The organism is Mycobacterium sp. NGS67, from assembly GCF_059812185.1.
Genome location: NZ_JCALCF010000002.1, coordinates 171,016 through 228,289, shown reverse-complemented (window position 1 = coordinate 228,289; position 57,274 = coordinate 171,016). Strand labels below are relative to the sequence as shown.

General features: G+C 67.3%; 51 protein-coding genes (2 of these 51 running past the window's edge). 32 read left to right on the top strand and 19 right to left on the bottom strand.

Going from position 1 to position 57,274, the window contains the following annotated elements:
- Positions 1-374, top strand: partial view of a GAF and ANTAR domain-containing protein gene (locus tag AC5Y4D_RS02575; protein ID WP_500036270.1) — the 3' portion only. Its footprint begins 331 nt before the window's first position; only the last 374 of its 705 coding nucleotides appear in the window; its start codon lies beyond the left edge, outside the window; its stop codon occupies positions 372-374.
- An 85-nt stretch (positions 375-459) separates the two neighbouring features.
- On the top strand, positions 460-1,755 hold the full coding sequence (locus tag AC5Y4D_RS02570; protein WP_499991352.1) for an acyl-CoA dehydrogenase family protein: 1,296 nt from the start codon (positions 460-462) through the stop codon (positions 1,753-1,755).
- Positions 1,756-1,832: 77 nt separating this feature from the next.
- On the opposite strand, the gene AC5Y4D_RS02565 is transcribed toward AC5Y4D_RS02570, so the two are convergent.
- Positions 1,833-2,288, bottom strand: coding sequence for a MaoC family dehydratase (locus tag AC5Y4D_RS02565; protein WP_499991356.1), 456 nt, complete (start codon positions 2,286-2,288; stop codon positions 1,833-1,835).
- A 40-nt stretch (positions 2,289-2,328) separates the two neighbouring features.
- Here AC5Y4D_RS02565 and AC5Y4D_RS02560 point away from each other — a divergent pair, with 40 nt between their 5' ends.
- From AC5Y4D_RS02560 to ag85C, 5 genes are all read left to right on the top strand, one after another.
- A complete protein-coding gene (locus AC5Y4D_RS02560) occupies positions 2,329-2,826 on the top strand; it encodes a metallophosphoesterase family protein (RefSeq protein WP_500036269.1) in 498 nt (165 codons plus the stop codon).
- Positions 2,827-2,844: 18 nt separating this feature from the next.
- Positions 2,845-3,306, top strand: coding sequence for a MarR family winged helix-turn-helix transcriptional regulator (locus tag AC5Y4D_RS02555; protein WP_499943919.1), 462 nt, complete (start codon positions 2,845-2,847; stop codon positions 3,304-3,306).
- Positions 3,303-4,097, top strand: coding sequence for an ATP-binding cassette domain-containing protein (locus AC5Y4D_RS02550; RefSeq protein WP_499991360.1), 795 nt, complete (start codon positions 3,303-3,305; stop codon positions 4,095-4,097). The genes AC5Y4D_RS02555 and AC5Y4D_RS02550 overlap by 4 nt, the downstream gene beginning before the upstream one ends.
- Positions 4,087-4,914, top strand: coding sequence for an ABC transporter permease (locus AC5Y4D_RS02545; RefSeq protein ID WP_500036268.1), 828 nt, complete (start codon positions 4,087-4,089; stop codon positions 4,912-4,914). Before AC5Y4D_RS02550 ends, AC5Y4D_RS02545 begins: the two co-directional genes overlap by 11 nt.
- Before the next feature lie 185 nt (positions 4,915-5,099).
- A complete protein-coding gene (gene ag85C, locus AC5Y4D_RS02540; RefSeq protein ID WP_500036267.1) occupies positions 5,100-6,134 on the top strand; it encodes a diacylglycerol acyltransferase/mycolyltransferase Ag85C in 1,035 nt (344 codons plus the stop codon).
- 117 nt (positions 6,135-6,251) lie between these two features.
- On the opposite strand, the gene AC5Y4D_RS02535 is transcribed toward ag85C, so the two are convergent.
- The 6 genes from AC5Y4D_RS02535 to AC5Y4D_RS02510 form a co-directional block, all read right to left on the bottom strand.
- The gene (locus tag AC5Y4D_RS02535; RefSeq protein WP_500036266.1) at positions 6,252-6,959 is read right to left on the bottom strand and encodes a prevent-host-death protein; all 708 of its coding nucleotides are present in this window, start codon (positions 6,957-6,959) and stop codon (positions 6,252-6,254) included.
- A 40-nt stretch (positions 6,960-6,999) separates the two neighbouring features.
- Positions 7,000-7,980, bottom strand: coding sequence for a transcriptional regulator (locus AC5Y4D_RS02530; RefSeq protein WP_500036265.1), 981 nt, complete (start codon positions 7,978-7,980; stop codon positions 7,000-7,002).
- 161 nt (positions 7,981-8,141) lie between these two features.
- Positions 8,142-8,831, bottom strand: coding sequence for a YoaK family protein (locus AC5Y4D_RS02525; protein ID WP_500036264.1), 690 nt, complete (start codon positions 8,829-8,831; stop codon positions 8,142-8,144).
- Positions 8,832-8,877: 46 nt separating this feature from the next.
- Complete coding sequence (locus AC5Y4D_RS02520) at positions 8,878-10,251, bottom strand: maltokinase N-terminal cap-like domain-containing protein (RefSeq protein ID WP_500036263.1); 1,374 nt, start codon at positions 10,249-10,251, stop codon at positions 8,878-8,880.
- Complete coding sequence (gene treS / locus AC5Y4D_RS02515; RefSeq protein WP_499943879.1) at positions 10,235-12,052, bottom strand: maltose alpha-D-glucosyltransferase; 1,818 nt, start codon at positions 12,050-12,052, stop codon at positions 10,235-10,237. Before treS ends, AC5Y4D_RS02520 begins: the two co-directional genes overlap by 17 nt.
- Before the next feature lie 122 nt (positions 12,053-12,174).
- Positions 12,175-13,218 carry a S1C family serine protease gene (locus AC5Y4D_RS02510; protein ID WP_500036262.1) on the bottom strand — a complete coding sequence of 348 codons (1,044 nt, stop codon included), beginning with the start codon at positions 13,216-13,218 and terminating at the stop codon, positions 12,175-12,177.
- A gap of 252 nt (positions 13,219-13,470) precedes the next feature.
- On the opposite strand from AC5Y4D_RS02510, the gene AC5Y4D_RS02505 reads away from it, so the two are divergent.
- On the top strand, positions 13,471-13,887 hold the full coding sequence (locus AC5Y4D_RS02505) for a TIGR03668 family PPOX class F420-dependent oxidoreductase (protein ID WP_500036261.1): 417 nt from the start codon (positions 13,471-13,473) through the stop codon (positions 13,885-13,887).
- Positions 13,888-14,041: 154 nt separating this feature from the next.
- On the top strand, positions 14,042-16,198 hold the full coding sequence (locus tag AC5Y4D_RS02500; RefSeq protein WP_500036260.1) for an elongation factor G-like protein EF-G2: 2,157 nt from the start codon (positions 14,042-14,044) through the stop codon (positions 16,196-16,198).
- On the opposite strand, the gene AC5Y4D_RS02495 is transcribed toward AC5Y4D_RS02500, so the two are convergent.
- A complete protein-coding gene (locus AC5Y4D_RS02495) occupies positions 16,195-17,736 on the bottom strand; it encodes a FadD7 family fatty acid--CoA ligase (protein ID WP_500036259.1) in 1,542 nt (513 codons plus the stop codon). The genes AC5Y4D_RS02500 and AC5Y4D_RS02495 overlap by 4 nt on opposite strands.
- 159 nt (positions 17,737-17,895) lie before the next feature.
- Between AC5Y4D_RS02495 and oxc the strand changes: the two genes are divergently transcribed.
- The 4 genes from oxc (at position 17,896) to AC5Y4D_RS02475 (ending at position 21,678) form a co-directional block, all read left to right on the top strand.
- Positions 17,896-19,587 (top strand): oxalyl-CoA decarboxylase, encoded by a 1,692-nt coding sequence (gene oxc, locus AC5Y4D_RS02490; protein WP_500036258.1) that lies wholly within the window; start codon positions 17,896-17,898, stop codon positions 19,585-19,587.
- A 60-nt stretch (positions 19,588-19,647) separates the two neighbouring features.
- Positions 19,648-19,863: a hypothetical protein gene (locus AC5Y4D_RS02485; protein ID WP_499943871.1), complete on the top strand. Its 216-nt coding sequence runs from the start codon at positions 19,648-19,650 to the stop codon at positions 19,861-19,863.
- 202 nt (positions 19,864-20,065) lie between these two features.
- Positions 20,066-20,821 (top strand): L,D-transpeptidase, encoded by a 756-nt coding sequence (locus AC5Y4D_RS02480; RefSeq protein ID WP_499943870.1) that lies wholly within the window; start codon positions 20,066-20,068, stop codon positions 20,819-20,821.
- Between the two features lie 200 nt (positions 20,822-21,021).
- A complete protein-coding gene (locus tag AC5Y4D_RS02475) occupies positions 21,022-21,678 on the top strand; it encodes an O-methyltransferase (RefSeq protein WP_500036257.1) in 657 nt (218 codons plus the stop codon).
- Here the strand turns inward: AC5Y4D_RS02475 and AC5Y4D_RS02470 are convergent.
- Positions 21,675-23,627, bottom strand: a complete 1,953-nt coding sequence (locus tag AC5Y4D_RS02470; protein ID WP_500036295.1) for an SGNH/GDSL hydrolase family protein — start codon at positions 23,625-23,627, stop codon at positions 21,675-21,677. The genes AC5Y4D_RS02475 and AC5Y4D_RS02470 overlap by 4 nt on opposite strands.
- A 335-nt stretch (positions 23,628-23,962) precedes the next feature.
- On the opposite strand from AC5Y4D_RS02470, the gene AC5Y4D_RS02465 reads away from it, so the two are divergent.
- A complete protein-coding gene (locus AC5Y4D_RS02465) occupies positions 23,963-24,493 on the top strand; it encodes a hypothetical protein (protein WP_500036256.1) in 531 nt (176 codons plus the stop codon).
- 24 nt (positions 24,494-24,517) lie between these two features.
- Here AC5Y4D_RS02465 and AC5Y4D_RS02460 read toward each other — a convergent pair whose 3' ends face one another.
- Positions 24,518-24,979 (bottom strand): SRPBCC family protein, encoded by a 462-nt coding sequence (locus tag AC5Y4D_RS02460; RefSeq protein WP_500036255.1) that lies wholly within the window; start codon positions 24,977-24,979, stop codon positions 24,518-24,520.
- 217 nt (positions 24,980-25,196) lie between these two features.
- Positions 25,197-26,051, bottom strand: a complete 855-nt coding sequence (locus AC5Y4D_RS02455) for a rhomboid family intramembrane serine protease (protein ID WP_499991382.1) — start codon at positions 26,049-26,051, stop codon at positions 25,197-25,199.
- Positions 26,052-26,142: 91 nt separating this feature from the next.
- Here AC5Y4D_RS02455 and AC5Y4D_RS02450 point away from each other — a divergent pair, with 91 nt between their 5' ends.
- On the top strand, positions 26,143-26,367 hold the full coding sequence (locus AC5Y4D_RS02450; protein ID WP_499943864.1) for a hypothetical protein: 225 nt from the start codon (positions 26,143-26,145) through the stop codon (positions 26,365-26,367).
- Between the two features lie 263 nt (positions 26,368-26,630).
- Positions 26,631-31,472 (top strand): cation-translocating P-type ATPase, encoded by a 4,842-nt coding sequence (locus tag AC5Y4D_RS02445; RefSeq protein WP_500036254.1) that lies wholly within the window; start codon positions 26,631-26,633, stop codon positions 31,470-31,472.
- A gap of 100 nt (positions 31,473-31,572) precedes the next feature.
- Here AC5Y4D_RS02445 and AC5Y4D_RS02440 read toward each other — a convergent pair whose 3' ends face one another.
- From AC5Y4D_RS02440 to AC5Y4D_RS02430, 3 genes are all read right to left on the bottom strand, one after another.
- Entirely contained in the window at positions 31,573-33,135 is a 1,563-nt protein-coding gene (locus AC5Y4D_RS02440) for an AMP-binding protein (protein WP_500036253.1), read from the bottom strand.
- Positions 33,136-33,145: 10 nt separating this feature from the next.
- Entirely contained in the window at positions 33,146-34,030 is an 885-nt protein-coding gene (locus AC5Y4D_RS02435) for an SDR family NAD(P)-dependent oxidoreductase (RefSeq protein ID WP_500036252.1), read from the bottom strand.
- 187 nt (positions 34,031-34,217) lie between these two features.
- Complete coding sequence (locus tag AC5Y4D_RS02430; RefSeq protein ID WP_500036251.1) at positions 34,218-35,138, bottom strand: oxygenase MpaB family protein; 921 nt, start codon at positions 35,136-35,138, stop codon at positions 34,218-34,220.
- 131 nt (positions 35,139-35,269) lie between these two features.
- Here AC5Y4D_RS02430 and AC5Y4D_RS02425 point away from each other — a divergent pair, with 131 nt between their 5' ends.
- The 5 genes from AC5Y4D_RS02425 to AC5Y4D_RS02405 are packed head-to-tail and all read left to right on the top strand — an operon-like array spanning position 35,270 to position 40,029.
- Entirely contained in the window at positions 35,270-35,905 is a 636-nt protein-coding gene (locus AC5Y4D_RS02425) for a TetR/AcrR family transcriptional regulator (RefSeq protein ID WP_499991388.1), read from the top strand.
- Positions 35,898-37,688, top strand: a complete 1,791-nt coding sequence (locus AC5Y4D_RS02420; protein ID WP_500036250.1) for a glycoside hydrolase family 15 protein — start codon at positions 35,898-35,900, stop codon at positions 37,686-37,688. Before AC5Y4D_RS02425 ends, AC5Y4D_RS02420 begins: the two co-directional genes overlap by 8 nt.
- A gap of 44 nt (positions 37,689-37,732) precedes the next feature.
- Positions 37,733-38,233 carry an oxidoreductase gene (locus tag AC5Y4D_RS02415; protein WP_500036249.1) on the top strand — a complete coding sequence of 167 codons (501 nt, stop codon included), beginning with the start codon at positions 37,733-37,735 and terminating at the stop codon, positions 38,231-38,233.
- A 15-nt stretch (positions 38,234-38,248) separates the two neighbouring features.
- A complete protein-coding gene (locus AC5Y4D_RS02410) occupies positions 38,249-39,739 on the top strand; it encodes a molybdopterin-dependent oxidoreductase (protein WP_500036248.1) in 1,491 nt (496 codons plus the stop codon).
- 2 nt (positions 39,740-39,741) lie between these two features.
- Positions 39,742-40,029: a hypothetical protein gene (locus AC5Y4D_RS02405; protein WP_500036247.1), complete on the top strand. Its 288-nt coding sequence runs from the start codon at positions 39,742-39,744 to the stop codon at positions 40,027-40,029.
- Here the strand turns inward: AC5Y4D_RS02405 and AC5Y4D_RS02400 are convergent.
- The 3 genes from AC5Y4D_RS02400 to AC5Y4D_RS02390 are packed head-to-tail and all read right to left on the bottom strand — an operon-like array spanning position 40,026 to position 41,882.
- Entirely contained in the window at positions 40,026-40,319 is a 294-nt protein-coding gene (locus AC5Y4D_RS02400; RefSeq protein WP_500036246.1) for a hypothetical protein, read from the bottom strand. The genes AC5Y4D_RS02405 and AC5Y4D_RS02400 overlap by 4 nt on opposite strands.
- Positions 40,320-40,329: 10 nt before the next feature.
- Positions 40,330-41,400, bottom strand: coding sequence for a hypothetical protein (locus AC5Y4D_RS02395; RefSeq protein ID WP_500036245.1), 1,071 nt, complete (start codon positions 41,398-41,400; stop codon positions 40,330-40,332).
- On the bottom strand, positions 41,397-41,882 hold the full coding sequence (locus AC5Y4D_RS02390; protein WP_500036244.1) for a MarR family winged helix-turn-helix transcriptional regulator: 486 nt from the start codon (positions 41,880-41,882) through the stop codon (positions 41,397-41,399). The genes AC5Y4D_RS02395 and AC5Y4D_RS02390 overlap by 4 nt, the downstream gene beginning before the upstream one ends.
- A 141-nt stretch (positions 41,883-42,023) precedes the next feature.
- Here AC5Y4D_RS02390 and AC5Y4D_RS02385 point away from each other — a divergent pair, with 141 nt between their 5' ends.
- The 10 genes from AC5Y4D_RS02385 (at position 42,024) to AC5Y4D_RS02340 (ending at position 53,158) form a co-directional block, all read left to right on the top strand.
- Complete coding sequence (locus AC5Y4D_RS02385; RefSeq protein WP_500036243.1) at positions 42,024-43,034, top strand: SDR family oxidoreductase; 1,011 nt, start codon at positions 42,024-42,026, stop codon at positions 43,032-43,034.
- A 13-nt stretch (positions 43,035-43,047) separates the two neighbouring features.
- Positions 43,048-43,563, top strand: a complete 516-nt coding sequence (locus AC5Y4D_RS02380) for a hypothetical protein (RefSeq protein WP_499943850.1) — start codon at positions 43,048-43,050, stop codon at positions 43,561-43,563.
- Entirely contained in the window at positions 43,556-45,355 is a 1,800-nt protein-coding gene (locus AC5Y4D_RS02375; protein WP_499943849.1) for a thiamine pyrophosphate-requiring protein, read from the top strand. Before AC5Y4D_RS02380 ends, AC5Y4D_RS02375 begins: the two co-directional genes overlap by 8 nt.
- Positions 45,352-45,807 carry a hypothetical protein gene (locus tag AC5Y4D_RS02370; protein ID WP_499943848.1) on the top strand — a complete coding sequence of 152 codons (456 nt, stop codon included), beginning with the start codon at positions 45,352-45,354 and terminating at the stop codon, positions 45,805-45,807. Before AC5Y4D_RS02375 ends, AC5Y4D_RS02370 begins: the two co-directional genes overlap by 4 nt.
- Positions 45,807-46,514: a gluconate 2-dehydrogenase subunit 3 family protein gene (locus AC5Y4D_RS02365; protein WP_500036242.1), complete on the top strand. Its 708-nt coding sequence runs from the start codon at positions 45,807-45,809 to the stop codon at positions 46,512-46,514. Before AC5Y4D_RS02370 ends, AC5Y4D_RS02365 begins: the two co-directional genes overlap by 1 nt.
- Before the next feature lie 89 nt (positions 46,515-46,603).
- Entirely contained in the window at positions 46,604-48,181 is a 1,578-nt protein-coding gene (locus tag AC5Y4D_RS02360; RefSeq protein ID WP_499943917.1) for a GMC family oxidoreductase, read from the top strand.
- Entirely contained in the window at positions 48,178-49,266 is a 1,089-nt protein-coding gene (locus AC5Y4D_RS02355) for an enolase C-terminal domain-like protein (RefSeq protein WP_499943846.1), read from the top strand. The genes AC5Y4D_RS02360 and AC5Y4D_RS02355 overlap by 4 nt, the downstream gene beginning before the upstream one ends.
- A 34-nt stretch (positions 49,267-49,300) precedes the next feature.
- Entirely contained in the window at positions 49,301-50,668 is a 1,368-nt protein-coding gene (gene lipJ / locus AC5Y4D_RS02350) for a bifunctional lipase/adenylate cyclase LipJ (protein WP_499943845.1), read from the top strand.
- Between the two features lie 22 nt (positions 50,669-50,690).
- Positions 50,691-52,943, top strand: coding sequence for a heavy metal translocating P-type ATPase (locus AC5Y4D_RS02345; protein WP_499943844.1), 2,253 nt, complete (start codon positions 50,691-50,693; stop codon positions 52,941-52,943).
- Complete coding sequence (locus AC5Y4D_RS02340; RefSeq protein WP_499943843.1) at positions 52,940-53,158, top strand: heavy-metal-associated domain-containing protein; 219 nt, start codon at positions 52,940-52,942, stop codon at positions 53,156-53,158. The genes AC5Y4D_RS02345 and AC5Y4D_RS02340 overlap by 4 nt, the downstream gene beginning before the upstream one ends.
- An 8-nt stretch (positions 53,159-53,166) precedes the next feature.
- Here AC5Y4D_RS02340 and AC5Y4D_RS02335 read toward each other — a convergent pair whose 3' ends face one another.
- Positions 53,167-55,131: a cytochrome c oxidase assembly protein gene (locus tag AC5Y4D_RS02335; protein ID WP_499943842.1), complete on the bottom strand. Its 1,965-nt coding sequence runs from the start codon at positions 55,129-55,131 to the stop codon at positions 53,167-53,169.
- Between the two features lie 61 nt (positions 55,132-55,192).
- On the opposite strand from AC5Y4D_RS02335, the gene AC5Y4D_RS02330 reads away from it, so the two are divergent.
- Positions 55,193-55,804 carry a DUF5134 domain-containing protein gene (locus AC5Y4D_RS02330; protein WP_499943841.1) on the top strand — a complete coding sequence of 204 codons (612 nt, stop codon included), beginning with the start codon at positions 55,193-55,195 and terminating at the stop codon, positions 55,802-55,804.
- Here AC5Y4D_RS02330 and AC5Y4D_RS02325 read toward each other — a convergent pair.
- Positions 55,790-57,274: the end of an AMP-binding protein gene (locus AC5Y4D_RS02325; protein ID WP_500036241.1), read on the bottom strand. It continues 2,676 nt past the right edge of the window; only the last 1,485 of its 4,161 coding nucleotides appear in the window; its start codon lies off the right edge, out of view; its stop codon occupies positions 55,790-55,792. The genes AC5Y4D_RS02330 and AC5Y4D_RS02325 overlap by 15 nt on opposite strands.

The following is a 57,274-nucleotide window of genomic DNA, read 5'->3' as shown; positions in this document are numbered from 1 at the left end:
CCGCGCTCCGGCAGACACCGATCCGCTCGATTCTGTCGTTCGAACTGTTCACCAGTGACCAGACTTTGGGAGCGCTGAACATCTACGCCGATGCGCCCGGGGCTTTCGACCACGCAGCCGTGGAGGTGGGGATCGTCTTTGCGACGCATGCGGCGCTGGTGTGGGACAGCGTCCGTCGGGAAGGCAGTTTCCAGAGTGCGCTGGCGAGTCGGGACATCATCGGCCAGGCGAAGGGCATCCTGATGCAGCAGTTCGACATCGACGCCGTGCGGGCGTTCGAGCTGCTCAAGCGACTGTCGCAGGAGTCCAACACGCCGTTGGTCGACATCGCCCGGCGCGTGGTCGATCTCAGGAAGGCTATTCCGGACAGCTGATCGGGCGGTGCCGTGCCGACCTTACGATGGTGTCGCTCCTTCGACGATGCCGGTGCGACGCTGCGCCGGGGAACGGTGATCTACGGTGTGGGACTTCGAAACCGATCCTGAATACCAGGCGAAGCTGGACTGGGTCGAGCAATTCATGGTCGACGAACTCGAGCCGCTCGATTTGGTTTCGCTCGATCCGTACGACAAGAACAACGCCGAGATGATGGCGATCCTGCGGCCGTTGCAGCAGCAGGTGAAGGATCAGGGCCTGTGGGCCGCGCACCTGCGCCCGGAACTCGGCGGGCAGGGCTTCGGTCAGGTCAAGCTCGCGCTGCTCAACGAGATACTCGGGCGTTCGCGGTGGGCACCGTCGGTGTTCGGTTGCCAGGCACCGGATTCGGGCAACGCCGAGATCCTGGCGTTGTTCGGCACCGAGGAGCAGAAGGCCCGCTACCTGCAGCCGCTGCTGGACGGTGAGATCACGTCGTGTTATTCGATGACCGAACCGCAGGGTGGTTCGGATCCCGGCATGTTCGTCACCGCCGCAACCCGGGACGGCGACGACTGGGTGATCAACGGGGAGAAGTGGTTCTCCAGCAACGCCAGACACGCGTCGTTCTTCATCGTGATGGCCGTCACCAACCCCGAAGGCCGCACCTACGAGAAGATGTCGCTGTTCATCGTGCCGGCCGAGACGCCGGGCATCGAGATCATCCGCAATGTCGGTGTGGGAGCCGAATCGTCCAAGCGTGCCAGCCACGGTTACGTCCGGTACAACGACGTCCGAGTGCCCGCCGATCACGTGCTCGGCGGTGAGGGTCAGGCCTTCATGATCGCCCAGACCCGCCTGGGCGGCGGACGCATCCATCACGCCATGCGCACAATTGCGTTGTCGCGCAAGGCATTCGACATGATGTGCGAGCGAGCGGTGTCGCGCCGGACCCGGCGCGGGACGCTCGCGGACTTTCAGATGACGCAGGAGAAGATCGCCGACAGCTGGATCCAGATCGAGCAGTTCCGGCTGTTGGTGCTGCGCACCGCGTGGCTGATCGACAAGCACCACGACTACCAGAAGGTGCGCCGCGACATCGCGGCGGTGAAAGTCGCGATGCCGCAGGTGCTGCACGATGTCGCCCAGCGCGCCCTGCATCTGCATGGCGCACTGGGGGTTTCCGACGAGATGCCGTTCGTCAAGATGCTGGTTGCGGCCGAGTCACTGGGTATCGCCGACGGGGCCACCGAGTTGCACAAGATGACCGTGGCACGCCGCACGCTGAAGGAATATCAGCCGGTGACAACGCCTTTCCCGTCTCAGCACATACCCACCCGCAAGGCCGAAGCCGAGGCGCGACTGGCCGCCCGCCTGGAACACTCCATCGCCGAGTTCTGACCGCCCCGGCTTCCCCGCGAGCAGACGCAAAAACCCCTCATTTCGGCACGAAATGGGGGTTTCTGCGTCTGCTCGCGCTAGGAAATGTAGCGGGCCACGCTCTCGGCCACGCAGGCCGGCTTGGCGGCTCCCTCGACTTCGACGGTGGTCGACAGCGTCGCCTGAACGGTGCCCTCACCCAGGTCGTCGACGCTGACCAACTTCGACGTCGCGCGCACCCGCGAGCCGACCGGCACCGGCGACGGGAAGCGAACCTTGTTGAGTCCGTAGTTGATTGCCAACTTGACGCCGTTGACCGTGTAGATCTGGTGCTGCAGTCGCGGCAGCAGCGCCAGGGTCATGAATCCGTGCGCGATCGTCGTGCCGAACGGTCCCTTGGCCGCCCGTTCCGGGTCGACGTGGATCCACTGGTGATCGCCGGTCGCGTCGGCGAACAGGTTGACGTCGTCCTGGGTGATCGTCACCCAGTCGCTGTGCCCGAGGGTCTCCCCCGCCGCGGCGGTGAGCTCGGCGACTGACTCGAAGCTGCGCATGGTCTCTCCTCTGTGTCTATCGGGGGTATGCATAGAACTTATGCGGCTACTGCTGATCGCCGACACGCACGTCCCGAAACGGGCCCGCGACCTACCCGCGCAGGTATGGGACGAGGTCGCGACCGCCGACGTCGTCATCCACGCCGGCGACTGGGTGACCGTCGACCTGCTCGACGAACTCGAAGCCAGGTCGGCACGGCTGCTGGCGTGCTGGGGCAACAACGATGGCCCGGAGTTGCGGTCCCGGCTGCCGGAGCGGGCTGCTGCGACGTTGGCCGGCCTGCGCTTCGTCGTCGTGCACGAGACGGGCGCCACCGCCGGGCGCGAAGCCCGGATGTCGCGGCTCTACCCGGACACCGACGTGCTGGTGTTCGGCCACAGCCACATCCCGTGGGACACCACCACCGCTACCGGGCTGCGCCTGCTGAATCCGGGTTCGCCCACCGATCGCCGCAGGCAGCCGCACTGCACATACCTGACCGCCACGGCGCACGACGGGGCCCTGCACGGCGTCGCGCTACACCGACTCAATAAATAGCTCGACTACAGAGGTATTATTGCGACGGTGAGCACCCCCGCCGATCTTGCCGCCGACCTCCCCCGCATTCTGGGCAGGTTCCGCCGGCAGCTGCGCCGCTCGGTCGGCACCGGGTACGCCCCCGGGCAGCTCTCCGAGTCGCAGGCCGAGCTGCTGCGCCTGGTGACCCACCGTCCCGGGGTGTCGGTCAGCGCGGCCGCCACCGAACTCGGGTTGGTCCCGAATACCGCGTCCACCCTGGTCACCAAGCTGTCATGCGCGGGTTTGCTGGAGCGCACGCCGGACCCCACCGACCGCCGGATCAGCCGGTTGCGCCTCACCGAGCCGGCTCAGCAGGTGATGGACACGACGGCACAGGTGCGACGTGCGGTGCTGACCGACCTGCTCGGCGAGCTTGACGAACAGCAGATGGGGGTATTGGCGAAAGGGTTGGAGGTCCTGGAACACATGACCAAGAGACTGCAGGAGCGAAGCGCATGACCCCGGCAATCGACTGCCGCCACCTGACGTACCGCTACGGCCAGCACACCGCGGTCGACGACGTGACCTTTCAGGTGCGGCCGGGCGAGACGATGGGCCTGCTGGGTCCCAACGGCGCCGGAAAGACGACAGTGGTGCGGGTGCTCACCACGCTGGCGCCGGTCCAGGACGGCGAACTGCGCATCTTCGGGCTCGACGCCCGCCGCCAGACCATCGATATCCGCAGCAATATCGGCTATGTACCGCAACAACTTTCGATCGAGACGGCCCTGACCGGACGGCAGAATGTGGAGTGGTTCGCCCGGCTGTACGGGGTGCCCCGCCGCGACCGCCGCGATCGCGTCGAGCAGGCGCTGAACGCCATGGACCTGCTCGACGTCGCCGACAAACTCGCCTCCAGCTACTCCGGTGGCATGGTTCGGCGGCTCGAGGTCGCCCAGGCGCTGGTCAACCGGCCGTCGCTGCTGGTGCTCGACGAGCCGACGGTGGGGCTGGATCCCATTGCCCGTGACGGCGTGTGGACACAGGTGCAGGCCATGCAGCAGCAGTTCGGCATGACCGTGCTGCTCACCACCCACTACATGGAAGAGGCCGACGCGCTGTGCGACCGGGTCGCGCTGATGCATCGCGGCGCTTTGCAGGCAGTGGGGACACCCGAGGAGCTCAAAGCCACCGTCTCGCCGCACGCCACGCTCGAAGACGTCTTCCGGCACTATGCCGCTTCCAGTCTGGACGCCCCGTCGAGCCGCGAAATCCGTTCTAGCAGAGGAGCAAACCGGCATGTCGGTTGACCGGGCGTGTCAGCCCATCGAGGTGAACCCGGTCCGCGCGCCGCGCGGAATGGAGCGGGCCAAAGCGACGCTGAGCCGCGTCGGCGCATTCGCGATCGTCGAACTGCAGAAGCTCCGGCACGATCGCACCGAACTCGTCACCCGGATGGTGCAGCCCGCGCTGTGGCTGCTGATCTTCGGCACCACCTTCAGCCATCTGCGCGTCATCGACACCGGAAATGTGTCCTATCTGGCGTTCCTGGCGCCGGGGATCATCGCCCAGTCAGCACTGTTCATCTCGATTTTCTATGGGATACAGATCATCTGGGACCGCGACGCGGGCATACTGGCCAAACTGATGGTGACTCCGGCACCGGCTTCGGCGCTGATCGCCGGCAAGTCCTTTGCCGCCGGGGTTCGTTCGGTGGCGCAGATCGTCGGGGTGCTGGTGCTGGCGTACGCGATGAACATCGGCTTGACGGCCAACCCGCTGCGGATCCTGGCGGCGATGGCCGCCGTCATGCTCGGTGCCGCCTTCTTCGCTTGTCTGTCAATGACATTGGCGGGTCTGGTCCGAAATCGTGACCGGCTGATGGGTCTCGGCCAGGCCATCACGATGCCGTTGTTCTTCGCGTCCAACGCCCTGTACCCGGTCGAGGTCATGCCGTCGTGGCTACGTGTGTTGAGCAAGGTCAATCCGTTGAGTTACGAGGTCGACGTGTTGCGGGCGCTGTTAATCGGCAGCCCCTTCCACCTGGTGGACGTTGCCGTGCTGCTGATCGCTCCGATCGTCGGAATCATCGCGGCCTCAAAGGTTTTACGACGACTGGTCGCCTAGTCGGGTGACCCGATCGTTACCCGAATGCGACCCGATCGCTGCGGAGTCCCGCCCGAGGCCTAATCGTTAGCCAACCGCGACATCCTGCTGCGGCCGCGACAGCCCGGCCGACCCGACCGGCTGTGTTTGACTCGCCCGGAACAGATTCGACCGCGACGAGTGGCAGACGAAGGATGGGTCAAGCGATGAAGCTCGTGCAAAAGCTGTGTGGCGCAGCAAAAACCATGCCCCGCAGGCTGGCAGTTGCCACGTTGAGCGCTGCCCTGCTGACCGGTCTCGTCGGTGTCGTCGGCGGCTCGGCCACCGCGAGCGCGTTCTCCCGGCCCGGTCTCCCGGTGGAGTCCCTGCAGATCCCGTCGGCGGCCATGGGCCGCAACATCAAGGTGCAGTTCCAGGGCGGCGGGGCGCACGCGGTGTACCTGCTCGACGGGCTGCGCGCCCAGGACGATTACAGCGGTTGGGACATCAACACCCCGGTGTTCGAGGAGTTCTACCAGTCCGGGCTTTCCGTGGTGATGCCCGTCGGCGGCACGTCCAGCTTCTACAGCGACTGGTACCAGCCGTCCCAGGGCAACGGCCAGGGCTACACCTACAAGTGGGAGACCTTCCTGACCCGGGAAATGCCGACCTGGCTGCAGGCCAACAAGGGCCTTTCACCGTTCGGCAACTCCGCCGTCGGATTGTCGATGTCGGGCAGTTCGGCGTTGATCATGGCCGCCTACTACCCGCAGCAATTCCCCTACGCGGCGTCGCTGTCGGGCTTCCTCAACCCGTCCGACGGCTGGTGGCCGACGCTGATCGGCCTGGCGATGAACGACTCCGGCGGCTACAACGCCAACAGCATGTGGGGCCCGTCCACCGACCCGGCGTGGAAGCGCAACGACCCGATGGTCCAGATTCCCCGGCTGATCGCCAACAACACCCGGATCTGGGTCTACTGCGGCAACGGCACGCCCAGCGACCTCGGCGGCGACAACATGCCCGCGAAGTTCCTCGAAGGCCTGACGCTGCGCACCAACCAGCAGTTCCAGCAGACCTACGCCGCCTCGGGCGGACGCAACGGAGTGTTCCAGTTCCCCAACAACGGCACGCACTCGTGGAACTACTGGAACCAGCAGCTGATGGCCATGAAACCCGACATGCTGCAAGTCCTGAATGCGGTCAACCAGCCCCCACCGGCACCGGCACCGGCACCCGCGGCGCCCGGCCAGGGGGCCTGAGCACCGCCAGACCACATCGGCAGCAGCGCAACGGCCAGCGCTGCTGCCGATGTTCTATTCCGCTCCTGACGTAGGTAGCGAGCCTTCAAAGGCTGCGCGTGCGTCGTCGGCCCCCCTCTACCGCCGCAGTGCGGCGCTTAGCAGCTCACCGGCGAGGTGGATGTCGTCGAGTTGCGTGGCGGCACCTTCGGGAATCGCGTTGATTAGCGACAACGACCGCTCGGCATGTGCGTGAAAACAAAAGTCCACGTGGAGTGCGATGTCTCGAGCGAGTCGACGCTCGGACAGCGAAAGCTGTTCTCGCACTAAGGGGCCCGACTCTCGATCTAAGGTAAGACGGACGATGTCGAGTAGGTCCGTGCCCTCCTTCGCCTTACTGCGGTCGAAGGTCGCCTGCAATTTCATGGCGACCAGCGGACCGGGCTCGGCAACCGCAACTTCCATATCAGCCTCGCCGTGCACTGCGATGATGACCGGCGTGGCGGTAGCGGCAGCCCAGTCGTGGGACAGCACGTATAGCCGGCCGGTGGGCTCCTGGGGCAAAGGGTCGAAATCAGCGTCGGCCACTTCCAAGACGTCGACGATCACGTGTCCCAGCGGCGTTGAGACCAGAGCTCCGTTGCGTCCTTCGGCGGGCGCGCTCTTCGATAACAGCAGTTCGAGCTGAGGGTCTTCATGATTCTTGCGGCGGTTCACAATGTCGAGGTCGCTGGTGGTCCGGTGCGGGCTACTGATACGGCATAAGACCGCCAAACCGCCGATCACGGTTACGGGTCGCCCGATCAGAGTCTGGGTTGTGCGGATTGCACAGACAAGCGCCGACATCTGGTTACCCAGTAGCTCAACTCGCGGAGTGAGGTTCCGCCTACCAGACACGAGACCACGGACCTGGTGGACTCCAATCGGCCAAGATCTCCCGCCCGCGGCCCTTGTCCTGAGCCAAGTCCAGCGCAACGAACAGTGGACGGGTCATCGGCCAGTGCTCGCTGTTGCCGTTGCCGTAATAGTCCACAGGGTCCTGCCGGTGTGTGCAAACCAGAGGTGTGGGTGCGATACGCAAGACGGCCACCGGTGTCGTGTTTTCGGGCGCGGGTCCAAGCACGTGGGCTGCCCGGCGCATCACGCGCTCGTCGGGCACATAGAGCACGGGCGGATGACTTGCCTTGATCGCGATGGGCGCGCCGTACACCGCGGCCGCGCGGGAATCGCTCAGCGCCCAACCCAGCGTGTCGAAGTCGTCGAAATTCACACGCAACGCGTCAAGAAGCTCTCCGTTTCGCGGCTCACTGGCAACGGCAAGTTCGGTCGGCTTCCACACGGAAGCAAGCTCCCAGAACAACTCTGGTGTCTTGGGCTTGCCAGCCGCGTTGATCAGATTTGCCTCACGGAGCGCGGCAACGGCGTCGGAGACGGAGCTCGCGGCGCGGGCGATTTGACTCGCCAGAGGACGGATGGCCAGCGGCTGATTGGGATTAAGCAGCATTGCAGATGCGACTTCAACGCCGACTTTGCCAGCGAAGGGCTCGCGCCGGCGGGGCAAACGCGTAGCTGCCGGCACGCTGGTGTCTACCAGCAGTCCCTTGGACACGAGGCGTAGGTGGCCGCGATTGTCCAACCAACCCCAGCCGGCGGCGCGCAGTTCTTCGCGCGCGTCCGCGGTGATTCGGTCCGCTACCACCACCCCGACGGCATCGGTCGGTAGTCGCTCACGCCACATTTTCAGCTGATCACGCAATCCCTTCGCGCTTACCAGCGCAGAGTTCTTGACCATCACCACCAGCTGGCGGTCATCAGGCAACACGATGACGGCGTCAGCCGTTGGATCACCAAGTTCGGCTGCAGGCACAAGCCTTAAGCCCACGGAGGCGACAGCCTCGGCTAGATCCTCTACTGCGCCGTCGCCATGTTGAGGCGATCGTGCCACGAAGCTAGCCTCTCATAACATCGGCCATCGGTCAATACCGAACACCGAACACGCGGGGTCGCGCCGTCTCGAAGGTCAGGTGGTCAGTTCGGCTTGTCCAGCAGGCCGCGCCGGTCGGCGTGCAGGTAGGTGTAACAGGTCGTCACCGCGCACACGAACGCCGCCACACCCAGCATCTGGGTCCCGCTGGTCACCAGGCTGATCGCTCCGCCGATGGCCGCGCCCGACATGAAGGTCGCGAGCATCATGAAGTACCCGAACCAGTCCTCGATCTTGCCGCCGGCGACGTGGCGTTCGATCCCCTGCCCCATCTTGACCAGCGTCCCGGTCACATAGCTCAACGGAACCGACACTTCGCCGTCCTTGACGAAAGACGTGTTCAACGCGCCGACCCCGAACACCACGAACATGACCGGCACGAAGTCGAGCATGGTCTCCTCCCAGCCGCCCAACACGATGTCCAGGCCCGTCGCGAACACCAGCGCGAACGTCGTCAACACCGTCGGACCGTGCGGGTGCGCCGCCCAGTACCGCCGCCGGCAGACCGACGACACCACCACGCCGGCCAAAAAGCACAGCAACAACGTGCCCGCAGTGATCGACAGCCAGACGTCGTCGCGGAACACCCCGAGCACCGCGCGCTGCGCGTTGCCCGTCATGAACGTCACGAAATAACCCTCGGAGTGGCTGAACGCGGTGGCGCCCAGCACGCCGGCCAGCGCGGCCAGTAGCCAGGACAACCTGGCCTCGCTGTCATACATCTCCTTCTGCACACGAGCATGCTTCCAGAGCTGCGCCCGACGGGCATAACGGCGAAGGTCAGGCGGTGGCCAGGCGCGCGATCGAGCGCAACGGTATCGGCAGCCAGGTGGGTCGGTGCCGGGACTCGTAGCCGGTCTCGTACACCGCCTTGTCCAGCTCGTAGGCCGCCAGCAGCAGCGCCGAATCCCGGGGGTCGGTTCCCGACGCGGCGGCGTAACCGTCGCAGAATGCGGCGCGGTTGCGTTCGACCCATTCCCGGGCGCGGGCCGCCAGCTGCTTGTCGTGTTTGTCGGAGCCCTGATCCACCAACGGCCCGTACGCGGCGTACTCGAAGGACCGCAGCACGCCGGCCACGTCGCGCATCGGCGAATCCGGGGCGCGCCGCTCGGCCACCGACTGACCCGGTTCACCCTCGAAGTCGATCAGCACCCAGCTCTCCGGGGTACGCAGCACCTGACCCAGGTGCAGGTCGCCGTGCACGCGCTGGACGGTGATCTGCTCGTCGGCGAGCTTGCCGAGACGCTCCTGAATGGTCGGTACGTACTCGTCGAGTTCGGAGACCGCGGCCGCCGAAGCCGACAGGCGCGCCAGCATGTGGTCCAGCGGGAAGGGCGCCTGCGACGTCCCCAGCGATTCCGCCAAAGTGGTGTGCACCGAGGCCACCGCTTCGCCGAGCCGATAGGACTCACCGGCGAAGTCCCCGCCGACTTCGTGGGCGTACAGGTCACCCTCGGCGAACAGATCGCGCACGCTGGCGGTCGCCATGGCCCACCCTTCGGCCGCGTTGCCGGCGAAGGCGGTGACCATGCCCAGCGGGGACGCGGACTCCGGCGCAGCGTCCGGCGCGCCGATCTCGTAGCTGCCCAGCAACCGGGCCACGTGCGGGTTTCCGGCGCGGCCGAGCACCCGGTTCAGCTCGATGTCGGGATTGATCCCCGCGCTGACCCGGCGGAATATCTTCAGAATCGCCGCCGGCGTCCGGTCGAAGATCACGCTGGTGTTGCTCTGCTCGGCGTCGGAAACCCGGGGGTAGGCGTCCACCGGCAGTTCGATGTCGGGTTCCCGGCTGAACTTCACCCGCAGATCGGGCGAGTCCCGAACCTCCCCCGCGTCGATCAGTGACAGCAGGAAGCACGGTGCGGCGCCGTCGTAGAGCGCGTCGAAGCCGGTGTGCCCGCCGGCTTCGCCGATGGTGGCCTGGTTGCTGAACTCCGAGACGGGCTGGGTGTCCCAGCCGACGATCACCTGGTAACGCTCGGTGGAACCGTCCGTGTAGGCGACGTCGAGCAGCACCAGGTCCAGGTCATTGCGCAACGGCACGACCACCGCGGGCGCGACGCTCGACAGTTGGCGGTTGCGGCCGGCATACCAGCGTTGCTGCGGCAACCAATGCGACCAAGGCAACTGCCCCGCGTCACCGATGCGATTCATGGTCCTCCTCGATTGCGGACAGCTGGAACCAGTAGAACCCGTGCCCCGGCAGCGTCAGCAGATACGGCAGATGCCCGATCCGCGGAAACTCCACCTGTCCGGTCAGTTCGATGGGTGTGTAGCCGTTCCACTGCTGCAGGTTCAGTTCGATGGGCTGAGGGAACCGCGACAGGTTGTTCACGCACAGGACGACGTCGTCTTCCCCGTCTTCGCGGGGGACCTCGCGGACGTAGGCCAGGACCGACGGGTTGGACCCACCGAGTTCGTGGAAAGACCCGATGGCGAACGCGTCGTGGCGGCGTCGCACCGCGAGCATGGTGCGGGTCCAGTTCAGCAGCGACGTCGAGGTGTCGCGTTGGGCTTCGACGTTGACCGCCTGATAGCCGTACACCGAATCCTGGATCGTCGGCAGATACAACCGGCCGGGGTTGGCTTTCGAGAATCCCGCGTTGCGGTCGGGGGTCCACTGCATCGGGGTGCGCACCCCGTCGCGGTCACCCAGCCAGATGACGTCACCCATGCCGATCTCGTCGCCGTAATAGAGCACCGGCGAACCGGGCAGCGACAGCAGCAGCGCGTTGAACAGCCGCATCTGGTTGAAGTCGTTCTCCAGCAGCGGTGCCAGCCGCCGCCGGATGCCGACGTTGGCCTTCATCCGCGGATCCTTGGCGTACTCGGAGTACATGTAGTCGCGTTCCTCGTCGCTGACCATCTCCAGGGTCAGTTCGTCGTGGTTACGCAGGAAGATCCCCCACTGCGCCATATCGGGGATCGCCGGCGTCTGGGCCAGGATCTCCGAGATCGGGAACCGGGACTCGCGGCGCACCGCCATGAAGATGCGTGGCATCAGTGGGAAGTGGAACGCCATGTGGCATTCGTCGCCGCCGGTACTGGGGTCGCCGAAATACTCGACCACGTCGGCCGGCCACTGGTTCGCCTCGGCCAGCAGCACCCGGCCGGGGTATTCGTCGTCGACCACCTTGCGGCACCGCTTGAGGAAGGCGTGCGTCTCGGGCAGGTTCTCGCAGTTGGTGTTCTCCCGGGCGAACAGATAGGGCACCGCGTCCAGCCGGAATCCGTCGATGCCCAGGCCGAGCCAGAACCGGATGACGTCGATCATCGCCTCTTGCACGGCCGGGCTGTCGTAGTTCAGGTCCGGTTGATGGGAGAAGAACCGGTGCCAGTAGAACTGGCGGCGGACGGGGTCGAACGTCCAGTTCGACTCCTCGGTGTCGACGAAAATGATCCGGGCGTCCTTGTACTTCTCGCTGGTGTCGCTCCACATGTAGAAGTCGCCGTACGGGCCGTCGGGGTCGCGCCGGGATTCCTGAAACCAGGGATGCGAATCCGATGTGTGGTTCATCACCAGGTCGGTGATCACCCGGATGCCCCGCTGGTGCGCTTCGTCGATCAGCGCGACGAAATCCTCCACCGTGCCGAACTCGGGCAGCACCTTGTAGAAGTCGCGGATGTCGTAGCCGCCGTCCCGCAGCGGCGAGTCGTAGAACGGCGGGAGCCACAGGCAGTCGACACCGAGCCATTGCAGATAGTCCAGGCGATCGATCAGTCCGCGCAGGTCACCGGAGCCGTCGGCGTTCGAGTCGAAGAACGCCCGGACCAGCACCTCGTAGAAGACCGCGTGTTTGAACCAGGTCGGGTCGGCGGGCAGGGCGGCCGCGTTGCCGAAGTCCTCGACGTTCGGATGCTCGACGACACCCCCCTCGACGTGACTGCCCTCTGAGGGATCATGAGAGGGATCGTGCGCGGGATCGTGCCGGACGGCATCTCTCTCGTCGTTCATCAATTCCACGATGCCACGGGTACCCGACCCACCCGGCTAAGAATCACCGGATGGCAACATGCCTGGAACAAAATCGTGAATTGCCGCTAATACCAAAAGGTTTCGCTCGTCGCAACTCGAGATCAGGCCGGCGGTCCCTCGGCCAGGGTCACGTTCTCGGTGCGCGCGACACCCGACTTGGTGGTGAAGCTGATCGAGATCACATCTCCGGGATGGTGCGGGGTGAGCGCGTCCGAGAGCGCGGTGGCCGAGTTGATCGGCACGCCGTCGATCGCGGTGATGACGTCGCCGTTGGAGATCCCGACGGACGCCGCGGGCGCGGTGCCCACCACGCGTTGCACCCGTGCACCGTTGCCGCCGTTGTCGACGACGCCGAGACCGAGGAACGCAGTGGGGCCGACGTGCACGGTGGGCGAACCGCCGCCGCTGCGGATCTGATTGGCGATGCCCATCGCGGTGCCGATCGGAATGGCGAAGCCCTGCCCGCCCTGCAGCTGGAAGCTTTCGGAGGCGGCCGTGTTGACGCCGACGACCTGACCGGCACTGTTGACCACCGGGCCGCCGGAGTCGCCGGGCGCGATCGCGCCGTCGAACTGGATCAGACCGTTAAGGGTCTCCTCGGCCCCGGTCAGCGCGTCCGACGCCTGGACGGTTTGGTTCACGGCGATCACCTTGCCGGGCACCGCGCGTGGGGTACCGCCCTGTCCGCCCGTGTTGCCCAGCGCCACCACCGGCTCGCCGACGCTCACCGGACCGCCGATCGCGGCGGTCGGGACGCCACCGGCGCCGCGCAGCTGGATCAGCGCGACATCCTGGCTGCGGTCGTACCCGATCACGTCCACGCCGTAGGTCCGGCCGTCACCGACGCTGAACGCGCTGATGTCGGTGGCGCCGGAAATCACGTGGTTATTCGTCAACACCACACCGTTCGGGTCGATGACGATGCCGGTGCCGGCGCCCACCGCATTGTTGTAGCCCAACTTGGTGTTGATGTTGACCACCTGCGGACCCACCTGTGCGACGGTGGCCGCCGGGTCGAGTGGTTTGGCCGGGAATTCTTTCAATGGCGTTGCCGACGCGGGCGCCGGCGGAATAGCCAGGCTCAATCCGACCAGAGTCAGCAGGGCGATAACCCAGCTCAGCGAACGGTGGCGCATTGTGTTCATCCCGTAGAACCTCCTGCGTCGGATCGATTACCGCATGTCCCAGCCGTGAGTCCGGTCGCGGCGTTTGGTGTCACCACCGTAATCCAAATACCCATTTGATACGGAGGTCAGCCGCGGAATCGGGAAAATTCAGTTAGCGATATGGGTCGAATGGCGCCCGATCGAGCCAAAACCTGGCACCGAGGCGGAAATTGCCTAATCGTCCAACCGGACCGGTGACTTTAATCACTGTCCCGCTCATAAGCTGGCCGGGTGGAATTCGACCCGGCGGACTGGTTCGCGCGGTCGCCGGTCGCGCGGTTGGCCACGGTCACCGCCGAGGGCGTCCCGCATCTGGTGCCGGTGGTGTTCGCGGTTTGCCACGAAGAAGCCGCAGCCGTCGTCTACACCGCGGTCGACGCCAAACCGAAGAGCACTCGGCGGCTGCGCCGGCTGGCCAACATCGAAAGCAACCCGGCGGTGAGCCTGCTCGTCGATCATTACGACGCCGACTGGACGAGGCTGTGGTGGGTCCGCGCCGACGGCAGCGCCACGATCGCCCGCGACGGCCCGGTGCTGCACACCGGATACCGGCTGCTGCGCGCCAAATACCCTCAGTACCAATCGGTTTCACTGGACGGTCCGGTCATCGCGGTGACGGTGCGGCGCTGGTCGGGTTGGCACGCCTGAGGCCCGGCGGGGACTGAACGACGCGGGGACCCGTCCGCGCGTCGATCCCCCGGCGGGCGCCTCGACCCTTGTGCTGGGCGTCGGTTGGGAGAAAAGTTGAACCTGCGCCCTGTGAGCTGGATCACCCGTACCGCGGGAGAACTGGAGGAACGTCATGGCCGACAGAGTCAGTGCTGCTGCTCAGGGGACGGCCCCCACCGCGAGCGGTCCCGACGGCATCCGCAATGTCGTGCTGGTCGGACCCTCCGGCGGCGGGAAGACCACCCTGATCGAGGCACTGCTGGTCGCCGGCGGGGTGTTGTCCCGGCCGGGATCGGTCACCGAGGGCAGCACCGTCTGCGACTTCGACGAGGCCGAAATCCGCCAGCAACGCTCGGTCGGTGTCGCGGTGGCCTCGCTGGCGTACGACGGCGTCAAGGTCAACCTCATCGACACACCCGGATACGCCGACTTCGTCGGGGAGTTGCGCGCCGGGTTGCGCGCTGCCGACTGCGCCCTGTTTGTGATCGCCGCCAATGAGGCCGTCGACGAGCCGACCAAGTCGCTGTGGCAGGAATGCAGCCAGGTCGGGATGCCCCGAGCCGTGGTCATCACCAAGCTCGACCACGCCCGTGCCGACTACCCCGAGGCGCTCGCCGGGGCGCAGAATGCGTTCGGCGACAAGGTCTTACCGTTGTATCTGCCGACCGGCCCGCCCGGTTCCCCAGGCTTGATCGGGCTGTTGTCGCAAACCCGGTACAGCTACGCCGACGGCCGCCGCACCACGTCTGCGCCCGACGAGTCCGACGCCGACCGCATCGAGGAGGCGCGTGGCAGCCTGATCGAAGGGATCATCGAAGAGTCCGAGGACGAATCCTTGATGGAGCGCTACCTGGCCGGCGAGACGATCGACGAATCGGTGCTGATCCAGGATCTCGAGAAGGCCGTCGCGCGCGGCTCGTTCTTCCCGGTGATCCCGGTGTGCAGCAGCACCGGCGTCGGCACCCTCGAACTGCTCGAGGTCGCCACCCGCGGCTTCCCGTCCCCGATGGAACATCCCCTGCCGGAGGTGTTCACCCCGCAGGGCGCCGCGCACGACGAGTTGGCCTGCGACGTCGACGCGCCGCTGCTGGCCGAGGTGGTCAAGACCACCTCGGATCCCTATGTCGGGCGGGTCAGCCTGGTCCGGGTGTTCTCCGGGAGGATCAAACCCGATGCCACGGTTCATGTGTCGGGCCACTTCTCGTCCTTCTTCGGCACCGCCAACGGTCACGGCGGCAACCACCCCGACCACGACGAAGACGAGCGCATCGGGGTGCTGTCGTTCCCGCTCGGAAAACAGCAGCGGCCCGCGCCCGCCGTGGTGGCCGGCGACATCTGCGCGATCGGCAAGCTGAGCCGCGCCGAAACCGGCGACACGTTGTCCGACAAGTCCGAGCCGTTGGTGCTCAAGCCGTGGACGATGCCAGAACCGTTGCTGCCGATCGCAATTGCGGCGCACGCCAAGACCGATGAGGACAAATTGTCGGTCGGGTTGAGCCGGTTGGCGGCCGAAGACCCGACGTTGCGCATCGAGCAGAACCCGGAGACCCATCAGGTGGTGCTCTGGTGCATGGGAGAGGCCCATGCCGGCGTCGTGCTAGATGCCCTGGCCAACCGGTACGGGGTGACGGTAGATACCGTCGAGCTGCGCGTGCCGCTGCGAGAAACCTTGGGCGGCAAGGCCAAAGGGCACGGTCGCCATGTCAAGCAGTCCGGCGGCCATGGCCAGTACGCGGTGTGCGACATCGAGGTCGAGCCGTTGCCGGAGGGTTCGGGGTTCGAGTTCGTCGACAAGGTGGTCGGTGGGGCGGTGCCGCGCAACTTCATCCCGAGTGTGGAGAAGGGGGTGCGCGCCCAGATGGACAAGGGTGTGCACGCCGGGTATCCGGTAGTCGACCTGCGGGTCACGCTGTTCGACGGCAAGGCGCACAGCGTCGACTCGTCGGACTTCGCGTTTCAGATGGCCGGCGCGCTGGCGCTGCGCGAGGCCGCGGCGGCGACGAAGGTGATCCTGCTCGAACCCATCGACGAGATCTCGGTGCTGGTGCCCGATGACTACGTGGGTGCGGTGATGGGCGACCTGTCCAGCCGTCGCGGCCGGGTGCTGGGCACCGACACCGCCGGCCACGAGCGCACCGTCGTCAACGCCGAAGTGCCGCAGGTCGAATTGACCCGCTATGCCATCGATTTGCGCTCCCTGGCGCACGGGGCAGCATCCTTCACCCGCACCTTCGCCCGCTACGAACCGATGCCGGAATCCGCCGCGGCCCGGGTGAAGACCAGCGCTTAGCTCTGCGGCTGTGAGCCGAACCGCTGGGCGACCGCGCGCCGGTCCAGCGATCCCTTCGCGGTGTGCGGCAACTCGCCGGTCACCTCGAAGCTGGCCGGAATCTCGAACGGCGCCAACCGATCCCGGCAGAACCGGGTCAGTTCCTCGGCGGTGGGCGCCGCGCCGCGGGGCACGATCACCGCGGCCACCGCTTCGCCGTACATCGGGTGCGGCACCCCGAACACCGCCACTTCCATGACGTTGGGATGGGTGGCGAGCACACTTTCGACGCGTTCTGGTGAGATCTTCTCACCGCCGCGGTTGATGAGTTCTTTGATCCGGCCACGGATGCTGAGGTCGCCGGCTTCGGACAGCGTCCCCAGATCTCCGGTGCGCAGCCAGCCATCGGTGAAGTTCGCCGCGGTGATCTCGGGGTCACCGAGGTAGCCGCGCACCACCGTGGCCCCGCGCAGCCACACCTCTCCGACCGCGCCCGGCGCGACGGGTTGTCCGTCGGGGCCGACGATGCCGATCTCGGGGCCGGTGGAGCGCCCGACCAGACCGGTCGCGACGGCGGGGTTCATCTCCTGATCGGCTGACGTGGTGGCCACCTGGTGGGTGGCCTCGGTCATGCCGAAGGCGCACAGCACCGGCGCGGAGAACTCCGCGTGCAGCGCGCGCGCCACTTCCGGCGTCAGCGGAGCACTGCAACTGCGGATGAAACGCAAAGCGGCACTGCGGTTTTGCGAACCGCGCTCCAGCAGGATCTGGTGGATGGTCGGCACCGCGGTGTACCAGGTGGCCTTGACGGCGTCGATGTCATCCCAAAATGTGTGCGCCGAGAACTTGCCGCGTGCGGGCAACAGCACCGTTCCACCGGAGGCCAGCGTCGACAGCAGGGCCGCGATCAGGCCGTGGCCGTGATAGAGCGGCATCACCGCGACCGTCGAATCATGTTCGGTCAGTTGGTATCCGGCGACGACGGCCCGTACCGAGGTGGCGATGTTGTCGTGCGTCCAGGGAACCATCTTGGGCAGCCCGGTGGTGCCGCCGGTGAACATGATCATCGCGTCGTCGTCGCGCAACCCCGCCGGTGTGGAAGCGGCCGGGTCGGGCGGGGTGCCGGCGTCCAGGTGGGCCGCCCAGCCACCGTCCCTGTCGGCGGCGGTCACCGAAATCGGCCACCATCGCACCGACGGCTCCGACGGGTCACCCGTCCCCTCGACGAGCACCGCCCGCGCCCCCACCGCTTCACTGCGGGCACGCTGATCGGCCACCGGCAGCGCCGGATCCAACGGGACCACGACCAGGCCCGCCCGCAATCCCGCCAACAGGCCTACGACGAATTCGGCGCTGCTGCCGGTGCGCAGCCCCACCCGGTCCCCCGATGCCAGTCCGGCCTGCCGCAGTTTCCCGGCCATGTCGTCGACCCGTCGGATCAGGTCGCGGTAGCTGACCGGGACGCGATCGGCGGTGACGACGAGGGCCGCCGCCTCCGGTGCGCGTCCCGCGGCCGCCGCGATCATCTCCACGATGCCTGGATGCCGTTCGAATGCCATATGCAGCACCCTGCCGCGCCAGAGCGCTCGCTGTCCAATACCGGTCCGCTACCGGTCTCGATAGACGGCGTGGATCATCGGATGGCGACCGGGTCTTGGACACGGCCGACGAACCCGACGACAGTGATGCTGAGACATCACATACGAGGAGCACCCAGCATGAGCGCCGAACTGACCGACGGCTTCCACCTGGTGGTGGACGCGCTGCAGGCCAACGACGTCGAGACGATCTACGGGGTCGTCGGGATCCCGATCACCGACCTGGCACGGACCGCGCAGGCCCGCGGGATCCGCTACATCGGCTTCCGGCATGAGGCCTCGGCCGGCAATGCCGCTGCGGCCGCGGGCTTTCTGACCCGTCGCCCCGGGGTGTGCCTGACGACATCGGGGCCCGGCTTCCTCAACGGCCTGCCCGCGCTGGCCAATGCCACCACCAACTGCTTTCCGATGATCCAGATCTCCGGCTCCAGCGGGCGGTCCGTGGTCGATCTGCAGCGCGGGGATTACCAGGACATCGACCAACTCAACGCGGCGCGCCCGTTCGTCAAGGCCGCCTACCGGATCGGCCGGGTGCAGGACATCGGGCGGGGTGTCGCGCGGGCGGTCCGGACCGCGATCTCCGGTCGGCCCGGTGGCGTGTATCTCGACATCCCCGGGGAAGTGCTGGGCCAGGTGATGGAGGCCGGACCGGCCGCCGCTTCGGTCTGGCGCGTTGTCGACCCGGACCCGCGGCAACTGCCGGCACCCGACGCGGTGGACCGGGCGCTACGGGTGCTGGCTCGGGCTCGGCGGCCGCTGATCGTGCTGGGTAAGGGCGCGGCATATGCCCAGGCCGACAACGTGATTCGGGAGTTCGTGGAAACCACCGGCATCCCTTACCTGCCGATGTCGATGGCCAAAGGCCTGCTGCCCGACGTGCATCCGCAGTCGGTCGCCGCAGCCCGCTCCCTGGCGATCGCCCGCGCGGATGCGGTGCTGTTGGTCGGGGCACGGCTGAATTGGTTACTGGGCCATGGGGAATCGCCGCAGTGGTCGCCGGAGACCGAGTTCGTGCAGATCGACATCGCCCCAGCGGAGTTCGACAGCAACCAGCCGATCGCGGCGCCGCTGACCGGTGACATCGGTTCGGTGATGTCGGCGTTGCTGGACGGGTTGGCCGAGCATCCGATCGCGGTCGACGCCGGGTGGACCGACGAGCTCGCCGAACGCAAAGCCCGCAACGACGCGAAGATGCGGGAGAGGCTGGCCGAGAACCCGCATCCGATGCGGTTCTACAACGCCCTGGGCGCCATTCGGAGTGTGTTACAACAGAATCCGGACGTCTACCTGGTGAACGAGGGTGCCAATGCGCTGGACCTGACCCGCAACGTCATCGAGATGGAACTCCCGCGGCATCGGCTCGACACCGGCACCTGGGGCGTGATGGGCATCGGGATGGGCTATGCCATCGCCGTCGCGGTGGAGACCGGGCGGCCCGTCGTCGCCGTCGAAGGCGACAGCGCGTTCGGTTTCAGCGGCATGGAGATCGAAACGATCTGCCGCTACCGATTGCCGGTGACCGTGGTGATCCTCAACAACGGCGGTGTGTACCGCGGCGACGAATCCGTCACCGGCGCCGATCCCGCGCCCACCGTCCTCAACGCCGGCGCCCGGCACGAACTGCTCGCAGAAGCCTTCGGCGGCAAGGGTTACCACGTCACGACACCAAGCGAACTCGAGGCGGCACTGACCGAGTCGCTGGCGTCCAACGGCCCGGCGCTGATCGACTGCGCCCTCGACCCCGCCGCCGGAGTGGAGAGCGGCCACCTGGCCGGCCTCAACCCCCAGCGGCGCGACGTGCAATCCAAGTGAGAATGCCTGCGAACTCTGGGTATTCAAGGAACGGTTGATCGATGCCGAGAAGGAGACACCATGGCCCACGTATTCGTCGAACCACGGCCAAAGGGCCGTGACGGAGACCCGATTTCCCACTATGTCGTGGAAGAACACGCAGACAGCGTTCTTGCCGAGTTCAACACCCAGCAGGAAGCTGTCGAGTGGGCGAAACAGCAGGGACACGCACCTCACGTCGCCCGCGTCCGTCACCTGGACGACAGGAAGAAGCCCGACCAATGGCGGGCGGTCTAGCCGCCCGACCAGCTTTGCCAGTGAGGGGGCCGAGCGGCCTGAGAACCGCGTGCACTTCGACGTCACCCGCGTCACTCGGGTGACTTGATCGGCGCCTCGCTATGCCGAATTGTTTGCTATGGCCGCTCGGGGTGGATAGCCACTAGAATATTCGCTTGTGTCCACCGCACCATCCCGAGCACCATCCCGAAGGGTGAAGGCCATGCGTCGAGCGGTTCGTTACTTATTCGTCCTGGTCGCGACCACGACGATGGCCGCAGCCGGGTCGGGCAGCCCCGCCACCGGCGCCGTTCCGGTACCGCATCCGCTTCCCGCTGTCGCGTCGGTGTTTCCCAGCCAAGGCGCGGTGGTAGGCATCGCCACACCTGTTGTGGTGACTTTCACAGCTCCGGTGGCCGATCATCGCGCCGCCGAGCGGTCCATCCGCATCAGCTCACCGAGCAATATGACCGGCCACTTCCAGTGGCTGGACGGCAATGTCGTGCAGTGGGTACCGGATCGGTACTGGCCCGGCCACACCCGCGTGTCGGTGGGGGTGCAGGAGCTGACGGAGGGCTTCGAGACCGGCGACGAATTGCGCGGTGTGGCCAGTATTTCCGCGCACACCTTCACCGTCAGCCGCAACGGGGAGGTACTTCGAACGATGCCGGCGTCGATGGGCAAGCCCAGTCGTCCGACGCCGATCGGAAACTTCAACGCCATGTCCAAGGAACGCACCGTCGTGATGGACTCCCGCACCATCGGCATTCCGCTCAATTCCTCGGACGGGTACCTGATCACCGCGTCGTACGCAGTACGCGTCACGGGCAGTGGGGTTTACGTGCATTCGGCGCCGTGGTCGGTGAACTCGCAGGGCTACGCCAACGTCAGCCACGGCTGCATCAACCTGAGCCCGGACAACGCCGCCTGGTACTTCAACATGGTCACCATCGGCGACCCGATCGACGTCGTGGCCTGAACCCCAGCGGTTGCCGCGTTTCTAGCGTGAATCCTTGGCTTTGCGCGTGAATCCTCGGCTTTCAGCGTGAATCCTTGGCTTTGCGTGGGCAGCCTAGGCGGGATTTCGGGCGATTTTTCCGCCCTGGGCTCACCCTGAAAGCCGTCGCTTCACAACCGAAGCCGAGGAGTCACAGCGAAGTGGGGCATACAGTCGGAAGCATGCCCAACACCCTGCAGGACCCGCGGGTCGCCTCGACGCTCGACCGGATGTACACCGCCGCCAAGGACCAGATGTCGCTGTTGCGCGCACGGCACGATCAGTTCAACCGTCCGATGACGGCGCAGGAGCGCACCGAGGCGATGAGCGAGTTCTACATCCCGGTGACTCCCGATGCGGGCCGGTTGCTCTACGCGCTGGTGCGGGCTACCCGTCCCGCGACCGTCGTCGAATTCGGCATGTCCTTCGGCATTTCCGCGATCCACCTGGCCGCCGCGGTGCGCGACAACGGCAGCGGCCGGGTGATCACCACCGAACTGAGCGACACCAAGATCGCCGCGGCCAAGCAGACCTTCGCCGACACCGGATTGCAGGACGTGATCACCATCCTGGAAGGCGATGCGTTGAGCACGCTCCAACAGCTGGGTGAGCCGGTCGACTTCGTCCTGCTCGACGGCTGGAAAGACCTGTACGTCCCGGTGATCAAGCTGCTCGAGCCGTCACTGTCCGCGGGCGCGCTGGTGATCGCCGACAACACCGAAGCCCCCGACACCCGGCCCTATCTGGACCACGTCCGCGAACCCGGCAACGGTTACGTCAGCTTCAACTTCAACGCCAGGGACAGCGACAGCATGGAACTCAGCTGCTGGACCGGCTAACGCAGTGACTCCTCCAGCCACGGCAGCAGCCATTTGACCCCTTCCGGGGTGAGGTGCACACCGTCGCTGCGCAGCTTGATGCCGTCGACCTTGGCGGTGTAGACGCCGTCCGGGCCGAGCTTCTTGTTCAGGTCGACGATCCCGACATTCCGGCGCTGCCCAATTGCGTTGCGCAGCATTGTGTTCCACTGATTGACCCGATCCGGCTGGTCCTCCGGATACAGCCGGCCGTCCGGCTTCTCCCCGCCCCGGCTGTAGGGCACCGTGGCCACCATCACCCGGACACCGGTGGAGCCGACGATGTCCAGGGCCCGATTCAGCTCGAAGTTGAGGTAGGCGTCGAAGGCCGGGTCGCCGATATGCGTCCACTTGCCCTCGTTGACCCGGTCCACCGTCTCCCACCGGCCGATCACCAGCAGTGCGACATCGGGCCGGTCCTGGTTGATCTGCGTCGCCCAGCGACCGGGCCAGGTGTCGCATTCCGTCCGCTGCTCCAGCGTCTGGCCGATGTAACGGTACGGCGTGCCGCGCACCAGGCTGCATCCGATGACGGTGTGGTCGACGAACTTGAAGCCGGGTGTCGGCGGCAGGAAGTGCATCATCGTCCAGCCGATGGAATCGCCGAAAACCGAAACGGTGAACGGCTGGTTGGGATCCCGCGGGCCGGGGACCGCGGTGGGCTGGCCGGTTCCCGGCGGCGACGGGGACACCGCCGCGACCGCGGAAACCCCCGGCGGTAGCCCGACTTCACGCAGTCCCGTGCCGACCGGAACCACCAGGATCGTCGCCGCGGCGGCGCTGGCGACGGTCGCCGCCGCCAACGGCAGCAGCGGCACCCGCTCCGGTCGCCAACGCCCGATCGGTTGCTCGATCGCCCAATAGGAGACGCCGGCCACCGCCAGCGTCAGCGCGCAGCGGGCCGCGAACAGTCCGGCGCCGGACCACCCGGTGCGTTCGCCGTTGAGCACCAGGAAGATCGGCCAGTGCCAGAGATACACGCCGTAGGAGATGGTGCCCAGCCACACCAGAGGGCGCCAGGCCAGCGCGCGGGCCACCGCACCGCGCTGCTCGATCGCGACGGGTGCCACCACCAGGACGGCGGCGACAGCCACCACGATCAGCAGTCCGTGCCGGAACTCACCGGCGCTGCCTTTCGCGTAGTGCGTGACCAGCGCGAGCACCGCCAACCCGACCATCGGCAGCAGGCGGGCGGTGCGCCGCCCCCACCGGGTGCGGATCAGGCACCATCCCCGGTTCAGCGACGGCCAGTCGCGGACCAGCAGGGCCGACGCCGCGGCACCGATCAGCAGCGCCTGCGCCCGGGTATCGGTGCCGAAGTAGATCCGGTCGCGGGTGGCGTCGCTGGTGAACACGATGGCGGCCGCGGCCGAAGCCAACACGCCGAGGCTGGCGATGACGAAGGCGGCGAACCGGACGTGCCCGACGGTGGTTTTGGCGAAATAGCGCCGGGCGCGGGCCGCCAACAACAGGGTCACCGCGATCAGCAGCACCGGCCAGACGATGTAGTACTGCTCTTCGACCCCCAGCGACCAGGTGTGCTGCAGCGGCGACGGCGGTGCGCCCTGGGTGAAATAGTCCGTCTTCTGAGCCACAAACCGCCAGTTGGCCATCCAGCAGAACGCGGCGATCGCGTCACCGCGCAGACCGTTCAGCGACTGGTACGGCAGGAACTCGCGGGCCACGCTGACCGTCAGAACCATCAGCAGCAGCGCCGGCAGCAGGCGGCGAGCCCGTCGTATCCAGAAGCCGGTCAGGTCGATCCGACCGCTGCGGCCGAGTTCGTCGAGCAACAGTGAGGTGATCAGGAAGCCGCTGAGCACGAAGAAGATGTCGACACCGATGAATCCACCGGCGACGCCGGGGATGCCGCCGTGTCCGATCAGGACCAACCCGACCGCTATCGCGCGCAGGCCGTCCAAAGCTGGGATGCCGCTGTGCCGTTCGGTCCGGTCCCAGACTGCTGACCGTCCGGCACGACGAACCGGGGCGACCCAACGTTTACGGGATGCGGACGAAGCCGGTGCGGTGTCCGTCCCGCCCGGCTCAGCGTCTGCCGCTGCTGCGCCCTGACCATTCGGTCGTCCGGCGCCGAATTTGGTGGCGATACGTCGCTGCCCCTCCTCTTGATCCCCGCAAGCCTAGGTGCGGGACGCTCCGATCTCGGTCAGGACACGCGGGATAGTCCAAGACACGCAACGGATTTGCTCATCCCGGTCCGTATCCTGGTCGCGGACACACCGCAGCACGAGCAGAAGGCATCGACATGGGCTGGTTTTCCCGGCGCCGCAAGACCAAGCCGGAGCCGGAAGTCACCAGCGCACCCCAGGCCCAACTGCCGATCCCCGAGTCAGGCGCCGGGCCGCCGTGGACCGGCCGCGCGCTGCAACTCCCCGCGTCACCCAGCCCGGCGACCGCGTCCCAACTGGCCGAAAGCGCCGCCGCTGCGGCCCTACAGGTGGCCGGTATCGAGCTCGACTACAGCCCGGCCTCGCTGCACCGGGTGGACGAGATCCTGGACGGCTTTCGCACGGCCGGATCGGACTTTCTGGCCGAGTCCATCTTCGTGTTCGGCTGCTATCTCGGTGAAGTCATGGTCCGCCACGCCGGCTATCAGTGGGTCGAGACACCCGACGACCTCGTCCAGCATCTGGGCAGGCTGACCGTTTACCACCCCGGTACCCGGTCCCGCGCCAACCCGATCGACAAGGCCTTCAAACGCGTCGACTACGGCGATCCGGACAACCTGCCGTACTTCTACCGCGTGTTCACCACCGAGAACCCGTTCCAGTCTTAGCCGATCCGTCGAACAGCCCGCCGCTCAACGGGATTCGAAGTGACGCCGGATCCCGTCGAGCATCTTCGTGTGCGCGTCGACCGCCTCGCGCACGGTGAACGCGACCAACGGCCGCGGCGCGGCGAACCGGATCCGCTCGGTGACGCGGGTGCCGCCGTCGACGGATTGGAAACTCACCTTCGCGCGTAGCCGCACGCCCGGCCACTGGTCGGCTTCGGTGTGCACGTCGCCCTCGACCGGCACGTGCAGCCGCGCGCGGTAGCGGACCTTGGTTTTCAGCGGCCCCAACGGGATTCGGTCGACGACCCGGTAGCTCACCCGGTAGCCCGCGGGCGTGTCGTCGCGGGAGAACAACTGCACCGACACGATCAGCGGGTGCACCAGCCTGAGGTTGTCCAGGTCGACGTAGTACTCGCGTACCTGGGCCGGGGGCGCGGGCACGTCTGCGGTCAGCGTCCGTTCGGCTCGCCCTACCCACCACGCCACCAGGTCACCCTACGTGCGCGGACTAAGGCTCAGGCGCCTCCGCGGCTTTGGGTGTGCATCCTTGGCGTTGATTGTGAAATGACGGCTTTCGGGGTGAACCCACGGCGGAAAAATCGACGAGATCCCACCCAGGCTTCACCCTCAACACCCAGGCTTCACGCTCAACGCCCAGGCTTCACGCTCAACACCCAGGATTCACGCTCAACACGCCCACCGGCTAACCGAACTGCGCAACCAACTGCGCGGTCCGCCACCAGATCAACGCCGCGAAGACGACCAGGGTCGCGGCCGTCGCCGCCGCTTGCACGAGGTCTCGCCGCTGCCGGGGGGCGTACACGTACGCCGCGGCGACCAATCCGCCGGTCACCAGACCGCCCACATGCCCTTGCCAGCTGATCTGATGGGAACTGACCGCCGGCACCACAAAGGTGAACGCGAGGTTGAGGACGATGACGGCGACGATCATACGGACGTCGAGGTTGAGCCGCTTGGCCACCACGAAGATGGCCGCGAACAGTCCGTAGATCGCACCCGAGGCACCTGCCGTCGCGGTGTTCAACGGCGCCAGCAGATAGACCAGCACCGAACCACCCAGCCCGCTCAACGCGTACAGACCGACGAATCTCAACCGGCCCAGCCACTGCTCCAGCGGTGCTCCCACGAAGTAGAGCGCCAGCATGTTGAGCAGCAGATGCTGGGGTCCGTAGTGCAGAAACGCCGAGGTCACCAGGCGGTACAACTCGCCGCCCGCGACCGCCGGCGGCCACAGCGTGAAAGCCCGTTGCGCATCGACCGACAGGTACTCCGCGACGAACGCCAGCACGTTGATCGCGATCAGCACGTAGGTGACCACCGGCCGACCGGCGCGCTCCCGCCCGCCGAACTGGGTGCGGGGCTGCCGGATGCTGGCCGCACCCGCCTGGACACATTCCACGCACTGATGCCCGACGGCGGCGCTGCGCATGCAGTCCCCACAGATCGGCCGCTCGCATCGGGTGCACCGGAGGTAGGTCTGGCGGTCGGGATGCCGGTAGCAGGTCGGCGCATCGGCCGGCAGCTGCGGTGTATTCATTGCGCCCATTCTTGCCTGCCACACCGGCACGCCGTCGAATGGGCAGGCGAGCTATTCCCTTCCCCCGCTCGGTTCACCTACTGTGATTCGGGTGGAGTCAAACGGAACCCCAGAATTGGTGGCCGTCGAAAATCTGCATTCCGGTGACCCGATCACCGACGGTGGTCAGCGCTACATAGTTCTCGAGTCCAAAGCCGTCGGCGACGGCTGCGTGGTTCTTGAATTGGAGTCCCGAGTGGACCACCACCTGCAGGTTATCGAAAAGTCTTTTCCGACCGGCTATCACGTCAACCGGGCACATCACCGAACTCTCTAGATAATTCGTCGATCCGACTCCTCGGCCGGGATCGCGCGACGAGTAGCCGCTCGACGGCTACCGCCGGCTCATGTTTTCCGCCACCATCGAGCCGCCGCCGCGCTTCCTCGCCCGCCCGCCGATAGCCTGTCGAATTTCGTCTGCCACTTCGCCTTTCAGGTTGTCGCCGACGGGGTATCCCGGCGGCTATCCGCGGGCCGTGTGGACAGGTCACCGAGGCGCCGGAAGGATTGGCACGGTAGACGTCAGCGAAGGGTGATGAATTGAAGATTCCGGGTGTGGCCGACATCGTCGGCGCTCTCACCGGAGGGGCAACGCAGATCGTGCGTGCCGGTGTCCAGGGTGCCGCCGACACGGCCGACGCGGTGCAGAAGCTGACCAGTCCGGTCGCCGAGCTGGTCGGCCCGGTGGTGCAGTCGGTGGCGCACACCACCGGCCGGGCGGTCGGTTTGGGTGGTTCCACCGACGGCGCGCCCGAGCCCGTCACCCCGCCGGTACGGTGGGAGAGCGGACGACGAGTGCACCTGGATCTCGACCCGCTGCTGCCCTTCCCCCGGTGGCACGAGTACGCGCCGGTGATCGAGGAGCCGGTTCGGCGCCTCCCGGGAGTGGCCAGCGCTCACGTCGAAGGTGCCCTGGGCCGGCTGGTCGTGGAAATCTCCGACGGCGCGGACGTCGATGACGTGTTGGAGGAGGTGCGCGACACCGCCACAGCGGTGGCGCGTGATCTCGCTGAGTCGGGGAAGGCCTCCGCACCCCGGGCTGCCCCGTTCGCTGACCCGGGCAACCCGTTGGCGATCCTGGTGCCGCTGACCGCGGCGGCAATGGACGCCGTGGCGGTGGGCGCCGCGGTGACCGGGTGGTTCACCCGGATGCCCGTAGCCCCGAGCAGCGCCAAGGCAGCGGCGGCACTGATCAACTACCAACCGCGGGTGGTGTCCGCGCTGGAGTCCCGGCTCGGCCGGGTCGGCACCGACATCGTCCTGAGCGGTTCGACCGCGCTGGCCTACGGATTGAGCCAGTCCATCAGCACGCCGCTGCTGGACCTCGTGCAGCGCAGCCTGCAGCTGTCCGAGGCCGCGGCGCACCGGCAGCGGTGGCGGGAACGGGAGCCGCAACTCGCCTCACCCGACCGGCCGCAGGCTCCGGTGGTCCCGGTCCTGTCGTCGGCCGAGGTCGAGCACACCCCGCGGCACAACTGGGCGGCCGCGGCCGCGGGCGAGGCCTCGCACGTCGTCGTCGACGGCGCCATCGATTCCGCGATCGACCAGGACAAGCGCGCGATGAAGGGCCCGGTCGAGGAGTACGGAGCCCAGGCCGCCAGCGGTTCGGTGGTGGCGGCGGCAGGAGCGCTGTTCGCCGGGGGCGGTGCCGCCGAGGCAGCCGAAGCGATCCTGGCCGGCGTGCCGAAAGCCGCGCACGTCGGCCGTGAGGCGTTCGCGACCACCTTGGGGCGCGGATTGGCGAACGCGGGGTTGCTGTTGCTCGACCCGGGCGCGCTGCGGCGGCTGGATCGGGTGAAGGTGGTGGTGATCGACGGCGCCGCATTGCGCGGTGATCACCGGGCGGTCCTGCGCGCGCAGGGCGACGAGCCGGGTTGGGACGACGACCGCGTCTACGAGGTGGCCGACGCGCTGCTGCACGGGGAGGAAGCTCCCGAGCCCGACCCCGACGAGTTGCCCGCCGTCGGCGCCCGGCTGAAATGGATTCGGCCGCAAGGGTCCTCGGCGACGCCGGCACAGGGCCTCGAGCACGCGGACCTGATCAACGACGGCGAACGGGTCGGCGGCGTCGACGTCGGTTGGGAAGTCGACCCCTTCGCGATCCCCCTGCTGCAGACCGCTCACCGCACCGGAGCCCGGGTGGTGTTGCGTCATGTGGCAGGCACCGAAGACCTCTCGGCCAGCGTCGGTTCGACGCACCCGCCCGGCACGCCGCTGTTGAAGCTGGTCCGGGACCTCCGTATCGACCGCGGGCCCGTGCTGCTGATCACCGCCCTGCACCGCGACTTCGCGTCGACCGACACGCTGGCGGCGCTGGCCATCGCCGACGTCGGCGTCGCCCTGGACGACCCGCGCGCCGCCACACCGTGGACGGCCGACATCATCACCGGCACCGACCTGGCCGCCGCGGTGCGGATCCTGTCGGCGCTGCCGGTGGCGCGCGCGGCCAGCGAATCCGGAGTGCATCTGGCTCAGGGCGGCACCACGCTGGCCGGCCTGCTGCTGGTCACCGGTGAGGACGGCAGAACCACCAACACCCCGTCGCTGCGGCGCTGGCTCAACCCGGTCAACACCGCCGCCGCGACAGCTATGTTGTCCGGATCCTTCTCGGCGGCCCGGGTGCTGCGACTGCCCGATCCCACCCCGCAGCCGCTGACCGCCTGGCACGCCCTGGATCCCGAGATCGTGTACTCGCGCCTGTCCGGCGGGTCGCGCCCGATCGCGGTCGAACCGGGCACCTCGACCTGGCGACGCCGCCTCGACGACCTGTCGTACGCGCCGCTGATCTCGCCGCTGCGGGGCCCGGTGCAGGTGCTGGGCCGGCTGGCTTCGGCCACGCGAGTCGAGCTGAGCGATCCACTGACCCCGATTCTGGCGGTCGGTGCCGCGGCGTCGGCCATCGTCGGAAGCAATGTGGACGCGTTGCTGGTGGCCGGCGTGATGGGGGTCAACGCCCTGACCGGTGGTGTGCAGCGGCTGCGCGCCGAGGCCGCCGCGGCCGAGCTCTTCGCCGAACAGGACCAGCTGGTGCGACGCGTGGTGGTGCCCGCGGTGGCGACGACGCGGCGCCGGCTGGAGGCCGCGCAGCACGCCACCCGCACCGCCACCGTGTCAGCAAAGAAGCTGCGTCCCGGCGACGTCATCGACGTGGCCGCGCCGGAGGTGGTGCCGGCCGATGCGCGGCTGCTGGTGGCCGAGGACCTCGAAGTCGACGAGTCCTTCCTCACCGGCGAGTCGCTGCCGGTTCACAAACAGGTCGATCCGGTCGCCGTCAACGATCCCGAGCGTGCCTCCATGCTGTTCGAGGGCAGCACGATCGTCGCCGGACGTGCGCGGGCGATCGTGGTCGCCACCGGTGTCGGTACCGCCGCTCAGCGGGCCATCTCGGCAGTCGCCAACGTGGAGACCTCGGCCGGTGTGCAGGCCCGGCTGCGCGACCTGACGTCCAAGGTGCTGCCGCTCACCCTGGCGGGTGGCGCGGCGGTGACCGGTTTGGCGTTGCTGCGCCGGACCACGCTGCGCCAGGCGGTTGCCGACGGGGTCGCGATCGCCGTCGCCGCCGTTCCGGAGGGGTTGCCGCTGGTGGCCACGCTGTCCCAGCTCGCCGCCGCACAGCGACTGACCGCGCGCGGGGTGTTGGTGCGGTCGCCGCGCACCATCGAGGCGCTGGGCCGGGTCGACACCATCTGCTTCGACAAGACCGGGACCCTGACCGAGAACCGGCTGCGCGTGGTGTGCTCGGTGCCGAGCAGTGCCGGGCCGGGAGACCCGCTGCCCGAGCGCACGGATGCGCGTTACGCCGAGGTGCTGCGCGCCGCGGCGCGCGCGTCCACGCAACCCCAGAATGGCGAAGGACACGCGCACGCGACCGACGAAGCGATCATCAACGCCTCGAATTCACTGAACGGACAAGGCGATTCGGACTGGACGATCCTCGCCGACGTGCCGTTCGAATCCAGTCGGGGCTTTGCCGCTTCGATCGGCATCGGATTGGACGCGGACGCGACGCCGATGTTGATGATCAAGGGCGCACCGGAGGTGATCCTGCCCCGCTGCCGATTCACCGATCCCGGAGCCGAGCGGGAGCAAGCCGAATCGTTGGTGCACCACCTCGCCGAGCGGGGGCTGCGGGTACTCGCCGTGGCGCAACGCACATGGGAAAACGGCACCGCCGAGGACGAGGACACCGACCCCGAAGCCGTCGACGTCGCCGCGCACGACCTCGAACTGCTCGGCTATGTGGGACTGGCGGACACGGCGCGGGAGTCCGCCCGGCCGCTGATCGAGCAGCTGGTGGCGGCGGACCGCAACGTCGTGCTGATCACCGGGGACCATCCCGTCACCGCACGAGCGATCGCCTGTCAGCTGGGTTTGCCCGAGGACGCGCGGGTGGTGACCGGCGCCGAACTGGTCGGCATGGACGAGGAGGGCCACGCCAAGCTCGCCGACGACGTCCAGGTCTTCGCCCGGGTCAGTCCGGAACAGAAGGTACAGATCGTGGCGGCGCTGCAACGCTGCGGCCGGGTGACCGCGATGGTGGGCGACGGCGCCAACGACGCCGCCGCCATCCGGATGGCCGACGTAGGCATCGGGGTCAGCGGTCGGGGCTCCTCGGCCGCCCGCACCGCCGCCGACATCGTCCTGACCGACGACGACCTCGGTGTCCTGCTCGACGCACTGGTTGAGGGCCGCAGCATGTGGACCGGGGTGCGCGACGCGGTCACCATCCTGGTCGGCGGCAACGTGGGCGAGGTCCTGTTCACCATCCTGGGCACCGCGTTCGGCCAAGGACGGGCACCGGTGGGAACCCGACAGCTGTTGTTGGTCAATCTGCTCACCGACATGTTCCCGGCTCTTGCTGTCGCCGTCACCTCGCAGTACGACGACCCAGAGGAAGACGACGACCTCTCGCCCGAAGAGGTCGACGAGGAGCGCCGGATACGTCAGCGCGAGGTGCTGACCCAGCCGACGCCGTCACTCGGTGACGCCCTGATGCGTCAGATCGTCAACCGCGGCGTGATCACGGCCGCCGGCGCGACGGCGGCGTGGGCCATCGGGCGGTGGACGCCCGGTACCGAAAGACGCACCTCCACAATGGGTTTGACGGCTCTGGTGACCACTCAGCTGGCGCAGACGCTGGTGACCCGCAGCCACAGCCCGCTGGTGGTGGCCACGGCCCTGGGCAGTGCGGGGGTATTGGTCGGCATCATCCAGACTCCGGTGCTGAGTCAGTTCTTCGGATGCACCCCGCTGGGCCCGGTGGCCTGGACCGGCGTGATCGGTGCGACGGCGGGCACGACCGCGATCTCGGTGCTGGCCCCGCAATGGCTGGCCAAGACCGTCGAGGCCGTGCAGCCCGAACTGGAGGAAGGCGCCGAGTAGCTTAGGCCCCGATTCGGCCGCGAGCGTCCCCAAAATGCCACTCAATCCGGTGTTTTGGCGTACATATGAGCGCCCTCGCCGAATACCAGGCGCCCATGAGCTAGCCGGACAGTTCCCGGCGTATCACCTTGCCCGCGGGATTGCGCGGGATGCTCTCGACGATCGCAATATCCCGGGGCTGCTCGAAACGGGAAACCTTGCCCTTCAGGAACTCTCGTATCGCCGACTCGTCGACATCGGCGTCCGGCCGCAATACCACGAAGGCGGCCAGGCGCTTGCCGAACTGTTCGTCGGCCACGCCCACCACCGCGTTCTCGGCGATGTCGGGATGACCGGCCAACGCGTTCTCCAGCGCACGGGGATAGACGTTCTCGCCGCCGGAGACGATCATGTCGTCCTCGCGACCCACGATGTACAGCCGGCCCGCCTCGTCGAGATAACCCATATCACCGGTGCTGGCCATGCCGTCAATCACCGCTTTGGCGCCACCGCCGATATAACCCTGCGAATTCAGTTCGCCGCCGACGAATATGCGACCGGTGACTCGTGGCCCAACCGGTTTGCCACTGCGGCTGTAGATGCGGACCGGGCAACCGGCGACGGGCCTGCCGACGGTCTCTGGAAAGCGGCGCAACTCCGACGGTGTCGCCAGCGAACCGATGCCGACCTCGGTGGAGCCGTACAGGTTGTAGACGACGTCGCCGTAGGCGTCCATGAACCGCCGGGCCAGCCCGGGGTCGAGCCGGTCACCGCTGGATACCACAACCCGCAAGGCCGGCAACGGGTTTCGCTTTCGGACCCGCTCGGGCAGGTCGAGGAGACGGGACAGCATGATCGGCACCGCACTCATCGCGTCGGCCCGATGCAACGAGGCCTGCGCCAGGGTCGCTTCGGCGTCGAAGCGACGGTGGGTCAGGACCGTGCCGCCCAGGCTCACGGTGAGCGTCAGCATGCCGAACCCCAGACCGTGAAACATCGGCGTTGCCATGGCCATTCGGGTTCCGGCATGCAGCCCGGTGCGCTGCAGAATCGTCACACCGACGCCCAGACCGGAACTCACCTTCGGACTGCGCGGCACACCCTTGGGCACACCCGTGGTGCCCGACGTCAGCAGGATGATCCGGCCTGAGCGCGCGACCTTGGGCCGGGAGCGCCCGCCGCCCGGTTCGACCTGCTCCGGGTCGATCGCCGTGACGGATTCGGCGGTCTGGTGTATCTGGTGCAGAAACTCGTTGTCGCAGAACATCGTCCGGACCCGATTGACGTCCAGGGCTCCGGCGAGCGCGTCGGTGCGAAATTCCGTGTTCACCAACACGACGTCCGCGCCGACCAACCCGGTGGCGAAGACCGCGGCGAGGAAGTTGCGCCCGTTTCGGCACATCACACCGACCGGCTGCCCCGGCTCGACACCGGCGTCCAGCAGTGCGCGGCCCAGTGAATCGGTCATCGCCTGCAGCTGGTGGTAACTCAGCGCGCCGTCGTCGTCGATGATCGCGGTGCGGTCCGGCCAGCGTGCCGCCGAAATCGCCAGCAGCGTATACAGATTCGTGCCGCTGCGAGCGACCTCACGTACCAGCCGCAGCGCCGCCACCGGACCCGGCGGGGCGAGCAACCCCGATGACAGCACCGCACGAGCCGCCGTACCCAGCACGCTGTCCGCCATGACCGTCACGCTAACCCGATGCCCCGCGACCGCTCGAAGCCGGCTCGGCGAAGAACCGCCGGTGCCATAGCCGCGCCGCACTTTCGGCCGGGCCGGCCAGCAGCACCGACGCGAGTTCGGCCGGCCACACCCACGGCGGTTCGCTGGTGCGCGGCCGTTCGATGATCGCTTTGGCGATCGCGTCAGCGGCCTCATCCGGCGTCAACCCGGGCAGCCTGCCCAACACCGGGGTGGGCTCGATCATCCGGGTGCGCACCAGCGCGAAGTAGATGGTCGTGACGTCGACGCCGTCGCCGTGCAGTTCCGGGGCCACGCTGCGCAGCCACCGGTCGAAAGCCCCTTTGGACGCTTGATAAGCGCCCCACTGCGGACCGGGCACCACGCGCACACCGACACTGGACACGTTGACGATGTGCCCACCACCGGCCTCGCGCATCGCCGGCAGCAGTCCCAGCAGCAGCCAGATCGGCCCGAGGTAGTTGATGTCGATCGTGCGCTGGAAATCGTGCGGCCGGTCGTACTGGTGGTGCAGCGACCTGCGCAGCGACTTTCCCGCGTTGCTCACCACGATGTCCAGCGGGCCGTGGTTCTCGTTGATCTGCTTGGTCAGCACGCTGACGGCGGCTTCGTCGCTCAGATCGGTCGGGTAGGCCGCGGCCTGTCCCCCACCGGCGTTGATCGCGGCCGCGAGGTCCTCGAGCCGCTCGGCCGATCGCGCCACGAGCAGCACGCCGGCCCCGGCTGCGGCCAACTTGCGGGCGGTCGCCTCGCCGATGCCGTACGAAGCACCGGTCACCAGCACGGTCTTGCCGGAGACGGCGTTGCGCAACTTGTCCGGGTCCGCCACGCGCGCGGGATTGGCCAGCCGGTCAAGAACCGCCGCTACCAGATTCATGGGTCCGGGTCTCCCGATCGCTCTTCGATCTGCCTCGAACCATCATGACCCACGGTCACCGTGCGGGTGCATGGGACTTCCCATCCCGCGACGGCGACCCGCAAGCGGGACTAGGCGGGATCGCAAGAGCGGCCGCTAGGCCGCTCGCAGCGGGTCACGGCCATCGGACTAGGCGGCTGTCAATCTCTCAGTTGAGCCGCTTGCGCGGGTCGACCCCCACCCGCTCCCACGCATCCGCCGCCCAGGGCGTGTAGATCACGCGCACCGGCAACCGGTTCAACACCGGATTGAGCGCCCGCATGACGGCGGCGAAGCGCTGAAAACGCTTCTCCTTCTTGTCGTTCCACTCCAGTTCGCACACCTCGCGCATCTGCGGCGGACACGTTCCGACGATCACCAGCCGAGCGTATGCGTTCAGCGGCGCGGACAGGATCCGCCAGATCGGCCGCGGAATCCGGCGCGGCGCCGGGATGCCTTTCCGGATGTAACCGGTGCCGTACAACACGGTCTTGTGCGGCACGAAGCGTTCCAGCATGCCGTCCCAGTAGGCGACGAACTGGTCGTAGGTCTGCGGCTGCCCGCGGTCACTGACGCCGTAGAGGCTGAACCAGACCTTGCTCTCCTGAAAAATCTGCTCCTTCTCGGCGTACGACAACCGCCGGATGAAGGTGTCGGTGTTGTAGAGCACCTGGTCGACGAAGGTCGCGTGCGCCCAGTAGAACAGCTCGGGATTCAGCGCGTGGTAGCGCGAGCCGTCGCTGATGGTGCCCTTGATCGGCTTGTGGAAGTCGCGCACGGTTCGGCCCCAGGCGTGCGGATCGTCGGAGTACACCGTCTTCATCAGGGGCGGACCGGTCCGCTTGGCCCGACCGATCGTGTCGCTGAAGATCACCGAATGGTCCAGCACGCCCTGGCCCAGCTGTTCGATGCAGTTCTCGGTGCCCGCGACGCGTTGGAAACCGAAGATCTGGGTGCGGTGGTCCCCGTAGAACTTCCAGATGAGCGAATCCGGACCGAGCACCGGTGCCGTCTCGTCGATCTCGTCGACGACCATCGGCGTCCCCTCGCGCACGCCGGTGTCGAAGTCCAGATCCAATTCAGCCGTCATGGTGTCCCCCGGTTGTGAAGCACAGACACAAAATTGTACTTTTGTTTCACCTTACCCTTAGTCGACCCAGCGACCAATGTGGTGACCACCACAGCGCCGGCGCCACACGCGGTGCAGAGAGAATCACAGTCATGCCGTCCAAGATGGGCCCACAGGCGTCGGCCGACCTCACCGACCTCGACCGCACCATCCTGGACACCGCCCGCGCCATCTTCGAGACCTACGGGGTGCGCCGGGCCAACATCGAGGACATCGCCGCCCGCGCGGGCGTCAGCCGCAGCACCATCTACCGCCGCTTCCCCAGCAAGGACGCCCTTTTCGAGGCGGTAGTGCGACGAGAAGGCAAGCTTTTCTTCACCACTCTGGACCACGCCACCAGCGGCCGGAACCCGCAGGAGGCGGTCATCGAGGCGTTCGCCCTCGGCGTCAGACTCATCCAGGATTCCCCGCTGTATTCGCGCATCGCCGAGAGCGAACCCGAGTTGTTCGGGATGTTCTCCCGTTCGCAGGTCTTTCCGATCAACCAGTTCGCCGACGGGATCGCCCACACCCTGCGCCGCTGCGGCGCCGACATGCCCGAGGCGGACCTGGCCAACATCGCCGACATCCTGCTGCGGGTGGCCGTCGGCATCATCGTGTTCCCCACCGACCGCCTCGACACCTCGGACCCCCAGGCCGTCCGCCACTATGCGGCGCACTACCTGGTCCCAATCATTGACAGCAAGTCCCCAGGTCACGCTTGTAGCGTGGTCAGGGCCGATGAATGACAAGCAAGCCAGTGCAGGATTGTTGTCTCCGCACGTGTTACGCGACTACGCGTTGCTCGCCGACGGAGAGCGGGGAGTCGTCGTCGGACCGCGTGGTGACTATTGCTGGATGTGCCTGCCGCGCTGGGACAGTCCGGCGGTCTTCAGCTCACTGCTAGGTGGGCGCGGTGCCTACGTCGTGTGCCCGGCCGACACCGGGTTCGTGTGGGGCGGCCACTATGAGAAGCGATCGCTGATCTGGCGGTCGCGGTGGGTGACCACCGACGGCATTGTCGAATGCCGAGAAGCGTTGGCGTATCCCGGTGATCGGCACCAGGCGGTATTGCTGCGCCGCATCTCCGCGCTCGACCGTCCGGTGCAAGTGCGGATCGTGCTGGACCTACGCGCCGACTTCGGCGCCGAGCCGATGCGCGATCTGCGCCGCACGGAAGGGATTTGGACCGGCCGTTGCGGACCACACCGGTTCCGCTGGACCGGTGCGCACGACGCGCAACGCTGCGCAGACGGTTTGCTCGAGCTGATCGTGCAGGTGCTGCCGGGACAGGACCGCGACCTGGTCCTGGAATGCTCGGACCGGGAATTGAAATCCGGCCCGGTGCGGCCCGATGACGCCTGGCGGCGGACCGAAAGTGCTTGGCACGACGCGGTTCCCGACGTCTCGGGCACCCTGGCCGATGTCGATGCCGAACTCGCCTACGCGGTGCTGCGCGGCCTGACCAGCAGCGGGGGCGGCATGGTTGCGGCGGCGACGATGTCGCTGCCGGAGCGCGCCGAACAGGGCCGCAACTACGACTACCGGTATTGCTGGATCCGCGACCAGTGTTACGCCGGACAGGCGATCGCCGGTGCCGGTGGCTACCCGTTGCTCGACGATGCTGTGCGGTTCGTCAGCGAGCGCGTGCTGGCCGACGGACCCCGACTCCAGCCGGCCTACTCGGTGGACGGCAGCGCGCTGCCGCGGGAACGGGATCTCGATCTGCCCGGTTATCCCGGTGCCGTGGTCAAGAGCGGCAACTGGGTGACCGACCAGTTCCAGCTCGACGCCTGCGGTGAGGCGCTGCTCCTGCTGGCCGCGGCGGCACGCCTCGACCGCCTCGACAGCGATCACTGGCGCGCGGCGCAGACGTTGGCGCAGACCATCGAGGACCGGTGGCGCGAGCCCGACGCCGGCATCTGGGAGTTGGCCGACAAGCATTGGGCGCACTCGCGATTGACGTGCGCGGCGGGATTACGACACATCAGTGAGGTGGCACCGGCACCGCAGGGTTCGCAATGGCGGCAACTGGCCGACCAACTGATCTCGAGCACCGACTCGGACTGTTTGCATCCAACGCGCAGATGGCAACGGGCACCGGATGATTCGCGGATCGACGCCGCACTGCTCATCCCGGCGATCCGGGGCGCGGTGCCGTCCAATGATCCACGGACGGTGAGGACCATCGAAGCTGTGCGTGCCGAGTTGGGAAGACACGGATTCGTCTATCGCTTCCAGCCGGACGAGCGGCCGTTGGGTGAGGCGGAAGGAGCATTCCTGTTGTGCGGCTTCCTGATGGCGTTGGCCGATCACCAACAGGGCAACACCGTCCTGGCGGTGCGATGGTTCGAACGCAACCGGACCGCTTGCGGCTCACCGGGTCTGTTCGCCGAGGAATTCGACGTCACGCAGCGCCAACTGCGGGGAAACCTGCCGCAGGCGTTCGTCCACGCGCTGTTGTTCGAGACGGCGCATCGGCTCGCCGACGGCGATGGCGGGCCGATCGGCAGCGGGACCGGTCGCCGGTGACCCGCGGCGCGTTTGCCACCACCTCCCGCGGGTATCTCCCACTGGTGGTCGGTTTAGTCGGACGGCTATGGCTCAGAGTCTGGCACGGCATCCTGTCGTCTCGACTGCTCACGTTCGACGGGTGGATCGCTTTCGATCTGCCCCGGACGGTGACCGCGATCGGTGAAGTCCTGTTGCTCGGCCTAGTTGCCGTCCACGTCTATGTCCTCACCACTGGGCCGAGTTTGCCCGGTTATTTCATCGGCTACGCGGTGGCACTGATCGCCGGTTGCCTGCTTGCCGCGACGGCGCTGGTGGCGAAGGTCAACGATGCTGTGCCGCAACGGGGTTGGTATCTCGGCAGCTTCGTCTGCGTGGTCTTCCTCGGAATTTACCTGGGCAGCAGGCTGATCGGCTTACCCGGCCTTGCAGCGTTGACCGGTCGGTGGGATGTGGCGCCCGGAACGTTGGCGATGGCGCTGGCCGCTGGCTTCGTCGCCGTGCACGTCACGGTTCTTTCCGGGGTGAACGTGGCTTATCCACGCCGGCAAGGCTGGCAAGACTGAACGGATCCTTCTGCGATGACAACTCTGGATTACCCGGCGTGGCTGCGCATCGAGCACTGGCTCAACGTGCTGTTCGTGACGTTGATCATCCGCAGCGGCATCGAAATCCTCGCCACCCACCCCAAGCTGTATTGGCACGACGACAGCAGACCGGGCACCGAATGGGCGCGGTTCACCCGCAAGGTGATGCCGCGCGACCGGTTATACGACACCCTCGACGAAGAGGAGACCTACCACCCGATTGTCGCCTTACCCGGCCACGCACAACTCGGCATGGGCCGCCACTGGCACTTCTTCGCGGTGATCGGCTGGATTCTGCTGGGCCTGTCCTACTACGTGCTGTTGTTCGCCACCGGCCAGTGGCACCGGTACTGGCCGGCTTCCTGGTCGATCTTCTCGACCGCCTGGGACGACGTCGTCACCTATCTGAGTTTCAACTTGCCGCCGCTGCTGCCCGGCGAACCGATGGACGCCATGCAGAAATTGACCTACGCCGGCGTCGTCTTCGTGCTCGCGCCGTTCCAGATCCTCACCGGCGCTGCGCAATCCCCCGCGATCGCAGCACGATTCCCGTGGTACGTCCGAATGTGGGGCGGTCGCCAGTGGGCGCGCAGCCTGCACTTCCTGGGTTTGCTCGCCTTCCTGATATTCATCGTGATCCATCTTTCAATGGTCTTCTTCTGGGGCTGGGGTCCGCTGACCGCCTCGATGATCTTCGGCTCGGTGCGCAACACCACGCTGGCCACGGTGCTGTCGCTGGTGATCATCGCGGCAATCGTCGCCGTCCATGCCGCAGCAACGATCTGGAGCCTGCGCAGACCCCGGTCGGTCCAGCGGGTGCTGGGCGCGGTGGTCAACCTCGCACGCCGGGTTCTGCTGCGTCCGCTGGATTCTCGGCAGGACTATCCTGCGGAGAAAATCTCCGAGTCCCATCGGGTCAACGGAAAGCCCCCGGCCAGCACCGAATACAAGGTGATGGCGGTGCACAACTTCGTCGATTGGCGATTGCGCGTCGGCGGTCTGGTGGAAAACCCGGTGACCCTGGACCTGGCCGCGCTGCGCGCCCTCGCCGGCCGGCAATCACAGCGAGTCATGCATCACTGTGTGCAGGGCTGGACCAGCATCGGCGAGTGGAGCGGGATTCCGCTGGCCCAGCTCGCGGACTTGGTGCGACCGCTGCCGCAGGCCAGGTACGTCTGCTTCCTGACGATGCAGGACAACGACCGGGACGAGCCCGCCTCCCACGGCGGCGGACAGTTCTACGAGGTGATCGACCTCGAACTCGTCTACAAGCCCCAGACGTTGCTTGCCTACGAGATGAACGGTCAGCCCTTGCCGATTCAACACGGCGCACCGCTGCGGCTCCGGGTGGAAACCCAAGTCGGTTTCAAGATGGCCAAGTGGATCAGCCAGATCGAGTTCATCAACGACTATGCCGGTATCGGCAAGGGCACCGGTGGGTGGCGGGAAGACAACGTCTACTACGACAAGAATGTGGAGATCTGAACATGGCCGAGGTACCGGTCCGGCCCGAGCTGTTCGACTTGAACGACGCTTCCCGACAACGGGTTTCCGAACAGATCGCGGCCAAAGGCGGCTACTGCGACGGCTGCGGCGCGACCGGCTTTCAGATCGGAGATGCCCTGTACCTGGGCTACCTGTTCCTCAACGAGGACTTGGACGCCTACATGATCGCGCTGACCTGCCGCAATCCCGAGTGCCCCAAGCCGCGCAGCGGCATCGTGCTGCACCGTGACGAGTTCTTGGCTCCAGACACCGAACCCGTCGCGAGTTAGTCTGTGGCCGAACGGAGTTGCGGCTCGGCAAGCTCGAAGCGACCGATCAGTGCTGTCAGCGCGCGTAGTTCGTCACACAGCGACCGGAATTCCCGCTTACCGGTCTCGTCGAGTTGATTCAACGAGTTGAAGTGCACCAGGCGGGGAAGGCGTCCGGCCAATGCGGTGCCCCACCTGATGCTGAAGTTGTAGATCTCGCCCTCGCTCACCGCATCTCGTTGTCCCAGCTGCTTGAGCGCCTCGATCTGTTCGCGGAGGAACTCGAGGTCGTCATCGATATTCACCGACACTCGGCCCCCTTCACAGGCGCGGTTTCGCCACGCTGATCACATATTTGGCGCCCTGCAGGGTGAGGTACACCCGGTGCGGGCCCACCGCCAGGCCCGATACCGGCGCGGATTGCACCGGACCAGCCGGTAGGCCGGCACGATAGTCGGCGACATGAACTATCGGTATCGTCTGGCGCGGGTACCCGATGATGCTGGCCGACTCCAGCACCACCAGCTGATGATCGGTTGCGGCGTAGATGCGGGTCTCGTCAGTGCCGAGCGCAAGCACCGGCGACGGCAACCTGGTTTGGGCCAGCACCTCCAATCCCGTTCCGCCACGGCGGGAATCGACCGCATACAGCACCGGATCGTCGCGGCCTGCCACGTAGCTGCGCGTCACCTTCGTCCCGTCTCCGGCCGACACCGCGACGTCCATGCGGATCGAACCGCGTTCCGTGGGCGGCGAAGACGGACCTTTGTAATAGCCGATACCCGACGGGCCGAAGACGTGGTAGTCGATGGAGCGTCCGCGGTTGGCCCCGTCGATCGCGTCCGCGGGAGCATCGAGCTTGGCGGAGGCCAACTTCCGATGTCCGTACTCCTCGACGGGCGTGACCGAAGACCCGTCGGCTGACAGCGCGAGCAGCACCCGCAGGCCCGCGTCTTCGGAGAGATACGCCGGCGCCGGTCCGGCGTCGACGTAGTCGATTGGCTGCAAGCTCGCCAGGTCGACCACCGCAACCCTGCCGCGCTGCGGTTGCGGTAGGAAAACCCGTCCTTCGTCCCGGCGACTGATTTGCAGGTTGCGCCCGCTGGCCAGCGGAGGTGAAAGCCGCGTCCGGGTCTTGGCCGGGTCGGCGGGATCGGTTACTTCGGCGAGTCGCTGATCGTCGGTGAGGGCAACCAGGGTGTTCCTGCGGTATGACCACACGGGTGCGTGCAGCGCCGCATCGACCGGGCTTGCCACCGTCTCGGGGGTGGCTTCGAGGGTGTGTCCGGGCGCCGCACAACCCGCGACCAGGATGGTGGCTACCGCGGCTACGGCACACCAGCAAGCCGACCGGCGCCGGCGGTCGTCGCGGTGCGGCTCCGCGCTTGTCACGTTCGCTGCTCGGTCAGCTTCTCGCGGGCCGCAGTGAACGCCCGGGCGCCCCGCAGCAGGGCGGCGCGGTCGTCGTCGTTCATCTGTCCCACAACGGTTTTCAATGCATTCTTGCGCAACGTGAGCAATTCCCGCAGCACCGTGCGCCCGCTCGGGGTGAGCTCGAGCAGGGTGGCACGGCGGTTTGTCGGTGAGACGCGCCGGGTGATCCAACCGGCCTCGGCGAGGCGGTCGCTGAGCCGGCTCGCGGTCGACGGCAGCAGGTTCAGATCGTCACCGAGTTCGGTGACCAGGCTCGGGCCCAGGCGCTCCAGCGACTGCAGTGCGTGCAGCGCACCCAGGCTTATCTTCTTCTCCATCTCTTCGAGCACCCCGACGTTGATGTCGAGAAATCCGCGGGTCGCCGCTTCCAGCTCGGCGGCAAAGTCATCGAACGCCCCCGCGGTCGCGTCAAGGCGACTCTTGTTCCGCGCTGAGACCATCCCGCTCCCTTCGTACCCGCACAATACATCCCCGGCTCATATATTGCACTGAGATTATCCTGTGTATTGCATGTCGTGCGCGCCGCATGAACTAGGCGTATTGTCCGGTGGGGAAGTTCGATCACGCCGAAAGGAGACTTGATGACGACGTCGCGCACTGTCGTGGTCACGGGAGCGAGCGCCGGAATCGGCCGGGCCGCAGCACGATTGTTCGGCACACGGGGCGACACGGTCGCTTTGCTCGCCCGCGGTTCCGCCGGGCTGGAGGCCGCCGCCAAAGAGATCGAGAACTCCGGCGGGCAGGCCTTGGCACTCCCCACCGACGTTGCCGACCACCGGGCGGTGGAGGCCGCGGCGGACGAAGCCGAACGCTCCTTCGGTCCGATCGACGTGTGGGTGAACGTCGCGTTCACTTCGGTGTTCGCCCCGTTCTACCGGATCAGCGCCGAGGAGTTCCGGCGCGTCACCGAGGTCAGTTACCTCGGATTCGTGCATGGCACCATGACCGCACTGGCGCGCATGCGTCCGCGCGACGCCGGCACCATCGTGCAGGTGGGGTCGGCCCTGGGCGCCCGCGCGATTCCGCTGCAGTCGGCGTACTGCGGCGCCAAGCACGCAATCAACGGATTCACCGAGTCGGTGCGCACCGAACTCATGCACGAGGGCAGCAACGTCCACATCACCGTGGTACAGATGCCCGCGGTCAACACACCGCAGTTCTCCTGGGTGTTGTCCCGGCTACCGCGTCATCCCCAGCCGGTCCCACCGATCTATCAGCCCGAAATCGCCGGGCGCGCGGTGGTATTCGCAGCCGAACACCCCCGGCGCAAGCAGTACTGGGTCGGCGCGAGCACGGCGGCCACGATCATGGGCCAGCGGGTGATGCCCGCGCTACTGGATCGGTACCTTGCCAGGACCGGCTACTCCTCGCAGCAGACGGCGGAGCCTGCCAGCCCCGACCGTCCGCACAACCTGTGGGAGCCGCGCGACGAGGAAGCCGGCAGCGACCACGGCGCACACGGCGTCTTCGACGACCGCGCGGTCGGCCGCGCACCCCAACTCTGGTTCTCCGAACACAGCCGGACACTGACGGGGGTGGGCGCGGCGGCCGTCGCCGCCACCGCGGTCGCCGCGCTGCGGTGGCGCCGGTGAGCGGGCGGATCCGATGACCGCACCGTTGCGATACAACGAGGTACTCCGAAGTGCTTGGGGCGCCGCGCTTCTGGTTGCCCCGGAATTCGTGTTGGGCTGGATTCACCGGGTGCGAGTCGACCGGAAGGCCGTCGTCGTCGCCCGAATCCTGGGCGCACGTCATCTGCTTCAGGCCGCCATCTCAGGCATCCGTCCCAGCCCCGAACTCGTCGCCGCCGGTACCTGGGTGGACTCGGTTCATTCGCTGACCGCGTTGGGTCTGGCCGCTGCCGACCGGTACCGGGCGCGGGCCGCACTCACCGACGCCGCCGTGGCCGCGGCGTGGGCGGCCTTCGGCGCACACGATCTGGCGACCGACACATCGCCACCGGTCCGACAGCGTGGTCGTGACCGGCTCGCGGCAGCGATCCTGCCGCGGTTGCCCGGCGGGCGCCGGCTATCGGCCTGTGCCCGCCCGGCGGCCAGTGCTGTCGGTCGACCCCAATCCCTTGATATTCCGGCTAGCAGGAGAGTGATGAACAGTGTCTGAAACCGTTGGCGATGTGTTGTTGTCCCGACTCCGGGAGTGGGATGTTAAACAGGTATTCGGCTTTCCCGGAGACGGCATCAACGGTCTGCTCGCGGCGTGGCAACGGGCTGGGGACAAACCTCAGTTCGTGCAGGCCCGTCACGAGGAGATGGCCGCGTTCCAGGCGGTCGGGTTCGCCAAGTTCTCCGGTGGCTTCGGAGTATGCGTGGCCACCAGCGGCCCCGGTGCCGTGCACCTGCTCAACGGGCTCTACGACGCCAAGCTCGACCACGTACCGGTGGTCGCCATCGTCGGGCAGACCGAGCGTTCGGCGATGGGCGGTTCCTATCAGCAGGAGATCGATCTGATCAGCCTGTTCAAGGATGTGTGCCATGAGTACGTCCAAATGTGCACAGTGCCACAGCAATTGCCGAACCTGATCGACCGGGCCATCCGGATCGCGTTGAGCGAAGGCTGCCCGACCTGCATCATCGTCCCGTCCGACGTCTTCGAACTGAAATATGAACCGCCCGGGCACGCGTTCAAGCAGGTTCCGTCCAGCCTCGGAATCAGCCCGGCGCGGGTCGCGGCAGACGACTCTGCGGTCCGTGCGGCGGCTGATCTGCTCAACGCCGGTGAGCGGGTGGCGGTGCTGGTCGGTCAGGGGGCACGCGGATGCGTCGAGGAGTTGACCGAGGTTGCCGACCTGCTCGGCGCCGGTGCCGCAAAGGCGTTGCTGGGCAAGGACGTATTGCCCGATGACCTGCCCTGGGTGACGGGATCGATCGGGCTGCTCGGGACGACGGCCAGCTGGCATCTGATGATGGGTTGCGACACGCTGCTCACCGTCGGGTCCAACTTCCCCTACACCCAGTTCCTGCCGAAACTCGACCAGGCCCGGGCGGTCCAGATAGATCGGTCCGGCAAGTGGATCGGCATGCGTTACCCGTATGAACTCAACGTGGTCGGCGACGCCAAAGCCACACTGCAGGCACTGATTCCGCTACTGCAACGCAAGTCTGACCGCAGCTGGCGGGAGAAGATCGAGAAGTACGTCGACAAGTGGTGGAACACCGCGCAGCGCCGCGCGATGACCGACGCCGACCCGCTCAACCCGATGCGGATCTTCTACGAACTGTCGACGCGGATGCCGTCCAACGCCATCATCGCGGCTGACTCCGGGTCGGCGGCGAACTGGTATGCGCGCCACCTGAAGTTCACTGCGGGAGTGCGGGGATCGCTGTCGGGCACGTTGGCCACCATGGGCCCTGGGGTGCCGTACGTGATCGGCGCCAAGTGGGCACATCCCGACCGCCCCAGCATCGCCTTCGTCGGTGACGGTGCGATGCAGATGAACGGCATGGCCGAGCTGATCACCATCGCGAAGTACTGGCGGCAGTGGACCGATCCGAGGCTGATCATCGCGGTCCTGCACAACAACGATCTCAACCAGGTCACCTGGGAGATGCGCGCGATGGAGAACTCGCCGAAATTCGAAGCGTCGCAATCACTTCCGGATGTGGACTACGCCGGGTTTGCGCGCAGCCTGAGTCTGCACGGCGAAAACATTGACCAGGCCGGGCAATTGGGCCCGGCGTGGGAGCGTGCGCTGGCCGCCGACCGGCCGACGGTGCTGGATGTGCGCTGTGATCCCGACGTTCCACCCATCCCCCCGCACGCCACTTTCGAGCAGGCCAAGTCGCTGGCCAAGTCGGTGCTCGGTGGCGACGAGGACGCCGCCGGATTCATCAAACAGGGGGTCAAGCAGAAGGTGCAGCAATATCTGCCGGGCGAGAAGGAGGACCGATCATGAAGTTGATCGACGAAGCAGTGCACGACATTCGGACCGGCCGGTTCGAACGCACGCTTTCGGCATTGACTGCGGCGGGTGCGGCCGTCACCGCGGGCGAGATCTACCTGTCCCATGACGGCGCCAGCTTCGGCAACAAGATGATGTGGTGGCCGGTCGTGGTGCTGCCCACCGCGATACCGGCCGGAGTGGCGGGGTTCTTCTCCCGTCGGGCGGCCAAAACCGTGCTGCCGGCGGCCAGCGCGGCGATCGTGGTGAACGGGGTGCAGGGCACGTATCTGCACTGGCGCGGAATCGTGCAGCGGCCCGGCGGCTTCACGAAGTACAACATGGAGTCCGGCCCGCCGGCCTTCGCGCCGCTGCTGGCCTCCCTGGTCGGTGCGATGGGTCTGCTGGCGGCGGTGCTGCGGCGGGAGGACCTGCCGGGCCCGCTATCGGACAAGGGGAACCGCTGATGCCGTTCCGTCCTCCCACCCAGCACGCGATCACCCCGCAGGGCCGAGGCCGGTTCCCCGGCTTCGACGTGCTCGATCAGGCGCACGTGTGGGATGACGTGACGGCCGGTGTGGTGTTGGCGCGCCTGGCGCTGCCGAACATGTTGGCGTTGTTCACCACTCACGAAGTCGGGATCGCAACACCGATGCTGGATCGGCTGCTTGCCCAGGACCGCGACCCGCGGGTGCCGGTGGTTTCCCTGATCGACACCCGGCTCGCCACGGCGGAGACCGACGGCTGGCACTACGACGACATGCCCGAAGACGGCCAGGCCTGGCGCGACACACTGGCGCACCTCGACCAGGACGCGCACACGCGGCACAGCGTCGGTTACGCCGAACTCGGCGAGCCTGACCAGGCGCGGCTGCTGCAGGATGTGCAGGATCTGGCCGAGAGCGGCGAATCCTGGCACGGTTTCGCCGCCAACCACGTCTGGAGCCTGTGGACGCGATACGCCACCACCGCGTTCTATTCGCATCCGTGGGCGTGGAACGAGATCGGTTTCAGCGGACCGGCTTACCCGCGCGGTTATCTCAACCCGGGAATCAACACCCGGGAGAAGTGGGAGGTCGCCGATCACGACGAGTCCGACCCGGCGCCATTCGCCGAACGGGTGGAGCGCGCCCGCAAGGCCGACGACGACCTGTCCGGCCGGGGTCCGGCGTGAGTGACTACCGCGCCGTCCGGGCGCGCAACGAATCCGCCTGGCTCATCCCCAATGACGGTTCGCGAACCAATCACCGACTGCGCGCCGATATGCGCCGTTACCCCGAGGACGACGAGGTCGACGTCGTCATCGTGGGGGCCGGCGCCGGGGGCGGCACTCTGGCCCAGCGACTGGCCCGGGCGGGCTGGAGCACCGTGGTGCTGGACGCCGGCCCGTTCTGGGATCCGGACACCGACTGGGTAAGCGACGAGCGCGGCTCACATGTGCTGTTCTGGTCCGAACCCCGCCAGATCGGCGGCGAGGATCCGGTTCCGTTGGGCTCCAACAACTCCGGGCGCGGGGTCGGTGGATCGATGGTGCACTTCGCCGGCTACACGCCGCGCTTCCACCCCTCGGATTTCCACACCTACAGCGCCGACGGGGTGGGCGCCGACTGGCCCATCGACTACGCCACGTTGCGTCCCTACTACGAGCAGATCGAAGCCGAATTGCCGGTCGCCGGGCAGGATTGGCCGTGGGGCGACCCGCACACCTATCCGCACCGGCCGCACCCGGTCAGCGGCAACGGCGGGGTGTTTCGCAAAGGCGCCGCCGCACTGGGTATCCCGACGCGGGTGGGTCCGGTGGCGATCCCCAACGGCCGCTTCGGGAACCGGCCGCACTGCATCTATCGCGGATTCTGCTTGCAGGGCTGCAAAGTCAACGCCAAGGCCAGCCCACTGATCACTCACATTCCCGACGCGCTGGCCCACGGCGCCGAGATCCGGCCCGACTGCCATGTGTCGCGGATACTCGTCGATGACCGCACCGGTCGCGCCACCGGCGTCGAATACTTCCACGCCGGCGTGGTGCGCCGGCAACGGGCCGCTGCCGTCGTCGTCGCCGGCTATTCGATCGAAACGCCACGGCTGCTGCTTCTTTCGGCCACCAACCGCTACCCGCAGGGGCTGGGCAACGAACACGATCAACTCGGCCGCTACCTGATGGTGCAGGGTGCCCCACAGGTCGCCGGGCGCTTCGACGACGAGATACGCATGTACAAAGCCCCGCCGCCCGAGGTCAGCACCGAGGAGTTCTACGAGACCGATCCGAGCAAACCGTACCAACGGGGCTGGGCCATTCAAACCGTCAGCCCGTTACCGATCACCTGGTCCGAACACGTTGCCGCCCAAGGGCACTGGGGCACGACCTTGCGCGAATACATGCGCGACTACATCCACTGGGCCACCCTGGGCGCGCTGTGCGAACTGCTGCCCCAGGCCGGCAACCGGGTCACGCTGGCCGACGAAACCGACCGCCACGGCCTTCCGGTGGCGCACTTCGCCTACTCCCAGTGCGACAACGACAGGCAACTCATCAAGGCCGCCACCTCGGTCATGGAAGACATCCTGCGCGCAGCGGGGGCACAGGAAGTCATCACCATCGAGCGCTACGCCCACCTCGTGGGTGGTGCCCGGATGGCCGCCCGCGCCGAGCAGGGGGTGGTGGACGGGCAGCATCGCGTGTTCGGCGTCGATCGTCTCTATGTGGTCGACGGCAGCACCATGCCCACACAAGGCGCCGCGAACCCGGCGCTGACCATCATGGCGCTGGCCGCGCGTGCCGCCGACCTGATGTCCGAACACGCCCGAGGCCGGGCGGATCGGCGGGAAAGGTCGCTCGCGTGAACCGGATCGACGGCATCGACGTCGCCGTTTACACCGTGGACACCCCGGTGCCCGAAGCTGACGGAACGTTCGAGTGGGACGCCACCACCGCCGTCGTCGTGCACGTACATGCCCGCCAGACCTCGGGACTGGGCTGGACCTACGGTTCGGCGGCCGGCGCCGCCGTCATCTCCGAACAGCTGTCGAAGGTGGTGACCGGTGGCAATCCCGACGACATCACCGGCGCCTGGGAGTCGATGCGGCGCAGTTGCCGCAATTTCGGCACCCGTGGGCTGGTCATGCAAGCCATCAGCGCCGTCGATGTGGCGCTGTGGGATCTGAAGGCGAGATTGCGCGACGAACCGCTGACCTCGCTGCTGGGCCAGGCCCGCTGCGCGATTCCGATCTACGGCTCGGGAGGTTTCACCACACTCGATGAAGCTCAACTCGAAGAACAGGTACAGGACTGGCGTTCGGCCGGATGCACCGCGATGAAGATCAAGATCGGACAGGGCTGGGGATCCGCCGTCGACCGCGACCTGGAACGGGTACGGCAGCTGCGCGACCTGGCCGGCAGCGGAGTGGCGCTGATGGTCGACGCCAACGGCGGCTACACCGTCGGTCAGGCGCGCCGGGTCGGGGCTGCCCTCGACGATCTCGGCGTGGTCTGGTTCGAGGAACCGGTGAGCAGCGACGACACCGCCGGTCTCGACGTCCTGCGCCACGCCTTGTGCTGCGACGTCGCGGCCGGCGAATACGTGTCTGATCTCTTCGAAGCCCGTCGTCTCGCGCCCGTGGTGGACTGCCTGCAACTCGACGCCACCCGCTGCGGCGGCTACACCGGCTGGATGGCCGCCGCAGCCATCGCCGCGTCGTACAACCTGCAAGTCTCCGGGCATTGCGCGCCGGCGTTGCACACCCCGGTGGCAGCGGCCGTCACCAACCTGCGCCACCTCGAATACTTCGTCGACCATGTGCGGCTGGAACAACTGCTGTTCGACGGGGTGCCCGCCGCGGCCGGCGGCGCCCTGATCGCCAACACCGCCGGCCCCGGTCACGGACTGACGCTCGCCGACGCCGCCGGCCGGTATCGCGTCGGGCGCTGACATCGGGCCTGGTACCGGTCATTAGCCTGTAGCCGTGGCGCAGGTTCCCCGCACTCGCTATGCCAGCTGCAGCGAGGGCGACATCGCCTACCAGGTGTTCGGTGACGGACCGATCGACCTGCTGGTCCTGCCTGGGCCGTCCATCCCCATCGACACGGTCGACTCCGAGCCGTCGATGTTCCGCTTTCACCGGCGACTGGCCTCGTTCGCCCGGGTGATCCGCTACGACCAGCGCGGCATCGGGCTGTCGTCCCGGTTGTCGTCGCTGGACACGATCGGACCGAAGCACTGGGCCCACGATGCGATCGCCGTCATGAACGCCGTCGGCTGCGAGCGGGCGACGATCCTGGCCCCTGGGTTCACCTCGATGACGGGACTGGTTCTGGCCGCCGACTATCCCGAGCGGGTGAGCAGCCTGGTGTGCATCAACGGCGCCGCGCGCACGCTGCGCGGCCAGGATTACCCGATCGGCGCCGAGCTGGAAGCCAGCGATCCGTTCACCACGATCGCGATCGAACCGGACGCCGTGGAGCGCGGTTTCGACATCCTGCGCATCATCGCGCCGAGCGTCGCCGACGACGCCGCGTTCCGGGCGTGGTGGGACATGGCCGGTAACCGCGCCGCGTCCCCCAGCATGGCGCGGGCCATCATCGACGCCGTGCGGCACTCCGACGTGCGCGACACCCTGTCGCGGATCACCGCACCGACGCTGATCCTGCATCGCGACAACCGCAGCTTCTCCCCGGTCGAGCACGGGCACTACCTCGCCGAGCACATCACCGGAGCGCGCCTCGTCGAACTACCCGGCAACGACACGCTGTACTGGGTCGGCGACATGGCCCCGATGCTCGACGAGATCGAGGAGTTCGTCACCGGGGTGCGGCGCGGCGGGGACGCCGAACGGGTCCTGACCACGATCGTGTTCACCGACATCGTCGGCTCGACCGAGCGCGCGGCCCTGCTCGGTGACAACCGGTGGCGCGATCTGCTGGACAACCACGACACCATCGTCCGGCACGAGATCCAGCGGTTCGGCGGTCGGGAAGTCAACACCGCCGGAGACGGATTCGTCGCGACCTTCACCAGTCCGAGCGCCTCGCTCGCGTGCTGCGACGCCCTCGTGGACGCCGTCCGCGTGCTGGGCATCGAGATTCGGGTCGGCATTCACGCCGGCGAGGTCGAGGTGCGGGGCTCCGACGTGGCGGGCATGGCGGTGCACATCGCGGCCCGGGTCGCCGGGCTGGCCGGGCCCAGTGAGGTGCTGGTCTCCTCGACAGTGCGTGACATCGTCACCGGCTCGCGGCACCGCTTCACCGAGCACAGCGAACGTGCGCTCAAGGGGGTTCCGGGGCAGTGGCGGCTGTGCGCGCTCACCCGCGAGCACGCGCCGGTCACGTCCTGACTGCGCTTGTACGCTGGCGTGGATGGCGACTCCCGTTGTGCAGGACTCTGCGCGGGCGCGTCGGGTCCGGCTCGACGTGTCCGGCATGTCCTGTGCGGCGTGCGCCGCCCGGGTCGAGACCAAGCTCAACAAGATCCCCGGGGTGCGCGCCTCGGTGAACTTCGCCACCCGCGTCGCCACCGTCGACGCCCTCGACGTCGCCGACGATGACCTCTGTGCGGCGGTGCAGGAAGCCGGTTATCGGGCGGCCCCGCACGACGAGTCCGCCGTCCCGGACGCTGACGCGGTCGACCCGGACGCCGCCCACGCGCGCGGCCTGCTGCGGCGGCTGCTGATCGCCGCGGTGCTGTTCGTGCCGCTGGCCGACCTGTCCAGCATGTTGGCGATCGTGCCCAGCGCCCGGTTCCCCGGCTGGGGATTCGTGCTGGCCGCGCTGGCGGCACCGATCGTGACCTGGGCGGCGTGGCCGTTCCACTCCGTCGCGTTGCGCAACGCGCGGCATCGGACGGCCTCGATGGAGACGTTGATCTCGGTCGGCATCGTGGCCGCCACGGTGTGGTCGTTGGCGACGGTGTTCCGGCCGGCACCGCCGCGGGAAACGCACGGGATCTGGCAGGCGATTCTGCACAGCGACGCGATCTACCTCGAGGTCGCCGCCGGCGTCACGGTGTTCGTGCTGGCGGGACGGTATTTCGAGGCGCGTGCCAAGTCCAAGGCCGGCGGCGCGCTGCGTGCCCTGGCGGCGTTGGGTGCCAAGAACGTCACGGTCCTGCTGCCCGACGGGGCCGAGCTGGTGATCCCCGCCGCGGAACTCAAGAAGCGGCAGCGCTTCGTGACCCGACCGGGACAGACCATCGCCGCGGACGGTGTCGTCGTCGAGGGGACCGCGGCCGTCGACACCAGCGCGATGACCGGGGAAGCCAAACCCGTGCGCGCGTATCCGGAAGCAGCCGTGGTCGGCGGCACCGTCGTCCTCGACGGCCGGCTGATCATCGAGGCGACCGCGGTCGGCGCCGACACCCAGTTCGCCGCGATGGTCCGGCTGGTCGAGGAAGCGCAGGCGGAGAAGGCGGGCGCCCAGCGCCTCGCCGACCGTATTGCGGCGGTGTTCGTCCCGGTGGTGTTCGCGATCGCGTTGACGGCCGGGGCGGTCTGGCTGGCCGCCGGCGCCGGGCCGGACCGCGCCTTCTCGGTGCTGCTCGGGGTGTTGGTGATCGCGTGTCCCTGCGCGCTGGGTCTGGCGACCCCGACGGCGATGATGGTGGCGTCCGGGCGGGGCGCCCAACTCGGGATCTTCATCAAGGGTCACCGCGCACTGGAGACCGTCCGCGGCGTCGACACGGTGGTGTTCGACAAGACCGGCACCTTGACGGTCGGGCGGCTGACGGTGAGTTCCGTGACGACTGTCGAGGGGTTCGGTCGCGACGACGTGTTGGCGCTGGCATCGGCCGTGGAAGCCGCCTCGGAGCATGCGATCGCGGCGGCGATCGTGGCCGCTTCGCCGAATCCGTTGCCGGTCAAGGATTTCGCAGCGATTCCCGGCTGTGGCGTTTCGGGCATCGTGGACGGTCGCCGGGTCGAAGTGGGTAAGCCGTCCTGGATCACCCGGATGTCACCGTGCGACGACGCGCTGGACTCCGCGCGGCTGGACGGCGAGTCACGCGGTGAGACAGTCGTTTTCGTCTCGGTCGACGGCACGGTGTGCGCGGCGCTGGCGATTTCGGACACCGTCAAGGACTCAGCGGCCGATGCGGTGGCCGCGTTGCACCGGCGCGGGCTGCACACGGTGTTGCTCACCGGCGACAACAAAGCGGCGGCCGAGGCGATCGCCGCCCGGGTCGGCATCGACACCGTGGTCGCCGAGGTGCTGCCGCAGGGCAAGGTCGACGTGATCGAGCGACTGCGCGAGCAAGGCAAGACCGTCGCGATGGTCGGCGACGGCATCAACGACGGTCCGGCATTGGCTTGTGCCGATCTGGGATTGGCCATCGGACGGGGTACCGACGTCGCGATCGGCGCGGCCGACATCATTTTGGTGCGCGACGATCTCAGCATCGTTCCGCAGTCGCTGGACCTGGCGCGCGCCACGTTGCGCACCATCCGGTTGAACATGATCTGGGCGTTCGGCTACAACGTCGCGGCCATCCCGGTGGCTGCCGCCGGCCTGCTCAATCCGCTGATCGCGGGCGCCGCGATGGCGTTCTCGTCGTTCTTCGTCGTGTCAAACAGCCTGCGGCTGCGCAACTTTGGCCGCCAGTATGATTATTCACCATGACTGAACAGACATTCTCGGTCGACGGACTGCATTGCCAGGGTTGCGTACAAACCATCACCACCGCGCTGACGGCGTTGCGGCCGGTGAGCGCGGTCAGCGTCGATCTGAACTCCGAAGGCACGTCCGCAGTGCGCGTTTCGACCGACGTCGAGCTCACCCGGGAACAGGTTCAGGCGGCGCTGAGGGGCGAGGGCAACTTCACCGTGCTGGGCTAGCGCCGCGGTTAGCGCCGCATCCGCGCCAACTCGCGCAGCATCGCGTTGTAGGCCGCCAGATCGTCGTCGGCATAGTCGCTGTCGGCGTGGCGGTCGGCGCGATTCGCCACCTTACGGTCCTGCCGGGCCCACTGCGTCACCAGCGCGACGATGACGATGACCACCGGCACTTCGGTGAGGCTCCAAGCGATTCCCCCACCGAGGTGCTGATCGGCCAGTAGGTCGGACAGCCACGGCAGATTCACCGACCGGTAGAACATTTCGCCGACCGGCGACGTCATCGTCATCAACGCGATCCCGAAGAACGCGTGGAACGGCATGACCGCGAACAGCAAACCGATGCGCCCCGGGTAGGGCAGTCGGCGCGGTCCGGGATCGATGCCGATGATCGCCCAGTAGAAGAGATAGCCGACCAACAGGAAATGGACCGCCATGAACTCGTGGCCCCAGTGGTAACGGACCAGTGTGTCGAACAGCGGCGTGAAGTAGACGACGTAGGGCGAGCCCACGAAAAGCAGGAAGGCCACCACGGGGTGGGAGAAGAACTTCGTCACTCGGGAGTGCAACAACCAGGTCAGCCATTCCCGCGGCCCCGGCGGCCTGCCGTCGCCGGCCGGCCGCAGCACTCGCAGCGCCAGCGTCACCGGGCCGCCCAGCACCAGCAACACCGGGATGAACATGTTCAAGATCATGTGTTCGGCCATGTGGATACTGAACATCGCCGACCCGTACGCCCGCAGCCCCGAACTGCTGGTGAAAACCAAAGCGGCACAACCACTCAGCCACGCCACCAGCCGACCGACCGGCCACGAGTTGCCCTGGCGGCGCAACCCGAGGAAGCCGGCTGTGTACGCGATCGCCAGCACGACACCGGCCGTGCCGATCAGTCCGTCGAAACGCCAGAAGCTCAGCACGCCCAGGACGGACGGCGGCCGCGTCAGTTGGTAACCCAGAAAAACGTCCCAGCCGGTGAAGTCGTGCGTCAGCAACCGGGGCGCGGTCTGTACGGCCATCAGCGAGACCGCTGCCATGACCACCGTCATGACCAGTCCTGAGACCGCGCCGTCGACCACGTGTCGCTGCGACCGCAGGCAGCTTCCCAAGTCCGCCGACCACACCAACACCACCAGGACGGCGGCCACGAGACCCAGACGGGCGAACTCGGAGTCCAGGGCCCAACCGGGGATCAGCAGGTACAGCAGCACCGTCCCGTACGCCAGGACCAGCGCGCCGCAGACGACCCGCAGCACCAGCACCCGACGCGTGGGCGGCACGCCGAGCAGCGCCGCCACCGCCGCCAGTCCGGTCAACGCAGCCAGCGCAACCGCGAAGACGATGGCCGCGCTGGTCGCGTAGTCGTGATCGGGACCCTGCCCCGCGTTGCCGGTCACCGCGGTCGCGACGACGGCGAGCACCGTGGGTATCAACAGCACGACGTGACTGAGCCACCGGGTGCTGAAACGCAGGGTGATCGCGACCGGCACCGAGCAGACCAGCACGACAATCCAGGCCCGTGCCGCTTCGGAGAGGCCGACGGCGTCGAGCAGCATGCCCCTGCCCAACAGCACGTCTGGCCGCGCGCCGGTGTCGTGCGCGGCCTGCACGACCACCATCAGTGCGGCGGTCACCGGCCACCAGAGTGAAACCCGTTCGGCCACAAGATGAATCCGGAATGCCGCCGGATCCAGCAGCCCGTCCGGTGCTGGCCGCGACGTCACGGCGACCAATAGCAACGCGCCCAGACACAAGGCGCCCAGCATCGACGCGACGAAGTACCCGAGCGGCTCGGCGGCGCTGACGAAGGCGCCGGGGAACCCATTTCCGGCGGCGGCATAGTGCCGCGGCCCCGCGATCAGTCCATAGCCGGCGACTGCGACTGCGACGGTCACGACCGCACCGAGCAACAACGCGGTCCGCCCGCGAAACCCTCGCGCGGGCGACGTCGCGGCTGCGCTCAGCTCGTCGGTCTCCACCCCTGCAGCTTACGGCGGCACTTTCGCCGGTTCGTCGGTGCGACCGCATAGTCTGCGGGGAATGATCGAGGACCTGCCGTTGCGCTGGGCGGTCACCGCCCTGTTCCTGCTGAGCGCGGTGGGTGTCGCGGTCGCCACCGACCGGCGATCCTGGACCGCGAAGATCGGCCTCGCACTGCATCTCGCGATGGCGGTCGCGATGGTGGTGATGGCGTGGCCGCAGGGCCTGCAGCTGCCCGCGACGCCGGCCGAACTCTTCTTCCTGGCGGCCGCCGGGTGGTTCGTGATGACGGCCGTCCTCGCCGCCCGCGCGATAGCGACCCGGCTGTTGCGGAGCTATCACGCGGTGAAGATGCTGGCGATGGCGTGGATGTATGCGGTAATGGGTGGCCACCTGACTCCGGGTAATCCGCACGCGACACCGGATGTCTCGATGCCGGGAATGGAGATGGCCGAACCCGCAAGCTTGGCACCCGTGGGCTGGGTCGGCATGGCGAACTGGATATGGGTTGCGGTCTTCGTGGTTGCCGCCTGCGTCTGGGGTTACCGGTTCCTCACGCTGCGGCGCCGCCGGGGAACACGCCTGCGCCGCAAGCGGTTAGCCAGCGCCGTGCAGGCGACGACAGCGGCCGGCATGGCGATCGTGTTCGCCGCGCTGTCAGTGCAGGGTTGACGTCGAGTCACATCCGTGCGCGAGCAGGCTCGAAATCGGCTGTGCCGGCGCGTCGAGTTCGGTGACCGGTTCGATCCCGAGCGGAATCGTCGGGTAGTCCGCCAGGAACTCCGCGTACGTGCGTGCGCCGACGGTCATGCCCAGGCTCACCCAGCCATCCACCACCGACCATCTGCGCGGATTCCGGCGCGCCCAGTCGCTGTGGTCCAACCGGTGTTTCCACTCGGCGACGTCGAGTTCGTCGAGCGCGAACTCGTCGAGCAGCTTCGTGTATTTTATTGTCTCACTGCGCAATACGGTGATGTTCCGCCCTAACTCTGGGGCCCCGCCCAGTTCCGGCACGATGCCCAGGATCGCGCTCGCCGCGCCGTGGCCGGTGGTCACCTCTTCGGTCAAGGTCAGGGCGGGATAGGCCTGCACCGCGTGGCAGGCGTCGACGACCGACACCAGGACGTCGGCGGAGTCGCGCAGCTGGTAGTCCTCACCGAGCACCCGGGGAAGGCGCACGATGCTGAAGTCCAATGCAGGTGGGGCGCCGGCGACGATCAGCTCCGCCAGCGACTTGGACGCCGCATACGGATACGGTGCGCAGCGGGGATCGGTGACCCGAGCCGCGGTGACTTCCGCATCGACGACGAACGTCGACAGATGCACCAGCCTCGCACCGCGCTCGACACACGCCTCCACCAGCGCCGAGACCAAATCCACGTTGGCCGTGCGTAGTTCGCGATACGGGACGAGCACGTTGGTGTTGCCGATGCAGTTGATGACGGTCCCGGCGGCGGTGTCGCGCAGCAACGCATCCAGCTCTGGTCCACCGAAGTCGGCCGAAAGTCGTTCGATCCGTACCCCGTCGGTGGATCGCAGCGCACCCCACGGCCCCTCTTCAGGCAGTGCCGACCTGGTCGCCAAGACGACGTCGGGAGAGCGAACTCCGGATCGCTTCAGGTCCAGTATCGCCGCGGCGAAGCCGGTGCCCAGTATTCCCGACGCGCCCAGCACGACGATCGCGCCGTCCGCGTCGGTTCGCCGGCCGTCCCCCGCGGGCAGTTGCCGCGAAAGCGCGTCGAGGTCGCGCTGTATTTCGGCGGCGGTGTCGGCGTCCATCCACCCACCGGTGGACGCGGCGTCGGCGACCAGGTTGGCGGCGGTGTCGGCACTGATCAGATCGAAAATGGTGACCTGGCGCCGCAAGAACTTTCGGCTGTCCGGCAGGATCCGGATGAGGTCCAGGGAGCCGATTCCCTCGCCCAGCAGCGACGAGTCCGCGCGCAGCGCCGTGCCGAGTCGGCGGCTCCAGATCTGAGCGAGCGCGGCAGCCCGGTCATCGGTATCGGCGTCGTCGAGCTTCGTCTCCACGAACTGCGGCAGCGTCCGTAAGGTGTCGCTGTCCACCTTGCCGTTGGGCTTGCGGGGAACGTTGGGCACCCCGACGACGAAGAACGAGGACACCCCCGAGCTCACCAGGAT

Excerpts from the sequence above, each read along its gene's own strand:
- AC5Y4D_RS02565 (WP_499991356.1), bottom strand. The coding sequence starts at position 2,288 with ATGCGCAGCTTCGAGTCAGTCGCCGAGCTCACCGCCGCGGCGGGGGAG.
- AC5Y4D_RS02560 (WP_500036269.1), top strand. The coding sequence starts at position 2,329 with ATGCGGCTACTGCTGATCGCCGACACGCACGTCCCGAAACGGGCCCGC.
- AC5Y4D_RS02550 (WP_499991360.1), top strand. The coding sequence starts at position 3,303 with ATGACCCCGGCAATCGACTGCCGCCACCTGACGTACCGCTACGGCCAG.
- AC5Y4D_RS02545 (WP_500036268.1), top strand. The coding sequence starts at position 4,087 with ATGTCGGTTGACCGGGCGTGTCAGCCCATCGAGGTGAACCCGGTCCGC.
- ag85C (WP_500036267.1), top strand. The coding sequence starts at position 5,100 with ATGAAGCTCGTGCAAAAGCTGTGTGGCGCAGCAAAAACCATGCCCCGC.
- AC5Y4D_RS02535 (WP_500036266.1), bottom strand. The coding sequence starts at position 6,959 with ATGTCGGCGCTTGTCTGTGCAATCCGCACAACCCAGACTCTGATCGGG.
- AC5Y4D_RS02520 (WP_500036263.1), bottom strand. The coding sequence starts at position 10,251 with ATGAATCGCATCGGTGACGCGGGGCAGTTGCCTTGGTCGCATTGGTTG.
- treS (WP_499943879.1), bottom strand. The coding sequence starts at position 12,052 with ATGAACGACGAGAGAGATGCCGTCCGGCACGATCCCGCGCACGATCCC.
- AC5Y4D_RS02510 (WP_500036262.1), bottom strand. The coding sequence starts at position 13,218 with ATGAACACAATGCGCCACCGTTCGCTGAGCTGGGTTATCGCCCTGCTG.
- AC5Y4D_RS02500 (WP_500036260.1), top strand. The coding sequence starts at position 14,042 with ATGGCCGACAGAGTCAGTGCTGCTGCTCAGGGGACGGCCCCCACCGCG.
- AC5Y4D_RS02495 (WP_500036259.1), bottom strand. The coding sequence starts at position 17,736 with ATGGCATTCGAACGGCATCCAGGCATCGTGGAGATGATCGCGGCGGCC.
- oxc (WP_500036258.1), top strand. The coding sequence starts at position 17,896 with ATGAGCGCCGAACTGACCGACGGCTTCCACCTGGTGGTGGACGCGCTG.
- AC5Y4D_RS02485 (WP_499943871.1), top strand. The coding sequence starts at position 19,648 with ATGGCCCACGTATTCGTCGAACCACGGCCAAAGGGCCGTGACGGAGAC.
- AC5Y4D_RS02480 (WP_499943870.1), top strand. The coding sequence starts at position 20,066 with ATGCGTCGAGCGGTTCGTTACTTATTCGTCCTGGTCGCGACCACGACG.
- AC5Y4D_RS02475 (WP_500036257.1), top strand. The coding sequence starts at position 21,022 with ATGCCCAACACCCTGCAGGACCCGCGGGTCGCCTCGACGCTCGACCGG.
- AC5Y4D_RS02465 (WP_500036256.1), top strand. The coding sequence starts at position 23,963 with ATGGGCTGGTTTTCCCGGCGCCGCAAGACCAAGCCGGAGCCGGAAGTC.
- AC5Y4D_RS02455 (WP_499991382.1), bottom strand. The coding sequence starts at position 26,051 with ATGAATACACCGCAGCTGCCGGCCGATGCGCCGACCTGCTACCGGCAT.
- AC5Y4D_RS02440 (WP_500036253.1), bottom strand. The coding sequence starts at position 33,135 with ATGGCGGACAGCGTGCTGGGTACGGCGGCTCGTGCGGTGCTGTCATCG.
- AC5Y4D_RS02435 (WP_500036252.1), bottom strand. The coding sequence starts at position 34,030 with ATGAATCTGGTAGCGGCGGTTCTTGACCGGCTGGCCAATCCCGCGCGC.
- AC5Y4D_RS02430 (WP_500036251.1), bottom strand. The coding sequence starts at position 35,138 with ATGACGGCTGAATTGGATCTGGACTTCGACACCGGCGTGCGCGAGGGG.
- AC5Y4D_RS02425 (WP_499991388.1), top strand. The coding sequence starts at position 35,270 with ATGCCGTCCAAGATGGGCCCACAGGCGTCGGCCGACCTCACCGACCTC.
- AC5Y4D_RS02420 (WP_500036250.1), top strand. The coding sequence starts at position 35,898 with ATGAATGACAAGCAAGCCAGTGCAGGATTGTTGTCTCCGCACGTGTTA.
- AC5Y4D_RS02410 (WP_500036248.1), top strand. The coding sequence starts at position 38,249 with ATGACAACTCTGGATTACCCGGCGTGGCTGCGCATCGAGCACTGGCTC.
- AC5Y4D_RS02405 (WP_500036247.1), top strand. The coding sequence starts at position 39,742 with ATGGCCGAGGTACCGGTCCGGCCCGAGCTGTTCGACTTGAACGACGCT.
- AC5Y4D_RS02390 (WP_500036244.1), bottom strand. The coding sequence starts at position 41,882 with ATGGTCTCAGCGCGGAACAAGAGTCGCCTTGACGCGACCGCGGGGGCG.
- AC5Y4D_RS02385 (WP_500036243.1), top strand. The coding sequence starts at position 42,024 with ATGACGACGTCGCGCACTGTCGTGGTCACGGGAGCGAGCGCCGGAATC.
- AC5Y4D_RS02380 (WP_499943850.1), top strand. The coding sequence starts at position 43,048 with ATGACCGCACCGTTGCGATACAACGAGGTACTCCGAAGTGCTTGGGGC.
- AC5Y4D_RS02370 (WP_499943848.1), top strand. The coding sequence starts at position 45,352 with ATGAAGTTGATCGACGAAGCAGTGCACGACATTCGGACCGGCCGGTTC.
- AC5Y4D_RS02365 (WP_500036242.1), top strand. The coding sequence starts at position 45,807 with ATGCCGTTCCGTCCTCCCACCCAGCACGCGATCACCCCGCAGGGCCGA.
- AC5Y4D_RS02360 (WP_499943917.1), top strand. The coding sequence starts at position 46,604 with ATGCGCCGTTACCCCGAGGACGACGAGGTCGACGTCGTCATCGTGGGG.
- AC5Y4D_RS02345 (WP_499943844.1), top strand. The coding sequence starts at position 50,691 with ATGGCGACTCCCGTTGTGCAGGACTCTGCGCGGGCGCGTCGGGTCCGG.
- AC5Y4D_RS02340 (WP_499943843.1), top strand. The coding sequence starts at position 52,940 with ATGACTGAACAGACATTCTCGGTCGACGGACTGCATTGCCAGGGTTGC.
- AC5Y4D_RS02330 (WP_499943841.1), top strand. The coding sequence starts at position 55,193 with ATGATCGAGGACCTGCCGTTGCGCTGGGCGGTCACCGCCCTGTTCCTG.